A 57,194-nucleotide genomic window follows, 5' to 3' on the forward strand; every position below is an offset into this window, starting at 1 on the left:
CAAGGACGGCCGCTCGAAGTCGGTCGGTGTATCGAACTTTCAGCCCGCACATCTCGACCGACTCGCAGCCGAGACAGCTCTGGTGCCCGCGGTCAACCAGATCGAGGTACACCCGTACTTCACCAATGAGGCCGCCCGGCAGTACGGCAAGGACCACGGCATCGCGACCGAGGCCTGGTCACCCATCGCCCAGGGCAAGGTTCTCGATGACTCGGTGATCACGGAGATCGCGAACCGGGTCGGGAAGTCGACCGCACAGGTGGTCCTGCGCTGGCACATCCAGCGCGGCGACATCATCTTCCCGAAGTCGGTCACGCCGAAGCGCGTCGCAGAGAACTTCGCGCTGTTCGATTTCGAACTGGACGACGCCGCGATCGACGCGATCACTGCACTCGACAAGGGGGAGGCAGGCCGCAACGGCCCCAACCCCGACACGTTCGATTACATCGGCTGACCCCCGCCCCGCTGCGGAAATTCGCGCCACTTACCCCGAAACGCGCCGGTTGCAACCGGCGCGTTTCGCTGTAACCGGCGCGAATTTGCTAGCGGAAGCTGCGGACGAACTGCACCGCGGTGGACTGCCAGGTCCACACGTGGTCGAGAAGTGCGTGCCCGCCACCGTCGATCGGGACGTAGTCGGCCTCGACGCCGCGCTGCCGGAGCTCGTTGATGCCCTTGGCGGTACGCGTTGCGTAGGTGCGGGTGTCGGCGGTGCCGTGCAGGGCCAGGACCCGGGCGTCGTCGTTGATGTGCCGCCAGTCGGCGTGCTGCCACCAGGGGGCCAGGGCCAGGACCCCGGCGACCCGCTTGTCGGCCGCCAACTGTGCGGCGACGCGTCCGCCCATGGAATGTCCGATCACGATCGTCGGGACGTCGGGGTGTGCGTCGAGGAGCTCGGAGAGTGCGACCTGGGCGTAGGGCATCGGACTGTTCTGTCCACCGTTCCAGCCGTAGACCCGGTACCGGGCCTGTCGCACGACCACCCCGGGCAGTGCGGCGAGTGACAACGTGAACGGGTACATCCGCAACGCCGCCGGCTGGGTGCGGCTGAAGGGTTTGTACGACAGATCGGTCCCGCCGGGGAGCACCAGTACCGAAGCGGACGGGGTAGCACCGCGCCGGATCAGCACGAGCTGGGTGCGGGCGCGCCCGAGAGTCGATCGTTGATGTACGCCAACGCGAACGGCACGCCGGCTGCGATGGTGGACCCGTGGTCGCCGGGCACGATGAGTGTCTGTACCCGGGTGCCCTGACCGCACCACTTCGCGGCGGTGGCCAGGACACGCGAGGTGGGCGTGAGCTGGTCGTCGGCGCCTTGATAGAGCAGCACCGGAATCCTGGGTGCCTCGGGCGAGACCTCCAGGCTGTTTCGATTCAGGGCGGCGGTACCGGCCGGATCATCGGACAGGCGGCCGCCGGTCACGACGTCGGAGATCCGCAGGCCGGCGCCGGCGTCGATGATCGGCTGCGTGCAGGCGTTGCGGATCTGGTCGGCCAACGCCACACCCCGTCCGTTCAGTTGTCGTGACAGGGGCAGTGCGGTCGGGTACTCGCGTTCCAGGCCGACCGATGCGGCGAATCCCAGACCGAACAACGGGTTGGCCGTGACGCCGAGGGTCCGGGCGATGGCGCCGAGGTTGACCGGGGTTCCACCGGCGGAGAGTCCGACGAGATTCAACTCGGGGGCGTAGGTCGGCGCCAGGGTCGCGGCGAACCCGCTGGCCATCGCGCCGCCGGAGTATCCGGCCAGAACCGTGGGGGTCCTGCCGATGCGGAACCCGGCGTCGGACTGCACGGCACGGATGGAATCGAGCGTGATGGTGCCGCCGAGCCGGGCCGCACCGTACGCGCTGGTGGGGCCCAGGTGATCGGGCACATTCACCGCCACGCCTCGGGCCAGGGCCAACGCGATCAGCTGCTGTTCCTGCAGTCCACCGGCGAACAGCTGGTGCGACGGCGCGCACTGCAGGCCGAGGGAGTTGGTGAACGGCTGGTAGGAGAGCAGGTCGTGGCGGGCTCCGCCATCGGGGACGAACACCGTGGTCACCGCGGCGATGGGTTCACCGGCGGAATCGGTGGTCCGGAACTGGACCTTCCGGGCGGTGGATCCCGGGAAGGGGCTGGCCCTGTTCTGCACCTTGAGTACCTGTCCGTTGGCCGCGGAATCCAGGTTGGCGGGTGCGGCATAGAACGGGTCGCTGTCGGGGGCGGGCATGAAGGGTGCCGCGCCGGCCGGGGCCGCGGTGAAGCCGATGACCGCCGTCGTGGTGAGTGCAAGGGCGGCAAGGCCTCGCAGGAATCGCCTTCTCATCGGTTTCCGAACACGCACGATGCTCCCTCCGTCCCCCAACCGAGGTTTCGTCGGTCCCGGGTTCTTCGGAGCGCGACATTTCTACGCTGGAGTGTAGCCCGCTCGCTGCGCCGCGTAGGACGATCGGTGGCAGAATTCGGGGCGTCCAGTCGAAGTCGCCAGGACGCAGCGGACGGTTCGCCGGCCCGCTGCAGCACAACCGGAAGGAAAGACCAATGGCTCATCCGCGTGCGGGAACCGTGGCGTTGCCGGAAGATCTGATCGATGTCTCGGCGGTGACCGATGCGTACTATTCCGGCAAGCCCGATCCTGAAAACCCTTTGCAGCAGGTCGTTTTCGGGACTTCCGGCCATCGGGGATCGAGTTTGGACAACGCGTTCAACGAAGATCACATCGTGGCGACCACGCAGGCGATCGTCGAGTACCGCTCCGGCGCAGGCATCACCGGGCCGCTGTTCATCGGCCGTGATACCCACGCGCTTTCGCTGCCCGCCTGGCAGACCGCGATCGAGGTCCTGGTCGCTGCCGGGGTGCAGGTGCTGGTCGACAGTCGCGACGGGTTCACCCCGACGCCTGCGCTGAGCCACGCGATCCTGACCCACAATCGCGGTGGCGGTGGCCCGCAGGCCGACGGCATCATCGTCACCCCGTCGCACAATCCGCCCCGCGACGGCGGTTTCAAATACAACCCACCCAACGGCGGTCCGGCGGACACCGACATCACGGGCGTGGTCGCGGCCCGCGCCAACGAACTGCTCCGCAGCGGATTGTCCGGTGTGAAGCGCATCCCCTTCGAGCGCGCCCGGGAATCCGAGTTCTGCGGGACCTACGACTATCTCGCCGCGTACGTCGACGACCTGGCCTCGGTGATCGACATGGCGGCCATCCGCACGGCGGGCGTCCGAATCGGGGCCGATCCGCTCGGGGGCGCCTCGGTCGACTACTGGGGCGAGATCGGTGAGCGCTACGGGCTGACGAACCTGACGGTGGTCAATCCCTCTGTGGATCCGGCCTTTTCGTTCATGACGCTCGACACCGACGGCAAGATCCGGATGGACTGCAGTTCGCCGAACGCGATGGCCTCACTGATCGGTGCACGCGATCAGTACGACATCGCCACGGGTAACGATGCCGACTCCGATCGGCACGGCATCGTGACCCCGGACGGTGGTCTGATGAATCCGAACCACTTCCTGGCCGTTGCCATTGACTACCTGTTCACCCACCGAAACGGATGGTCGCCGGGTGCGGCGGTCGGCAAGACCCTGGTGTCGTCGTCGATGATCGACCGCGTGGTCGCCGGTATCGGGCGGAACCTGATCGAGGTGCCGGTCGGATTCAAGTGGTTCGTGCCCGGACTCCTCGACGGCTCGGTCGGTTTCGGTGGCGAGGAAAGTGCCGGGGCCTCGTTCCTGCGCACCGACGGAACCGTCTGGACGACAGACAAGGACGGCATCATCCTGGCCCTGCTGGCGTCGGAGATCCTGGCGGTGACCGGCAAGACGCCGTCGCAGCGCTATGGGCAATTGGCGGAGCAGCATGGTGGGTCGCCGTCGTATGCGCGCATCGATGCTCCGGCCGATCGGCAGCAGAAGGCCACGCTGGCGAAACTGTCGGCCGATCAGGTGACCGCGACCGAACTCGCCGGTGAGCCGATCACCGCGATCCTGACCGAGGCGCCGGGCAACGGGGCGAAGATCGGTGGGCTGAAGGTGACCACGAAGAACGCGTGGTTCGCCGCACGGCCGTCGGGTACCGAAGACGTGTACAAGATCTACGCCGAATCGTTCAACGGGCCAGAGCATTTGGCGCAGGTCCAGGCGCAGGCCCAGGAGCTCGTCGATGGTGTCCTGGGCTGAGCTGTTGCCCGCAGATCAACCGGATGCCGGGACGCCGATCAGGTAGCCGACGAGATAGGTTGCCGCGGCGGCGATCACGCCGAAGGCGAGCTGTCGCAGTGCGCCCTTCCACACCGGCCGATTGGTGAACTGTGCGGCGATACCGCCTGCGACGAGTAGTCCGACCGCGCCGACCGCGAGGGCGGCGGTCAGTGATTCGAAGCCGAGCAGATAGGTGAGCAGCGGGATCACCGCGCCGATCGCGAACATCACGAACGAGGAGACGGCCGCGACGATCGGCGAGGGCCGACCGGCCGGATCGATGCCGAGTTCCTGGGTCAGATGCAGGTTCAGGGCCCGATCGGGATCGCGGTGGACCTCGCCCGCGGCGGCGGTTGCGGTTTCCCGGGTCATCCCGAGGTCGACGAACTCCTCGATCAGTTCGTTCAGTTCGGCGTCGGGATGCCTGGCCAGTTCACGGCGTTCGACCGCGACCTCGGCATCGAGTTGTTCGTTCTGTGTGGTCACCGAGGTGTATTCACCCAAGGCCATCGAGAATGCGCCGGCCGCCAGACCCGAGACGCCGCTGAGGATGATGGTGTGACCGGAGGTGCCGGAGGCCCCGACACCGGCGACCAGACTGATATTGGTGACCAGACCGTCCATCGCGCCGAAGGTCGCAGCGCGTAGCCGCCCGCCTGCGACATTGGCATGGGTGTGACTCGCCTCGTCTCTCCCGGACCGGGGAGGATGCGGTGCCTCATTCGGATATTCGCGCGGCGACACCTCGCGATCGTACGCCCGGTCACCGGCGGATCTGCTCAGATTGTTCTCAGGCGTTGCTCGATACCCTGGTAGGCGACGCGCGTGTGTCGCGCGATGAATTCAGTCGGGTGTGAATCGGTTCGGTGAGGACAAAGTGAGCAACAAGAAGAAGCAGTCGGTACCCAAGGTGTCGGGCGGCAAATACCAGCCCCGCGCACAGTCGAGCACGACGACGTACATTCTTGCCGGGCTGGCTGTGGTGGTCATCGCGGCCGTCGTCATCGGCGGGATCATCTGGAACAGCAACAGTGACAACGGAACTGCGGACACCAATGCCCTGGCCTCCAGTGCCACCTTCACCGCGGGCGACGCCGCGGCACCGGTGACCATAGACATGTTCGAGGATTTCCAGTGCCCAGCCTGTCGCAACCTCGAGGAGGCGTCGGGTCCGGCGCTGACCGATGCGATCAACAGCGGTCAGCTGCAGGTCCGCTATCACCTGCTGAATTTCCTGGACAAGCGATCGGGTTCGGGTGATTACAGCTCTCGCGCGGCAGGTGCGATGAAGTGCGTGGCCGCCGGTGAGGACCAAAACGTCCAGTTGGCCTTCCATTCGAAGCTCTTCCAGGAGCAGCCCACCGAAGGTGACGTCGACCACAGCAATCAAGCGCTGGCCGCGTACGCGAAGGACGTCGGCGCCGGTGATGCGACGCAGCAGTGCATTGCGGAGGGGGCGCAGGTGGCCGCTGCGCAGGATTCGGCCAAGCAGTCACAGGAAGAGCTGTCCACCGCACTCGGCGGCCAGGTGGGTACGCCCAGCGTCCTGCGCGACGGCAAGCAGGTCACGGTCACCAACGGGCCGGAATGGGTCGAGCAGCTCATCAGCTCCGACAACGGCTGATCGGTGGGCCCGGCCGGGTCCGCCGACTAGCGGATTTGGTCGCGCTCCCGCGGATGGTGTAATTTCGGTCAAGCAAGCCGAGCGGAGAAATCAACCGCAAAGCTTGCGAAAACCGAATACGGGGCTATGGCGCAGCTGGTAGCGCACCACACTGGCAGTGTGGGGGTCAGGGGTTCGAATCCCCTTAGCTCCACCCATCGACGAAATCCTCTCCGGTCTTGACCGGAGGGGATTTCTTCGTTTTCGGCGACGGTTCATCCAGGGATTGCCTGACGTTCCTCGACGGTGCCGCCGATGCGAACCTCAATCCGGTCACCGATATCCCGTGTCCCGGAACTCGTACACGTTCGTCGAGAAGGACGGCAAGACCGTCGCCACGTACATCAACACCTACGACAGCGAAGCAGACCTCCAGACGATGCTGGGCATGGGCTTCATCGAAGGTGCCACGGTGTCGATCAACCAGATCGACGAGCTCATGACGAGCTGAGGTCACAGATCGGAATTCAGCGCAGGGAAGCCTCTCGTACCCCGGAGCGAACCACCGGGCTCGGCCGGAGCGGCATCGATGTCCGGTCTCCTAGAGTGTCTGGCATGGCCGAGGATCATTCTGACGACGAGGTGCGGGTGGGCAACCCGGAACGTGAGCGGGCCATCGCTTTGCTCAACAGCGCGTTTTCGGACGGGTATCTGGAAATTGTCGAGTTCGAGGACCGCGCGGGAGCGGTGTATCGGGCGAGAACTCGAGGTGACCTTCGTGCGGTACTCGAGCACCTGCCGGTCGCCGGACATCTGTTCCTCGACTCGCCGTCCGTCGCCGCCGTGGTACCCGTCGAAAAGCCTGTGGTCCCGGCCGGCCCGGTGGTCCTTGGTGCGGATTGGGAGACGGTGCGACGCAAGGGCGTATGGGCAGTTCCGCCGAACATCCTCATCACCGGCTCGATGGGCACCATCGATCTCGACTTCACCAACGCGACATTTCCCGAACCGCTGGTCAACGTGCAGTTGCAGGTGTCCACGAGCACGGTCAAGATCCGGATCGGGCCCGATCAGGAGATCCGCTACTCAGCACTCGCCAAGTCCGGCTGGTCGAGCCTGAAGGACAAAGGTGGCCCGCCGATCCGCCCGGGAGGATCGGTTATCAACGTCAGCGGCTCCATATCGGCGATGTCGGGCCTGACGATCAAACGGGCGACCTGACCCGAACCGAGTTCCGGTGGCGAACCAACCAGCGGCTGGTCCGGGGCGTCGCCGGCAGGGTCACAGCGGTTGGCAACGTACCGGCTCATGTGGCGCCGGTGCCGGGGCTACCTGCGCCGTGGTGGAAGCTCCAGCTCTCTGATCGGGTTGCCGCCGTCGATGAACAGCTGTCCTGCCGGGGTGAGCGCGTCGGCGATCCGGTCGAGGGCGATCCGCCCGGCCTGCGGATGGCGCCCGTCGAGGGCGCCCACCCGGACGGCGAAGGCCAGATCGAAGGGGTCCTCGCCGGCGAGGAGTTCGAACTCCTCGACAGCGACCCGGCGGACGCTCATCCGGCCGGCCTCGATCTCGGCGTCGGCGTTCGCTTCGGCCAGGGCGATGCTCTTGGCGGAGCGGTCGATCATGAGCACGTGCCCGTCGCCGATGCGTGCGGCAACGGCTTTGGCGGTGGCTCCCGGGCCGCCACCGATCTCCAGTACCCGCATCCCCGGCGCGAGGGGGAGTGCGCCGACGATCGCTTCCAGGCGCGGCGACAACGTGCTCATGCCGGAGGCTCCGATGATTCGGCGTCAGGTGGTCAGCACAACCTTCAGCGCTTTCGTCTCCGCTGCCCGGCCGAACACGTCGTAGGCCTCGAGAATGTCGGTCAGCGCAAAGGTGTGGGAGACAAACGGTGTGGCGTCGAGCTTCTTCGACGCGACCATCTTCAGCAGCGTGTCGGTGGTATTGGTGTTGACCAGCCCCATGGAGATGTCGATGTTCGAGATCCACAGGGTGTCCAGCGGGAGGTTCACCCCGGTGCCGTGTACGCCGACGTTCGCGACGGTTCCCGCCGGACGCACGATGTCGAGGCACATGGTGAAGGTGGCGGGGATGCCGACGGCTTCGATCGCGACGTCGACCCCGAGTCCGTCCGTGAGCGCCAAAACCTGTTCTTTCCAGTCCGAGTCGCCGGCCACCACCCCGTCGGTGGCCCCGAACTTCTTCGCCTCGGTGACACGATTCGCGTCCAGATCGATGGCGATGATCCGGGAGGGGCCGTAGAGGCCTGCGGTGAGCATCGCCGCCAGACCGACCGGTCCGGCACCGACCACTGCCACCACATCACCCGGCTTCACCCGGCCGTATTGCACCCCGATCTCGTGTCCGGTGGGCAAGATGTCCGAGAGCAACACACCTTCGGCGTCGCTGACCCCGTCGGGCAGCTTGTACACCGAGGTCTCCGCGAACGGCACCCGGACGTACTCCGCCTGGGTTCCGTCGATGAGATGGCCGAAGATCCAGCCGATACCGGGGGCGCCCTCGTCGGCCTGGCAATGCGAGTACACGCCCTGCTTGCAGAAGCTGCATCGTCCGCAGGCGCTGACGCACGAGAGGATGACCCGATCCCCGGCGGCCAGCGTGGTGACCGCGCCCCCGACCTCGGTGATGGTGCCCACGCCCTCATGGCCGAGGATGCGCCCCTCGACAACCGCTGGGACGTCGCCCTTGAGGATGTGCAGATCCGTGCCGCAGATCGTGGTCGTGTCGATCTTCACGATCACATCGGTCGGCTGTTTGATTGTCGGGTCGGGGACGTCGTCCCACGACTTCTTGCCGGGTCCGTGATACACGAGTGCCTTCATCGGTGCCTCCTATGCGGTATCCGGTCCTCCCGTTGAGGGCTGGACACTTCCCATTGTTCGTCGCCGAAGTGTCGTTCGAAAGAGTCTTAGGAACTCTGACCATCTCCGGGCGCGAACGTCTACGGTGCAGCCCCCGCCGCCGCAGGTGGGGAACGTGACCCACCCCACTTCCATGCACTAGAGTTGAGTTCAGTTCAATTAGTGCATCGGCTGGGGTCGGCATGACCGCAGCCCTCAGTCATGATCGAAAGAGAGACCATGAGCAGCGAGTTCACGCATCTCTTCTCGCCTTTTGCGATCGGTGAGGTGACCCTGAAGAACCGTCTCGTCGCGCTCCCGGCCGGGACGAGCATGGCGCAGGACGGCGTTCCCACCCACGGTGACACCGAGCATTTCGGGCGGCTCGCCGCCGGTGGCGTCGGTCTGATCATCGGTGGTGCGACGGTGGTGCACCCCACGACGACCCTGCGGTCGAGGAAACTCGTCGAGGCCTACATCGACGAGTTCGTACCCGCTGCCGCCGCCAAGGCGGACATCATCCACCGACACGGTGCGCGATTCATCGGCCAGTTGTGTCATCTCGGACGGGAGTTCATCGGCGGGGAGTCCGATTCGCCGCCGTCCGCACCGTCGGCGATCAAGACCGTGCGCGACGCCTATCCGCCCCACGAACTGACGGTGCCGGAGATCGAGAGCATCATCGAGGGCTGGCGGATCTCGACCGAGAACCTGGTGAAGGCCGGGGCCGATGGTGTCGAGGTCCACGCCGCACACGGCTATCTCCCGGCCCAGTTCATGTCACCGCTGACCAATCAGCGGACCGATGGCTTCGGTGGATCCTTCGAGAACCGGATGCGGTTCCCGCGGCTGGTGATCGAGGCGATGCGGTCGGTGGTCCCGGACGGTTTCGTGTTCGGGGTACGGCTCAGTGGGGAAGAGGAGATCCCCGGTGGCATGGACATCGACGACTGCGTGCGCATCGCGGAGAACCTTGCCGAACTCGGGGTCGACTACTTCAGCATCACCCACGGCACCCGTGGCAAGTACGTCAAGGACTCGACCAATCCGGATGCCGTTGCGGTGCCGTCGGCGTCGCGGGTCCGAGCGGCGACGGGGCTGCCGACGTTGGTCGGCCAACGGATCCGGGATGCGGCCACCGCCGACCACATCATCAAATCCGGTCACGCCGACATGGTCGGGATGGCCCGCGCGCTGATCGCCGATCCCGATCTGCCGGTGAAGTCGGAAACCGGACGGCTGACCGAGATTCGCGGCTGCCTCGGAATCAACCAGGACTGCCGGGCATTCGACCCGCATCTGCACTGTGCGGTCAACGCGGAGGTCGGACGCGGGCGGGACCCTCGGGTGGGCGTACCGGCGCCAAAGGTCAAGGAGGTCTACGTGATCGGCGGTGGACCAGCCGGCCTCGAGGCGGCCCGTGTCGCCGCCGGCCGCGGTCATCGGGTCACCGTGTTCGAGAAGGAGCCCGCCCTGGGTGGTTCGGCGCGTATCGCTGCCGCCTCGCCACATCGGGCGACCTTCATCGATGCCATCGACTACCTGCGACTCGAACTCAAGCGTCTGAAGGTCGACGTCAACCTGGCCGCCGGCATCGACGCCGGTGATCTCGAAGAGATCCGGACGATGGCCGATCACGTGGTGGTGGCCACCGGTTCGCGGGCGGCTGCACCACCGGTTGTGCTCGGTGACCGTCCGTCGGCCACGGTGGATGAGGTTCTGCTGGGCCAACTCCCGGACGTGCCGGGTAAACGTGCGGTGGTCTACGACGAGGGTGACGGTTTCTGGCCTGCCTACAGCGCCGCCGAGGCGTTGGTGCAGCAGGGCTGGCATGTCACGTTGGCCACGCCGTTGACCGGACTGGCCACGAGGGTTCCGGCGGAAAGTGCCGGACCGCTGTTGACCCGATTGGGTGCAGCCGGCGTCGAGTTCCGGATCGGCCACACGTTGGTGGTGCCCGAAAACGCCTCGGAATCAGTGCTTTTGCGGCCGTTGTTCGGCGCCGGTGACATCGAGACCGGTCCGGCGCTGACGGTGTGGCATCAGCCGCGGGTGGCGGAATCGGCGTTCGGGCTCGTACCGGGGGAGAGCATCAGCATCATCGGCGACTGTGTCACTCCACGGCGGCTGAGTCACGCCATCGCCGAGGGCTACCGGGTGGGCGCACAGATTTGACCTGACCTGCCCTGACCTGCCCCACCCGCCGCCGACCGTGCCGAAATACCCGTTGACCGTGCCGAAAATGGCTATCCGCCAGCAACTTTGGCACGCTCGACGGCGTTATCGGCACGCTCGACGGAGGGGTGCGGTCGGGTGTCCGCGGCGTCAGCGGGTGTCAGAGGGTATTGGCGGACCAGGGGAGGTCGGAGGCGTTGAGGGTCACCCAGTTCGGGTGCTTGGCGCAACGATTGTCGCCGGAGGAGCGTCCGCGTAGGCGTCGCACTGCCCACGGCGCCAGATGGCTGCGAACAAAACGCATGTTCTCGATGATCCGGCGTTTGTCGGCATCTGTGGGTCGGTCGGGGACCGGGATCGTGTGGACGCCGAGTGCGCGAAGAACATGGGCGGCGACCCGTTGATGTCCGATCGGGTTCAGGTGCAGGCGATCGTCGGACCAATAGACCGCTCGGCGGATCTCGCTGTCGTGGAACATGTCCACGAACGTGATGTCTTCGGCATGAGCGAGGGCGGCGACCTCTGTGGTCAGGTATTCGCCGCGTCCGCGGATCGTCTCGCGCATGGGCAGTCCGTCGGACGGATCCGCGCCGGCGAGCAGCACGACCTCGATCCCGGCATCGCGGCACCGCCGCACCGCGGTACGGGTCAGTTCGATGAGGCCCGGCAGGTCGCTGCCCCGGCGCAACATGTCGTTGCCGCCGCCGTTGAACGTGAGCAGCGTCGGGAGCGGGTCCATCGACAGCGCGGCGTCGATCTGCTCGGTCGCGATCGGCGCGAGCAGGCGACCCCTGATCGCGAGGTTCGCATAGTCGATACTGCCGTGTTCGGCAGCAAGACCGGCCGCGACGAGGTCTGCCCACCCGCGGGTGTTCACGCCATCGGGTTCGTCGCCGACTCCCTCGGTGAAGCTGTCGCCGACTGCAACGTAACGCATTGTGCTCCTGTAACTCTCGACTTCGCCGGTGGTGGTGGCGTCACCGGATTGACATCTGTGTTCTGTGTACCGACCGCCGGTGGTCAGAACCAGCCCGGCTGGGCATCGAGCGTGGTGCGGTCGAGTGAGGCGACCAGCGATAGCTGCGCGGCGGTCTTGGGCAACTCGTAGCGGAAGAAATATTGGGCCGCAGCGCGTTTGCCGTCGTAGAAGTCGCCGGTCTTGGCGTCGACCGCCAATAACTGTTCGAGCCACATCCAGGCGATCACGATGTGGCCGGCGGCCTCGAGGTAGGCAGTTGCGTTGGCCAGGGCGAGCGCGGGATCACCCGCGGACCAGACGGTGGTGGTCGTGGTGACCAACTGGTCCAGAGCGGTTTGCAGATCGGCCGCGTAGCCGGCGGCGGCACCGTTGTCGGCGGCACGGTCGATGGTGTCACCGATGGTCTCGGCGAGCTGCGTGAGCCCGGCTCCGCCCTGCATGATGACTTTGCGGCCCAGGAGGTCGAGTCCGTGGATTCCGTGTGCGCCTTCGTGGATCGGGTTCAGGCGGTTGTCGCGGTAGTACTGCTCGACGTCGAATTCCTTGGTGTACCCGTAGCCGCCGAGGACCTGGATCGCGAGGCTGTTCGCCTCCAGGCACCACTGGGACGGCCAGCTCTTTGCGATGGGGGTGAGGACATCGAGAAGGAGGCCGGCGCGATCCCGGTCGTCGCCGGCGCTGGTGGTCTGCTCGTCGACCAGTTTGCTGCAGTAGAGACCGAGGGCGAGAGCGCCTTCGACATAGGACTTCTGGGCCAGCAGCATCCGCTTGACGTCGGCGTGCTCGATGATCGGGACGGGCCGCGACGCCGGGTCCTTCTGATCGACGGGACGGCCCTGTGCCCGCACCTTGGCGTATTCGAGCGAGGCGAGATATCCGGCGTAGCCCAGAGAGGTGGCCAGAAACCCCACTCCGATCCGGGCCTCGTTCATCATGTGGAACATGTACGACAGGCCACGATGCTCTTCGCCGACGAGGTAGCCCACCGCTCCGGATTCGGTTGTCGGGGAGTGTGTTCCGTCGCCGAAGTTCAGCAGGGTGTTCGTGGTCGCGCGGTTGCCCATCTTGTGGTTGAGGCCGACGAGTGCGACATCGTTGCGGGTGCCGTCGGCCAGATACTTGGGCACGACGAACAGCGAGATCCCCTTGACCCCGGGTCCACCGCCGGGTGCCTTCGCCAGCACCAGGTGGACGATGTTCTCGGATAGTTCGTGATCACCTGCCGAGATCCACATCTTGGTGCCGGTGATCCGATAGGTGCCGTCGGAGATCGGTTCGGCCTTGGTGGTGATGTCGGCGAGCGACGAACCGGCCTGTGGTTCGGACAGGCACATCGTGCCGAAGTAGCGGCCCTCGACCATGGGCCGGACCCAGGTGTCGATCTGTTCCGGGGAGCCGTACTCGGCAAGGAGGTTGGCGTTGCCAACGGTGAGGAACGTGTAGGACGACATAGCCGCGTTGGCCGCCTGGAACCACGCCATCGCCGCCCTGTTGACCACGGTCGGCAGTTGCATGCCGCCCAGGGATTCGTCGAACGAGCCCGTCAGCAGTCCGGCTTTGACGAACTCGTCGATGCCGTCCCCGATGCCGTCCGGCAGCACCACCTTGCCGTCGTCCCCGACAAACGGTTCGTTCTGGTCGCCGATCTTGTTGACCGGGGCAAATCGCTTGGTGGCGAGGTCTTCGCTCAGTTCCAGGATTGCGTCGAAGGTCTCCCGAGAGTGCTCTGCGAACCGGTCGCGAGTCGTCAGCTTCTCGACGTCGAGCCACTCGTAGAGCAGGAACTCGAGGTCGCGACGGGAGAGTGGGGCTGCCATGGGACTCCTTCGAAACCAAGCGGTCGCTTATTTTCTAAGCGTTCGCTTATGATGCCCTCGGTGGTGCGATCGGGTCAACCGGCCTGCGATCGCCGGGAGCGAGGGGGGCGCCACGTGGCTGTGACGAAGGCAAGCGGTTCGGCCGCGGCGGAACGGATCCGTCAGGCGGCGATCGCGTCATTCGCCGAACAGGGCTACGCCGGCACCTCGACCCGGGAGATCGCCAAACGCCTCGGCCTGAGCCCGGCCGCGATGTATCCCCACTTCGGGTCGAAAGAAGAACTGCTGTACGCAATTTCACTGGAAGGGCACCGAGGTGTACTGACGGCGCTGCGTGCGGTGGACGATCCCGGGCGCTCCGACAGCGATCGGCTCCGAGCTGTGGTGCGGGAGTTTGCGCGATGGCAGGCCGAGCACCACCAATTGGCGAAGGTCGTGCAGTACGAACTGCACGAACTGACCCGGGAGCACTACCGGACGATCACCGCGATCCGCCGCGACACCTCCGAGGTTCTCGCGGCGATCGTCGGTCGGGGTGTCGACTCAGGAGAGTTCACCGTGGCTGCAGCGGACGACGTGGTGCTCGCGTTGTCGTCGCTCTGTGTCGACGTGTGCCGGTGGTTCCCGACCCGGACCCATCGCGATCCGGTGGCCTTGGGTGAGACCTACGGCGAACTGGCCGTGCGGATGGTCCGTTAGGGGCGGGCCAGACGTGCCATGGTCCGCATCATCAGCTCTCGGTCCAACCGGGGACCGCCTGGGGTGTCGGCGCCATATCGCTCGATCTCGGCGGCGAGGTCCAGGGGGCGGGTCGGTGCCACGCCCGGCACGAGCTCCTCATCGAGTCGGGAATCAGGCACCAGCCAGGTGACCTCGAACTCGAGTCCGTCGGGGTCCCTTCCGTACAGAGCCTTGGTTGCCGCGTGATTCGACGCCCCGCTCAGCGCGCCCGCCGCCTGGAGCCGGTCGCGGGCCCGCGCGAGTTCACGCAGGGTCTCCACTTCCCAGGCGAGGTGGTAGAGGCCCACCGAACCGTCGGCGGCCCGTGGACCGGAGGCCTGGAACAGGCCGAGATCGTGGTCGTTGGCCGATCCGCTGCCACGGAGGAACGCGCCGCCGGGGAAGTCGATGGGCAGCCGTTCGAATCCGAGTACGTCGCAATAGAACTCTGCGCTCCGCTTGACGTCGGAAACGAATAACACCGCGTGGTTCAGGCTTCGGATCGACATTGGGATTCCTTCGGTCGGCTCGGGTGGCGGGCGGACTCGACGCGCGCGGACGATGGGACTTCAGACTATGTTCGGTGCGCTCGGGCCGCGCACCGGCACCCGGAGGGTTGCAGCAACCAGAGCGTCGCGCGAGACTTTCAGCATCGGATTACGTTGTGCAGAACTACATTTCGTGGTCAGGGCCGAGTCGGGGACGTCGTGGACCGATCTCCTGTCGTTGTCTGTGGCGTTCCGGAACCGTAGGATCAGGTTCGTGCCAGAAACCTCGTACGCGGCCTGCGGCGAGCTGAGTCTGGCCTACCAGGTGTTCGGCGACGGGCCCGTCGACCTGGTCTTTGTCGGGCCATTCGTCAGCCATATCGAGCTGTTCTGGACCCTGCCCGAGTTCAAGTCCTTCTTCGACCAGCTCGCCACGTTCTGTCGCATCCTCTTGTTCGACAAGGCAGGGGTCGGGCTGTCGGACCCGGTGGCGAAAGTTCGCACACTGGATGATCGGGTGACCGAGATCGAAGCCGTCATGGACGCCGCCGGCTTCGGAGAGGCTTCCCTCTTCGGAATGAGCGAGGGTGGCACGGCCTCGATCGTGTTCGCGGCGAAACGACCGGAGCGAACGCGAGCGTTGATCCTCTACGGCGCCTACCCGTTCATGGCAACCGGTTGGGACGACATCGATCGGGACCCGGCCGAGGTGAGAAAACGCCTCGTATCCGATGCCGGTGAGGATTTGTCCGGCACCGGCGCGGATTACCTGCCGTCGACCGAGCAGATCGTCCGCCTTCAGGAGCTCGGACGCGCGACGCGTTCGGAGTGGGGCACCGGTGCGGCGGCCAGGTGCATGTTCCCGTCAACCCGGTCGATACGCCAGCTCGCAATGTTCGAGCGGATGAGCGCAAGCCCCGGAATGGTACGGGCTACAGCGGAATCGGTGTTTCGGATGGACATCCGGACCGTCTTGCCGACGATTGACTCACCTACCTTGGTCATTCACGCTCGTGACGACTGCATGCCCGTGCAATGCGGTCGCTACATCGCCGACCACGTCCTCGGCGCGCAGTGGCTCGAGGTCGACGGCATCGACCACGCTCCCTGGGTCACCGGTCCCGACCGGATCTTGGCCGCGATCGAGGAGTTTCTCACCGGTGGCCATGCCGCGCCTGCCCAATCCCATCGCGCGTTGCGCACCGTGTTGTTCACCGACATGGTTGCCTCCACCCGACATGCGGCGGCAGCGGGCGACGAGAGATGGCGCGCGGTGCTGACGCGGTTTGGTGAGATGACTGCCGCCGTCACGGAACGGTCCAGCGGCACGTTGGTCAAGAGCACCGGTGATGGGCACCTCGTCACGTTCGACGGTCCAACTCAGGCCATCAGATGTGCCGAGGCGTTGCGTTCTGATTCCGAGACGCTGGGGATCGAGATCCGCGCCGGAATCCACACCGGGGAATGCGAACTACTCGACAACGACATCGGGGGACTCGCCGTACACATCGCGGCGCGGATCCTCGGCCAGGCCGGCCCCGGGGACATCCTGGTCTCCGGTACCGTTCGTGACCTGGTCGTCGGCTCGGGCACCAGCTTTGAGTTGCGTGGCAGCGTCGAGTTGCGCGGTGTGCCCGGCAGGTGGCAACTCCTGGCGGTCGATCGGCACGATGCGCGGCCGGGTTCTGCCGAGGCCGCACTGGCGTCCACCTCAACCCCCGGTCCTCGCGCTGCGATGCGCCGAACGGACCTCGCCGTGGGGATGATGGCGCGGCGGACGCCGTGGATCCTTCGCGGGATGGCACGCCTGACCCCAACCACCCGCCGCACCTGAAGGCCGGCGAAGTCAGCGCGATCGCAAAAGGATTCGGAGATCGACACCTCGGCGGAACCGCCGAAGCGACCAGCCATGACCTGTTTGCGTGGTAAGTAACAACCTCGCGCTGACAGCGGTTCCGAAAGAGAGTCTGGCACTTCCATGCGACTGAAAGACAACACCTTCCTCGTCACGGGCGGGGCCTCCGGTCTCGGTGCTGCGACCGCTGCTGCGATCGTCGAAGGCGGTGGGCGAGTGGTGATCACGGATCTGGCGACATCTGAGGGAGCGGCAACCACCGACGGGCTCGGCGACGCGGCGCTGTTCGTGCCCGCAGACATCACTGACGAGGTGTCGTTCACCGAGGCGCTCGACGCAGCCGAAGTCCATGGGCCGCTACGTGGGGCTGTGCACTGCGCAGGCCGCGGCGGAGACCGGCTGCGGATTCTCGACCGGGACAAGAACCCGGCCTCGCTCGAGAGCTTCCGAAATGTCATCGAGGTCAACCTCGTCGGCACCTACAACGTGCTGCGGTTGGCAGCGTCCCGCATCGCGCGCAACGAACCGATCGACGGGGAGCGGGGCGCTATCGTGCTGACCGCATCGGTCGCGGCCTTCGATGGACAGATCGGGCAAACGTCGTATACCGCATCCAAAGCGGCGGTCCACGGTATGACGCTCGTGTCGGCACGTGACCTCGCCAGTGTGGGTATCCGGGTCAACACCATCGCCCCAGGCATCTTCGACACACCGATGCTTGCCCGCCTGCGCGACGACATCCGCGAAGGGCTTGCCGCGGATGTCCCGTTCCCCAAGCGTCTCGGCGACCCCGGAGACTATGCGGGGATGGCGCTGACGTTGCTGCAGAACGGATATGTCAACGGCGAGACGATCCGCCTCGACGGCGCGATTCGGATGGCTCCGCGCTGAGCTTTCACGGCGAACGACACTACCGATCGCATCTGGGTTCGTGATCACACCGGTACCTCGATGTGATCGTTGTTCCAGGGGTGGGGTCTGACCTGTTGCTTGTCGCGAACCCCCGGAAACCGGACTACGCGCACTGCTACGTTGTTAACCGATGATTTGCCAGAGAAAACAAAGACTGATTTTGGTTTGACCCCGACAAAGCTTTCGGACAACAACCACTTGAGGACGCGCTATGGCCATTTTTACCGATAACCCGCAGAGTCCCGCTCCACCTGGCGGTTCGGACACATCGACCAAATCGCAACAGAAGGTCACGGTGAACTGGCCGGTCTTCATCGGTTCCAGTGTCGGGATCATCGGGATCATCGTCTGGGCGCTGATCGACCAGGAGGGCGCCGACGACGTCATCGGCACCGCAGTGAGCTGGGTCGCCACCAACCTCGGCTGGTTCTACATCCTCCTGGTGACCGTTGTACTCGCCTTCGTGGTGTGGGCGGCGTTGTCATCGGTGGGCCGGGTGAAACTCGGGCCCGACCACTCGAAGCCGGTCTACAACCTGTTCTCCTGGACGGCCATGTTGTTTGCTGCCGGGATCGGTATCGACCTCATGTTCTTCTCGGTCGCCGAACCGGTCACGCAGTATCTCGCGCCACCGGTCGGTGACGGTGAGACAACAGAAGCGGCTCGACAGGCGTTGACGTGGACGCTGTTTCATTACGGCATCATCGGCTGGGCGCTCTATGCGCTGATCGGTATGGCGCTGGGCTATTTCGCCTACCGGCACAATCTCCCGTTGAGTATCCGCTCGGCCCTGTACCCAATCTTCGGGAAGCGGGTCGAGGGTGGACTCGGCAACTTCGTCGACATCGCCGCCCTGCTCGGTGCGATCTTCGGATTGGCGACCAGCCTGGGAATCGGTGTGGCACAACTCAATGTCGGCCTCGATGAACTATTCGGAATCGAACGAGGCACGTGGGCGCAGGCCGGACTGATCGCAATCGCCGTCCTGATCGCCACGGTGTCAGCGGTTTCCGGCATCGACAAGGGTGTGCGCCGGTTGTCCGAGCTCAATGTGATCGTCGCAGTGGGCCTGATGCTCTTCATTCTGATCGCGGGTTCCACCGCATACCTGTTCGACGGGATCGTGCAGAACACCGGCGACTTCATCAGCCGGTTCCCCGGCATGACCCTCGACACGTTCGCCTACGACCGGCCCGATGAATGGCTGTCGTCCTGGACCCTCTTCTTCTGGGCCTGGTGGATTGCCTGGGCCCCGTTTGTCGGTTTGTTCCTGGCCCGGATCTCCCGTGGACGGACGATCCGGCAGTTCGTGCTCGGCACGTTGACCGTTCCGTTCCTGTTCATCCTGCTGTGGATCTCGGTCTTCGGGAACAGTGCGATCGAACTGGTCCGCGGGGGCAACACCGAATTCGGTGAGACAGCGGTGAACGTGCCCGAGGAGGCGTTCTACGGTCTGCTCGAGGAGTATCCGGCCGCGCCCTTCCTGATCGTCGTCGCCACGTTGACCGGGTTGCTGTTCTACGTCACCAGCGCAGATTCCGGGGCCCTGGTGATGTCGCACTTCAGTTCGCGGATGCCGGACAACGAGTCCGACGGACCGGCCTGGGTGCGGATCTTCTGGGCCGCGGCCACCGGCCTGCTGACCTTTGCGATGTTGTTGATCGGCGGCATCACCACGTTGCAGAACGCCACGATCATCATGGGCGTCCCGTTTGCCGTCGTGATCGTTTTCATCATGCTGGGGTTGTTCAAAGCGCTTCAGGTGGAACAACACTGGGTAGAGTCGGCGCGGTTGTCGATCCCCAAGGTGCTGTCCAGCCGGACCGCGGGCGGTACCGCGCTGCACTGGCGGCAGCGCATAGCGCGGTCGGTGCGATATCCCGATGCTGCCGCGACCGAGCGGTACGTCAGCACCGTGGTCGGTCCGGCGCTGCAAGAGGTCGCTGACGAATTGACCGCTGCCGGAAGGGAAGCGACGTTTGGCGAGCAGCTGGTCGAATCGTGCGGCATCCACGCCTACCACCTCGATGTCGCATATGAGGGGGAGCGGGGCTTCCACTATCAGGTCTATCCGACCGAACACCTGATCCCGCAATATGGACGGCTACCGAAGAGCCCGAGCAAGTTCTTCCGGCTCGAGGTGTTCACGGCCTCCGGCAGCAGCGGGTTCGACGTCTTCGGATTCTCCAAGGATCAACTCATCGGCAATGTGCTCGATCACTATGAACGTCACCTCGAGTTCCTGCATCGCTCCGTTGGCGGCGATTCGACCACGGTCGACGTCGCACCGGTCCTCGATTGGTCGACCGACTTCGAGTCGATCCCGGCCGATGTCGTAGACGACACAGACGGAACAGCAGGCACCACACCGACCACCAAAGAGGAGTCATGACCGCACAAACCCTGTTCATCAACGGTAAGTGGGAATCCGCGGCCGACGGGGGCACCCGCGACATCGAATGTCCCGCCACGCGCGAGCTGGTCGGGACGGTCAGTGACGCCGGTCCGGCAGACACCGAGCGGGCGATTGCGGCAGCCCGGCAGGCATACGACGACGGCCGGTGGTCGCTCGTGCCCGCACCCGAACGCGGCGCCTTCGTGCTGCGCGTGGCGGCGGCACTGCGGGAACGCAAATCAGAGTTCGCCCGGGCCGAATCCCTCGACACCGGCAAGCGCCTGGTCGAGTCCGAAATCGACATGGACGACATCGCAGCCTGTTTCGAGTACTTCGGTCGCGCGGCGGCGCAGGATGCCGGTCGGCTGGTCGATGCCGGCAGTAATGACGTGGTCAGTCGCATCCAGTACGAACCGGTGGGTGTCTGCGGGATGATCACGCCGTGGAACTACCCATTGCTGCAAGCAGCGTGGAAGATGGCACCTGCCCTGGCGGCCGGCTGCACGTTCATCCTCAAACCTGCTGAACTGACACCACATACCGCGATTTTGATGATGCGGGTTTTCGACGATCTGGGGCTTCCCGCCGGGGTGGCCAATCTGGTCACGGGCACCGGACCGCGGGCCGGAGCGGCCCTGTCGGAACATCCGGACGTAGACATGGTGTCGTTCACCGGAGGGCTGGTCACCGGGCGTCTGATCGGTGCCGCGGCGGCGGCGACGGTGAAGAAGGTTGCCCTCGAGCTGGGTGGCAAGAATCCGAATGTGATCTTCGCCGACGCCGATTTCGATGCCGCCGTCGACAACGCACTCAACGGCGGGTTTGTGCATTCCGGGCAAGTTTGCTCTGCCGGGGCCCGAATCATCGTGCAGGACAGTATCGCCGAGAAATTCACCGATGCACTGGTCGCCCGGGCGAAGCAGATCCGGCTCGGTGGACCGTTCGACGACTCGGCCGAGACCGGCCCGTTGATCTCGGCAGCGCATCGGGAGAAGGTCGACGCCTACATACGCAAGGGTGTCGCCGAGGGCGCGCGGTTGCGGTGCGGCGGTGAGTTCGGCACCGGCACATCGGGCGAATCCGATCTCGATGCCGGTTACTACTACCTGCCGACGGTGCTGGATCAAGTACAGCGGGGCATGTCGGTGGTGGCCGACGAGGCATTCGGTCCGGTGGTCACCGTGGAGACCTTCACCGACGAAGACGACGCCGTGGCAATCGCCAACGACACCGTCTACGGGCTGGCCGGTGCGGTCTGGACTCAGGACGCCGGTAAGGCCCAACGGGTGGCGAACCGGTTACGGCACGGCACGATCTGGATCAACGACTATCACCCGTATCTCCCACAGGCGGAGTGGGGTGGCTTCGGTCAATCAGGCGTTGGACGCGAGCTGGGGCCCACGGGCCTGAGCGAGTATCGCGAAGCCAAACATGTGTATCAGAACATCGCACCGGCCGTGACCGGCTGGTTCGAGGACACGAGCACGGAGAGCAGCAAATGAGCACCGAGCGGGCTTTCGACTATGTCGTCGTCGGTGGCGGTTCGGCCGGTTGCGCCGTGGCGGCGCGACTCTCGGAAGATCCGTCGATCAGTGTTGCGCTGATCGAGGCCGGCCCCGACGATCACGGCATTCCCGAAGTGCTGCAACTGGACCGGTGGATGGAGCTCCTCGAGTCCGGTTACGACTGGGACTACGTCGTCGAGCCGCAGGAGAACGGCAACTCGTTCCTGCGTCACGCTCGCGCTCGGGTGATGGGCGGATGCTCGTCGCACAACTCCTGTATCGCGTTCTGGCCGCCCGCCGAGGACATCGACGAGTGGGAGTCGAAATACGGTGCGACGGGCTGGAACAAGGAGACGGTCTGGCCGCTGATCAAGCGGCTCGAGACCAACGAAGACGCTGGCCCGCAGTATCCGCACCACGGTGACAGCGGACCGGTACACCTGATGAACGTTCCGCCCGCCGATCCCTGCGGTGTGGCATTGCTCGAAGCCGCCGCCGAGGCCGGGATCCCGACCGAGAAGTTCAACACCGGATCCACGGTCGTCCACGGCGCCAACTTCTTTCAGATCAACCGCCGCGCCGACGGAACGCGTGCGTCGTCGTCGGTGTCCTACATTCATCCGATCACCGATCGGCCCAACTTCACACTGCTGACCGGGCTGCGCGCCAAGAAACTCGTCTTCGACGGAACCCGCTGTGTGGGTGTCGACGTGGTCGACAACCAGTTCGGCCGCACCAAGACGATCCGGGCGAACGCCGAAGTGGTGTTGTCCGCCGGGGCGGTGGATTCACCGAAGCTGTTGATGCTGTCGGGAATCGGTCCGGCAGATCACCTGCGGGAGTTCGACATCGAGGTCCTGGTCGATTCGCCGGGAGTCGGGTCGCATCTGCAGGATCACCCCGAAGGCGTGATCTCGTGGGAAGCGAAGCAGCCCATGCCCACCGAGTCGACGCAGTGGTGGGAGATCGGGATCTTCGACACCGTCGACGATGGTCTCGATCGTCCCGACCTGATGATGCACTACGGATCCGTGCCCTTTGACATGCACACGGTTCGGCAGGGGTATCCGACGTCGGAAAACGTCTTTGTCCTCACCCCGAACGTCACCCATGCGCACTCGCGTGGGTTCATCCGGCTGCGGACCCGGGACTTCCGCGACAAGCCGCTGGTCGACCCCCGCTACTTCACAGACCCCGACGGTTACGACATGCGGATCATGATCGCCGGTATTCGGCGTGCCCGCGAGATCGTCGCGCAACCGGCGATGCAGTCGTGGGCGGGAACCGAACTGTTCCCCGGTGTCGACGTCCAGTCGGACGAGGACCTCGCCGACTACATCCGGCGCACGCACAACACCGTCTATCACCTGGCGGGTAGCGTTCGGATGGGCGCCGTCGACGACGTCGACTCGCCGCTCGATCCCGAACTCCGGGTCAAAGGTGTGCAGGGGCTCCGAGTGGCGGACGCCTCGGTGTTCCCCGAACACACCACCGTGAACCCCAACATCACCGTGATGATGGTCGGTGAACGTTGTGCGGACCTGATCCGCGCCGCCCGCACTTAGCCCACACCTGCAAACGAGCCGGAATTACGAGGACGAGCCACAAACTTGTGGCTCGTCCTCGTAATTCCGGCTCGTTTGCGCCAGGGCGCCCTCGATCAGGTCGAGGACTGGTGCTCGGAGCACTGCGGGTTCGTGCACACCGGATCTGATTTGGTCTTGTGGATATCGCCCCCGAACGTGCGGAATTCATGCACCTCGACCTCCATGTGTTGGCCGCACACGGGGCAGTTGTGGACGACCTGCTTCCTATACGTCTTGGTAGCCATACCCCACCGTAAAACTGTGACCCCCATCACGTCCAGTGTTGCGGTGTAGCGCTGCGAACCCGGTACCGAAAAGCGATGCCCAGCGACTTGCGACCAGGCGGGCCGCGCGGGGTCGCGATGGGTTTGCGACGGCTGCCGTGTGGGTACCGAAAAGTACATGGCACATGAACTCGACGGACAGCAGATCGCGTTTCTCGTGGCGCCGGAAGGTGTCGAACAGGTGGAGTTGACCCAGCCTTGGGAGGCGGTCCGCAGCGCCGGCGGCACTCCGCACCTGGTGTCGACGGAACCGGGCAAGATCCAGGCCTACAACCATCTCGACAAGGCCGACACCTTTGCGGTGGATGCCGTCGTCTCAGAGGTCCCCTCAGCCGACTTCGATGCGTTGGTGCTGCCGGGTGGCGTCGCCAACCCGGACTACCTGCGTACCGACTCCGATGCGGTTCAGTTCATCGCGTCGTTCTTCACCGAGGGCAAGCCGGTGGCAGCGATCTGCCACGCGCCCTGGACGCTGGTGGAGGCCGACGTCGTCGGCGGGCGGACCCTGACCTCGTACCCGAGCGTGCGCACAGATATCGCCAACGCTGGTGGCCAGTGGGTCGATGACGAGGTCGTGGTCTGCACTAAGGGATCCAACGTGCTGATCACCAGCCGCAACCCCGACGACCTTCCGGCATTCGACGACGCGCTGGTGCGTGAGTTCGCGGCCGCCAAGTCCTGATCCCGGGCCGGCCTCGGCCCGATCTGCCGACGGCGTGTGTAAGGGTGGGCAGTCATGACGACCGCCCGGCGCCTCGGCGCGCATCTGGCCCGCTTCGGTTTGGCCCGTCCGCATTCACTCGGCGGCGCTCTCGGTTCGCCCGCGCCGATTCGTGGTCGCAAAATGATGATCACCGGAGCGTCGTCGGGCGTCGGTGAGGCGGCCGCGCTGGCTCTGGGCAGCCAGGGCGCCGAACTCATCCTGGTCGCTCGCGGTGCGGACGGCTTGAACGCGGTGCGGGACCGCGTTGTCGCCGGAGGCGGTGTTGCGCACTGTCATCCCGCGGATCTGGCCGACGAAGCGGACGTCCACCGGCTCGTCGACGAGGTGCTCGCAGAACACGGCACACCAGATGTCCTGATCAACAACGCCGGCCGCTCCATCCGGCGTACCGCCATCGACTCGGTCGACCGGTTACACGACTATCGCCGCACCATGGCGGTCAACTACTTCGGGCCGGTGGGTTTGATGCTCGGGTTCCTGCCGGGTATGAAAACCCGTGGTGGCGGGCACATCATCAACATCTCGACGTGGGGCGTGCCGGCCGGATCGATGCCGAAGTTCTCGGCGTACGCCGGATCGAAAGCCGCGCTGAGCATCGTCGGCCGGAGCATCGGAACAGAACTGTCGGCCGACGGAATCGTGGTGAGCACGATCTATTTCCCGCTCATCCGGACACCGATGATCGCACCCACCGCCGAATACGACGGGCTGCCCGCACTGTCGGCGGACGAGGCGGCATCGTGGATCACCCATGCGGTCAGGCATCGTCCCGCGGAGGTGATGCCGCGGTATGCACGGGTTTTGCAGCGGGTGTCGGCGATCCGCGCCGCCGGAACCGATAGGTTGCTGAGTAGGGGCCTGACGTGAGGACATTGTGCCCTGATCGGCCGGTCCGACTGTTCCGGGCCGAGTTCGCCAGGCATGCTTGAACGATGACTGCACACCCGATGTTCCCGCTGGGAATGGCCTTGCTGCCCGGCGAGAAGCTGAGCCTGCAGGTCTTCGAGCACCGATACCGCCAGATGGTGGCCGACTGTACGGCCATCGACGGGACGAACAGCTTTGGTGTCGTGCTGATCTCGCGCGGCAGTGAGGTCGGCGGTGGCGAAAAACGCGTCGATGTCGGGACACTTGCGCAGATCGAAGAATGCATCGCTCGACCCGATGGGCGTTACCACCTGACGTGCGTGGGCACCGATCGCTTCCGGGTCAAGTCGTGGCTGCCCGACAACCCGTATCCGATGGCCGACATCACGATGTGGCCGAGCACCGACCCCATCGCGTACCCGGCAGATCTTGCGCCACTTCGGGAAAGACTCAACGGCCTGTCGTCGGTGTTGTCCCGGGTGCGCGGAATCGTCGTCGAAGACCGGCTGGTCGAACCGCTCGACAGCGACGGACCGGTCGACGCCAAGGTCTATGACACCGCGGTCAGGCTCGGTCTGGGGCCTGCGGACCGACTGAAGGTCCTGTCGGCGCCGGGCACCGCGGAGCGGATCATCGAGTTGTGTCAGGCCATCGACGACCTGATCGCGGTCATCGAATTCTCCGGCCTGCCAGATGATTAGTCACCGCAAACGGCGATAGGGGACAGCGACGTGGGTGTGGCGACTGGCGCGGTATTCGTGTGGATCGGCATGGTGTCCGCGATCTCGTTCATCGAGGCACCACTGAAGTTTCGGGCGCCGGAGGTGACGCTGCGTATCGGGCTCGGTATCGGACGACTTGTGTTCCGAGCGTTGAACATGGCCGAAGTGGTCTTGGCCGTGGCCGTGGTGGCCGGGCTGATCATCGGATCACCGACATCGGCTGCCGTGGTCGCCGCCGCGGTCGCCATCGGAGCGCTGATCATCCAGGTCGCCGCGGTCCGTCCGGCGTTGACCCGACGCTCGGACCGCGTGCTGGCGGGTGACGAGAGCGGCGCGGGTTCACGGGCGCACCTGGTCTACATCGGTTTCGAGGTGATCAAGTTCGTCGCACTGATCATCTGCGGTGCGCTGCTGCTGACCTGAGTCGGATCAGTTCGACGACGCCCCTGCCGCGATCAGCAGGACCACGAACAGGGCGATGCCGATCGCCCACAGCGCCACGGCGACCCAGCCGATGATCCGTCCGGCCTGGGCCATCCCGAGCCCGTCCTGGGTACCGCCCGACGCGTTGATTTCGTCGATTGCCTTGTTGCCGAAGATGATCGCCGGAATCGCGCCGAGCCCGCAGATCACAAAGGCGGCGATACCGCAGACGAGCGCAATGATGGCGTTGGAGTTCGTCTCCCGGTTCACCGGATAGCCGTAGCCGCCCGCCGCCGGGTAGCCGGGCTGCTGGTAGCCGGGCTGTTGATAGCCGTAACCGGGTTGTTCGTAGGGCTGCGTGTATCCGGGCTGCGGGTATCCCGGCGCCTGGTAGCCGGGTTGCTGGTAGCCGGGTTGTTGGTAGCCGGGTTGCTGGTAGCCGGGCTGCTGGTATTCCTCGCCCGGGGTCGGCGTGCCGCCGCCCTGGCCCTCGGAGTTGTCGTCGCGTTTGCGGAGCGGATCGTTGTTCGGGTCGTACGGCGGGGGATAGGTCATGACCTTCACCTTTCACGGACGTCAACTTCGCCTCCGGCCGAGGCCGCATGTGATTGCGATGAAGTCTATCGCCGTTCCTGGTTCAGCCGGTCGGGACGGCAGCCGGCTGGGCTGGGGCCGGGATCTCGGTCAGTGCCGCCGGTGCCGGGTCGGCGGCCGAGATCGCCCGATACGCCCCGTCCCGCACGGCAAAACCATTGTCTGACCTGGTATTTACGCAGTACAGGCCGGTGGGTGTGGCCAGGCACTGGAAGTTGCGGATCGAGATCGCCGAGCCGGACAACAACGGTTCGCTGCTGACCCAGACCCAGGGGGTGTCGGTGCAGGTGCCCTGCGTCGACGTCTCGGTGAGGACGACGTAGCCGCCCTGCCAGGTGCATCCCGTCGGCGTCGGGCCCGGTTCGGGCCGGGCGTCCCCGCCGGTCACATCACACGCCAGGGTGGCGGTGTCGCGCTCCACGGTGGAGCAGTGCACGCCACCGTCCGCGGTGCTGAAGTGGAATTGCGAGGTGTCCTGCATCGGTCCGCCCGCGGCGGGGGCCGCCTCGTGGAAATCGGTGTTGTCCACCCGTGGTGCGAGGCCGATCACCCCGCCGATCGTCTGCGCGTCTGATCGGGGGGTCGCGATGGTCGTCAAACCGCTGCTGGTGGTGGTTGTGGACGTCGGCCGCTCGGTGGACAACGTGTCGGTGGGTGGTAATTCCTTGGTGGTCGGCCCGTCCTCGGGAAAACACCCCCCGAGGGTGACGATCGCCGCGGCGCACGCCAGCACCATCCCGATCGCTGATTTCCCCATGTCCGTACCCTTACCTGTGTGTCGACACCCAAGATTGTGCTTTTTTATGTCTTCACGCCGATCGCCGACCCCGAGGCAATACGGCTTTGGCAGCACACATTATGCGAAGCGGTCGGGGTCACGGGCCGGATCATCATCTCCGAGCACGGGATCAACAGCACGGTCGGCGGCGACATCGCCGCGGTCAAACGCTATGTTCACGGCACGAGGGCCTATCCGGCGTTCAAGAATGCCGACATCAAGTGGTCCGACGGACTCGGCGACGACTTTCCTCGGCTGAGCGTGAAGGTGCGCCCCGAGATCGTCACCTTCGGTGCCCCCGGTGAACTGCAGGTCGACGAATCCGGAGTGGTCGGTGGCGGCACCCACCTGAGCCCCGAGGGTGTGCACGACCTGGTCGCCGAGCGGGGTGACGACGTGGTCTTCTTCGACGGCCGCAACCATCTCGAGGCCCAGATCGGCCGCTTCCGCGATGCCGTCGTACCGCCGACCGAAACGACCCGCGACTTCATCGACCTGATCGAGCGCGGCGAATACGACCACCTCAAGGACAAACCGGTGGTCACCTACTGCACCGGCGGGGTGCGCTGCGAAGTGTTGTCGGTGCTGATGCGCAATCGCGGTTTCAACGAGGTGTATCAACTCGACGGCGGCATCGTCCGATATGGCGAGAAGTTCGGCGACGACGGTCTCTGGGACGGCTCGCTGTACGTGTTCGACAAACGGATGAGCCTGGATTTCTCCGACCACGCGAAGGTCATCGGCGCCTGCACCCGCTGTGGCGCCCAGACCAAGAACGTCGCGAACTACCCGGATCCGGGAGGTCGCGAACTGGTGGTGGTCTGCCGGCAGTGTCAGGCCGGCGCGGAGGTATGAGCGGGGGCGTGAAGCGGATACCGGTTCTGCTCGTCGCCGGATTTCTCGGCGCCGGCAAGACGACACTCCTCAACAACCTGCTGCGTACCCGTTCGGGGTTGCGAATCGGTGTGGTGGTCAACGACTTCGGGTCCGTGAACATCGATGCGATGCTGGTGGCCGGTCAGGTCGACGGAGCTGTCTCGCTGGGCAATGGCTGCATGTGCTGCACGATCGACGATGACGGACTCGATGCCACATTCGAGGTGTTGACGGCGCCGAAGGCGGGACTGGACCTGATCGTCGTCGAGGCCAGTGGCCTTGCGGAGCCGCGCAACCTGATCCGAATGGTCGTGGGCAGCACCAATTCTCGTGTTGAATACGGGGGTCTGGTGTATCTGGTGGACACCGCGAATCACGCCGGCACCCGTGCCCGGCATGCCCGGATCGATCAGCATCTGGCACTGGCCGACCTGATCGTGCTCAACAAGGTCGATCTGGCCGGCCCCGAAGTGATCGCGGTAGCACGCGAGGTGGCGCGTAGCTGCAATCCGACCGCCCCGATCATCGAGACACGCGACTCCGCAGTCGATGTGGTGTTGCTGACCGGTATGGAACCGCGCCAGGTATCCGACGACGGTCCGCGCCAGCTGGGTCTGGACGAGCTGCTGATCGAGGACGACGCTCATTGCGGCCATCTCCATCATGACTATCAGGCCGTCACCTTCACCGAGCCGGGCCCGATGGACCCGCGGGCGTTGGCGGCGTTCCTGGAACAACCACCGGCCGGAGTGTTCCGGATCAAAGGTTTCGTGCACTTCGATGTCGTGGGCCATCGGCGCAAATACCTCGTCCACACCGTCGGCAACTACGTCAGCGTGCACGCGCAGAAGTGGGAGCCGGGGGAGTCGCGGCGCACCGAACTGGTCATCATCGGCGCGGGCATCGATGAGGCACAAACGCTTTCGGGGCTCGGTGGATGCCGTGCCGCAGGCGATGTCGACGAGCAGTCGATGCTCGGCATCACCCGCTACCAGCGCTAGGCCCGGGCGCGGCAGGGTACCTGCCGATTGCGCGGCCGGTGGGCCCGCTGACCGAACGATTGCGCATCGCCTCGGTCACGACCCGGCATCGGTTTCCGGCGTATCCATCACCCATTTCCCAAAAGTCTCAAGGACTGGTTCACTGTTACGGAAGTGAAATTCGTGACTGGAGTTGCGGGGCTGTCGCCCGAGTCGAGTCCTGGCCGGACCCCCACCCGCAACCGAACGGTCCGAAGGTCGCGCCGGCCCTTTTCGGCGCACGCGAAAGGAACACCGTGACCATGAAGAACATGCGCGTCGCCGGGCTCACCACCTTGGCCCTCGCCGCTTCGCTGATCGCGATGCCTACGACGGCGTCAGCCGAGCCGACTCCTCCGCAAGGTGATTCGCTCGTCGGAAAGACGATCTTCATCGACCCCGGACATCAGGGTTCGTCGGCGGGGCAGGACCTGAACAAGCAGGTACCCGACGGCCGGGGCGGCACCAAGGCCTGCCAGACCACCGGCGCCACCAGCCCGAACGGCGTCGCCGAACACAAGGTCAACTGGGACATCTCCCAGCTCGTGAAGGCCGGCCTGGAAAGCCAGGGCGCCAAGGTGGTCCTGAGCCGACAGGACGACACCGGCTGGGGCGGGTGCATCGATGAGCGCATCAACGCCGCCAACGCCTCGAATGCCGACATGGCCGTCAATGTCCACGCCGACTCCACCTCGCCCGGAGTCGACGAGACCAAGAGTGGCTTCCACATCATCGTTCCGCAGCTCCCGCTTCCCGACGCGACGGTCCAGCAGGTGCAATCCGGCCCCGGGCTCAAGGCCGCCGGGCTGATGCGGGACGCGTTCAAGGATGCCGGGCTGGCCCCGGCGAACTACGCCGGTGCGCAGGACGGCCTGCAGACCAGGACGGACGTCGCCGCGGCCAACCTCACCAAGGTCCCGAACGTCTTCGTCGAGTTGGGCAATCTGTCCAATCCCGCCGATTCCGCGGCGCTGACCGGCCCCGATGGCCAGCTCAAGTACGCCATCGGCCTGATCGACGGAATGATCCGGTTCCTGTTGACCGGTGATGCAGCCACCGCGCCTGCCGCCCCGACCACTGCTGCGCCGACCACTGCTGCGCCGACCACTGCCGCCCCGGCCGCTCCCGCGCCGGGTGCCCCGGCACCGGCACCGGCCGCGCCCACGGCTGCGGCCCCCACGACTGCGGCGCCCGCCGCCACCACACCGGTCGCGCCGGCACCGGCCGCGCCGGCACCGACCACGGCGGCCCGGACCTCGGCAGCGCCGAGCACCCCGACCACGGCGCCCGCACCGAAGGCCGCGACGCCGACCGCCGCGGCGCCCAAGACCGCAGCGCCCAAGACTGCAACACCGACACGTACGGTCGCCCCCGGCATGGGACTGCCCAGCCAGCCGCTCGGTAGTGAGAACGGAACGACGGCACCGTCGACGTCGCCGGAGTCCGAAGGTATCGACCTGACCGGTCTGCAGTCGCTTCTACCGCTGATCAGCTCGCTGCTCGAAGCCGAGGATTCCGAGGGGATCGCAGGCTTGTTGGCCACGCAGGGCAATGATGTGGCATCCCAGGTCCTCGAGGCGATGCTCTCGGTCGTCTACGAGCTATTTGGCGGCAAACTACCTATCTGAGACCTCCCCTGACCCGTAGGGTTGAGGCATGAGTGTCAAAGATCTACTGGTGATGAAGCCTCCAGTGAAAGACCTGCGAGCCAAGCGGGTACTGATCACCGGTGCCGGCAGCGGGATCGGCAAGGCCACCGCGCTGGCATCGGCGAGGGCCGGCGCCGCACTGGTGCTCACCGACCTCAATGCGGACGGCCTCGACGAGACGGTGGCCCAGATCCGCAATACCGACGGCAAGGTCGTGTTCCACCGCGCCGGCGACGTCTCCGACTACGAGTGGGTCAAGCGGTTCGCCCAACAGGTCGACGCCGAGGTCGGTGTGATGGACGTCGTGATGAACATCGCGGGCGTATCAGCCTGGGGCACAGTGGAAAACCTCGAGCATCGGCACTGGAAGCAGATGGTCGACGTGAATCTGATGGGGCCCATCCACATCATCGAGTGTTTTGTGCCGCAGATCGTTCGGCGCGGCCGCGGGGGTCATCTGGTCAACGTGTCATCGGCGGCGGGCCTGTTGGCGCTGCCGTGGCACGCCGCCTACAGCGCCGGCAAGTTCGGGATCCGCGGCGTGTCCGAGGTACTTCGAATGGACTTGCGGCGGCACAAGATCGGCGTTTCGCTGGTCTGTCCGGGTGGCGTGGACACGCCGCTGGTCAACACCGTCGAGATCGCCGGGATCGACCGTGGCAACCCGGTGATCGCGAAGCAGATCGGACGCTTCCACAAGGTCGCGGTCACCCCGGAGAAGGCGGCAGAGGCCATTCTCAAGGGCATTCGCAAGAACCGGTTCATGGTGTACACGTCGTTCGACATCCGGTTCGGGTATTGGGTGTCCCGGAAGTTCGCGTGGCCCTATGAGATCGTGATGCGGATCGCGAACAACCAGTTCGATCACATTGCGCGGGTCAGTGCGCGGAGCCTCGAAGCGTCTGCCGCAGCGTCGGACTCAGGTGCTAGCTCTTCCACCAGTCGTCAAAAGGGGTGACCGGAACGGTGCGCTTGTGCGCCGAGCGCAGGAACAGTGTTTCGATGCGTTCGGCGACCTGCGCGTCGACCTCCATGCCCTCGAGATAGTCGTCTATCTGGCTGTACGTCACGCCGAGGACTTCTTCGTCGGGCAGTGCCGGACGGTCGTCCTCGAGGTCGGCGGTCGGGACCTTGATCGTGACCGACTCCGGGGCGCCGAGATGTCGAAGGATCTGTGCGCCTTGACGTTTCGTTAGACCGGTCAACGGTGTGACATCGACTCCACCGTCGCCGTACTTGGTGAAGAACCCACTGACCGCCTCGGCGGCGTGGTCGGTTCCGACCACCAGCAGGTTTTCCTGCCCGGCAACGGCGTACTGCAGGATCATGCGTTCGCGCGCCTTGATGTTGCCGCGCACCAGGTCCCGGAGCGGCTCGCCGAGTGTCTGCACGACCACCTCGGCGGTGGCGTCGGAGCCGGGCTTGACGTTGTAGACCTCTGAGCGGTCGGGGTCGATGAACTTGAGTGCGATCTGGGCGTCTTCCTCGTCGGCCTGCTCGCCGTAGGGGAGCCGCACCGCTACGAACGTCGCGTTGCCGCCCTCGGCACGGACGGATTCGGCCGCGAGCTGGCAGAGCCGCCCGGTCAGGCAGGAGTCTTGTCCGCCGCTGATGCCCAGCACAAAACCGTTGGTGCCGGTGCTCAGGAGGTACTGCTTGAGGAAGTCCACCCGCCGGTCCACCTCCTGCTGGGGATCGATGGTCGCGGAGACGTCGAGTTCGGCGATGATTCGCTCTTGCAGGCTGGCCATGCACAAATGGTAGTGGGACCGGTGCGGTTCCGGCACGCTGGAGCGGTGACCGCACGCGAATTCCGTAAACACCGATCCGATGCGCCTCGCGACTTCTTCGCTGCCGAGGCAGCGGGCCTGCGATGGCTTGCCGATGCCGGGGCCCAGGTGCCCGAGGTGCTCGATGTCGGGGTCGACCACATCACCTTGCGTCGGTTGACCACCGCGGCCCCGACTCGGCGACATGCTCAGGAGTTCGGTGCGGTGCTGGCCCGGGTGCACGGATGTGGTGCCGATCGGTTCGGTAGCCCGCCCGCCGGGTTCACCGGTCAGGTGTTCATCGGGAACCGGCCGATGCCCTCGGTTCCGACCGCCCGCTGGGGTCAGTTCTACGCCCGGCAGCGCGTTCTCGCCTTTGTCGATGATGCGGTGGCTGCCGGAAACCTCGACCGGGCGGACGAAACGGCCACCCGCGAGGCCTGCGAGCTCATCGCGTCCGGGGCGTTCGACGACGGGCAGCCGCCGGCCCGCATCCACGGTGACCTGTGGAACGGCAACGTGATGTGGACCCCCGAGGGCGTGGTGCTGATCGATCCCGCCGCCCATGGCGGGCACCGGGAGACAGATCTGGCGATGCTCGCGTTATTCGGCTGCCCCGCTCTCGATGCGATCATCGCGGGCTATGAAGAGGTATACCAACTCGTCGACGGGTGGCCAGAGCGCATCGCGTTGCACCAGCTGCATCCGCTGGCGGTACATGCGGTGGGACATGGTCCGGGCTATGGGGTCGAGCTCGGCCGGGCCGCGCGGCAGACGCTCGCACTGGCCCGATGACCTGAGAGGTCCCAGGCCTTGGCCACGCGTCAGCGCAGGTCGCGGTCGCGGATCCGCGGCGGCGGTGCGTAGATGATCTGCTCCGGGGCGCGGTAGGCCCGGGCTCCGGCCGGTGGCGGGGGCTGTCGATCGTCGTAGGGTGCCGCGCGACGCGTACGGGGTTCGGGGATCTCCGGTGCCGCACGCCGGCGCCGAGGTGGCGGACCACCGAGGTCGTCGCCACGTTCGGGCATCCGGGGTTCGGATGCGAGTGGGCGCGGATCGGTGGTGCGGACGGGAGGTCGGTGAGGCTGGTTCACGCGCGGTCGGGGTACTGCCGGGGGTACCGATCCGTCGCCGTCGAGCACTGCGGGGCGGGGTTGTGGCCGGGGCGCTTTCGTGGCGCCGGCGCGGGACTTGTCGGCCCGGGGGATGTCGCTGCGGGCCTTGTCGGTCGCCGTCTTTCCCGAGGCCTTCCGGGCTTGGTCTGCCGATCGTGGTGCCGCCTTGGCTGCGGTCTTCTTCGGCGACCTCGACGCGGAGGTCTTGCGGTCGCCGGTCTTGACGATCTTCCCGGCGTTCTTGGGATGGGTCAGCCAGATCCGTGCGGCGGCGATCGCCAACACGATGAAGAACGTCCATCCCATCAACGGGAACAGTTTCGCGACCGGCAACGCCACATTGAAGACAAGCTTCTTCAGGCCGGACTCGGAGGCCGACACCAGGAAGTAGAGCGTGATGACTGCCACACCGAACAAGACCAGTGGTGGCTGTGCCACCGCGGTGAACAGTGCGCGGCGGCGCACGGCGAGCACTGCCGCGATGCAGCCGATCATGTAGAGCGCCTTGAATGTGAAGCCGAGGGTCTCGTCGTCGCCTGCGACCACGATCACTGCTCCGACCGAGGTCAGGCCGACTGCCAGCAGCACAGCGCCCCACCATGGCACACCGGGTGCGGTGGGTAGTGCGGATTGCTCATCGAGGGGAACCCCCGAACGCGAGCGCGGCCCAGAAATCACATACCGACCGTACCGGTAAACCCTGAGAAATCCGGTACCGAACGCGTGTGACACTTCGGGTCAGTTCGCCGCCGGTTGCGTCGGGCCGGGACGCGAGGCCCCGGCTGCCCGGCCGGCCGCGGGGGCCGAAACCTCGGTGATCTTCAGCTTGGGTGAGCTGCTCAGGCGGCACGCGGAGGCGGTGATCCGGGTGACGCTCGCGCCGCTGCGGACGTGGGTCGATCGGGAGGCCGACTCCCGGCTGATGATCCGTTGCACACTGCCGGTGGTGGAGTTGATCGCCAGGGCGCCGCAACTTCCCCGGGGCACTGCGGGCGTGACCCGCGCTTCCGGGGCAGCGGTGCTGTCCGATCCGGCGTCGATGATGTGTGGTGCGGCCGGGCGGGCGGCCGACAGGCCCTGGTTGTAGGAGGTGCCCGATCGGCTGACCAGGACGGCGTCGTGGCCATCTCGCAGGGTGTCGCCGGAGGTGAACGCAAACACCGTGACCGCGGCCATCGTGAGGAGCCATCCTCCGACCACAATGTTGCCCATGCAGGTGCTGGCGGTGACATCGGACCGACGATCGTGGCTGACAGACATGTGAACGACTCCAGGGGTGAAGGGCAACTGGGATCAGGTTGTCCTGAGATGCTTGGAGGGGGCTTGAAATTCACTAGGAAAATCGGGTCGGCGCATCCAAATTGCTCAGTCGAGTGGCTTGAGGACGACGAATTCCGCAACGGAACGGGTCAACTGAGGCCGATTCCGGTACGCCGGGGCTGGGCGTCGATGGCCACCGGGGGTTCGAGTTCGTCGAGGTCGGAGAACGCGTCGAGGTCGGAGAGTTTGCGGGCGGTGACCGTGACCCGCGAATCGATGGTGCCGATGGCGCTGTTGTACGACTCCACTGCTTTGGTCAGTGATCCGCCGAGCTTGTCCATGTGCCGGGTCACCATGCCGATCCGCTGGTAGAGCTCTTTGCCGAGTTGATGGATCTGTTGGGCATCGCGGGTCAGCGCCTCGTGCCGCCAGCCGAGAGCAATCGTCCGCAGGAGCGCCACCAGGCTGGTGGGGGTGGCGATCACCACGTTGTTGGTGAAGCCGTAGTCGATCAGGTCGGGATCGGAGCGGCAGGCCATCTCGAGGATCGCCTCACCCGGGATGAAGAGCACCACGAACTCCGGTGAGGACTGCAGGGCTTCCCAGTACGCCTTGGACGAGAGTTGCTGGATATGGGTACGCAGCGCTTTGGCGTGTGCGCGGTAGGCCTGTGTGCGGAAGGCGGGATCACTGCTCTCGGCCGCTTCGAGATACGCCGAGAGGGGGACCTTCGCATCGATCACCACGTCGCGCCCACCCGCGAGATGCACCACCAGATCCGGCCGCACCTTCGACGAGTCCGAGGTGGTGCCGCTGACCTGTGTGGTGAAGTCGCAGTGGCGCTGCAACCCGGCCGCCTCGATCACCCGCTCGAGGTGGAGTTCGCCCCACCGTCCGCGGGCCTGTGGTGAGCGCATCGCGCCGGCCAGTTGCTGCGCTTGGTGTCCGAGGTGCTCGGACGTCTCCCGCATACCGCTGACCTGCTCGGTCAACCCCGCGTAGGCGGCGATCCGGTTGCGTTCGGTACGCCGCAGTTCCCCGGCCAGCGAATCGAGCGTCTCGCGCAGCGGGCCGACGATGTGGGAGACCTGCTGCCCGATGGCCCCCGATTGCCGGCGCGCGGCGTCTTCGCTGGCCGCCGACAGTGACCGGACCAGCAGGTCGTGGTTGGCGTGCGCGGCATCGGCCTCGGCGCGGGCGCGCGCCACCTCCGTCCCGGACTTGTTCGCGTGGACCAGCCATCCCAAGGCGAACCCGACTGCCAGTCCGACGATCAGCAGTACGACTGCGGTGATACTCATGGTGTTGATGGTGCATCAGAGGTCTGACACATCCGGTTGCGAGTGGTTCGGGACTGCAGATGTGGACAGGTTTTGGACGGATTTACGCGGCCGACGCCGTCACAACCGAGGACTTCGGGCGTGTGGTTCCTCGTGTGCCAACAGCCAGGACTTGATCGGCAGTCCGTAGCGGAAACCGCCGAGCGACCGGTCGGTGCGCAGCACGCGGTGACAGGGTACGAACAGCGCTGCCGCGTTCCGCGCGCAGGCACTGGCGGCGCCTCGGATCGCGGCCGGACGACCGCTGCGGGCGGCGTATTCGGTGTAACTGACCGGCGATCCGGCCGGGATCGTTCGCAGTACGTCCCAGGCGTGCTCGAGGAACTCGCCCGAGCGCTGCCGGACGGGAATGGTGTCGATGGCGGTCAGATCGCCCTGATGGTATCGCTCGGCGGCAGCGGTCACCGCGCCCAGATCAGGCTTGTGGACAAGCGTCAGTGGTCGAATCGACTTGTGTACCAAGGCATTGAGGTAGTCGGCGTCGTCAGACCATCCGGACGCCAGGACCTCGGCGTCGTCGTTGACGATCATCGTGAACGGGCCGGTGGGGGTCAGGATGGTGGACCAGGCTGCGGTGCTCATGAGACCTGCTTTCGTGATGGATCGGGTGCCGGACCGCCGGTGGGGGCAGACCCGAAGGATGGGGAGATGCGAGCGATGGCGTTGTGCCACAGATGCATCGACACATAAGAACGCCAGGGTGACCAGTGCCGGGTGTGGTCGAGACCGATACCTAGTTCGGCGGCCGACCGGCGGACCACCAGATCGGTGTGCAAGAGGATGTCGGGATCGTTCAGCAGGCGCATGGTGACGTAGTCGGCTGTCCAGGAGCCGATCCCGCGTTGCGCCAGTAACTGCATGCGCACGTCCGCGGCGGGCATCCCGGCGTGCATCACCAGGGCACCGTCGGCGATCTCGCGGGCCACGCCGCTCACGGCGGCGGTCCGTGCGGCGGGCCCGGTCAAGACCTCCCGGCCATGTTCGGCGATCGCAGAGGCGGTCGGGAACAGATGGGTGATGTCGCCGAGGGGATTCTCGAGGGGTTCGCCGAGGGCGGCCACGAGCTTCCCCGTATGGGTACGCGCGGCGGGCAACGAGATCTGCTGTCCGATCATGGTGCGAACCAACAGTTCTGTGGGATCGGTACTTCCGGGTACCCGGATGCCGCGCATGCGCTCGATCAGCGGGATCAGCGAGAGGTCGGTGCAGAGTGCCTCGTTGGCCGCGGCCACGTCGGCATCCAGATCGAGGAGTTGGCGGATCCGGTGGACCGCGACCCCGAGATCCCGCATGTCGTGCAGATGGATATCGGCCCGGACGTGGTCGGGGTTGATCTGCAATGCGACCACAGCGGGCCCGTGGGGCAGGGCCATCGATCGCCGGTAGAACTCACCGTCCCAGCTCTCGATGCCAGGGACTGCGTGCGCGGTCAGGAACCAGTGCAACCAGGGAGGTGAGAAGGGCTGCCGGACAGCAAGCCTGAGGGTCACCGCGGCGCCGGTGGCGCCTGCCTGCCGGGGAGCGCCCTTGGCTCGCAACTGGGTCGGCGTCTGGGCGAAAACCTCTCGGACGGTGTCGTTGAACTGGCGGATGCTGGCGAATCCGGCGGCGAAGGCGATGTCTGACATCGACATGGTCGTGCACTGGATCAGCATCCGCGCGGTCGTCGCGCGGTAGGCGCGTGCCAACGCGAGCGGCCCGGCGCCGATCTGTTCACCCAGCACCCGATTGAGCTGACGCGGCGAATAACCCAGATGGTCGGCCAGGCCGGTCACCCCGCTGCGGTCGACCAGGCCGTCCTCGATGAGGCGCATCGCGCGGGAGGCCAGATCCGAATTGACATTCCAGCGCGGCGACCCGGGTACCGCGTCGGGAAGGCAACGACGGCAGGCCCGGTAACCCTGTTGCTGAGCGACGGCCGCAGTCAGCACAAACGAGACGTTCGTCGGCTTGGGTGTGATGGCCGGACATGAGGGACGGCAGTAGATGCCGGTGGTCCGGACGGCGACGAAGAACTGGCCGTCGAATCGTGCGTCCCTGGCCTGGAGCGCACGAAAACACGCATCGAAATCGAGGTGCCTCGGATTCGTCGCGGTGTTAATGGGCATGAGACCACTGTCCCAGCCTTCGCGGCGCGAGACTAGCGGAAATCAGACGCCACGATGCGGGCGTGTGGAGCTGGGCGGCAACCACAAAATACCCTGTGGCCCAGGTCACACGAGGGCCCGATCCGAGTCTGGGACTTACGTTCCGGATTTGGACTCTTTCCGCAGGAAAACGGGGACAAATCAGGTATCAGCGTGCCAGGGTGGTCACATGTACGTAACACGATGGGGACGCAAAGAAGCGCCGTTGTCGCAATTCCCCGGTTGGGGCGTGGAGATCATGATGGGTCTCTACGGCGAACAGTCGGTGCGGTCGGCGATCGAAGCGGAAAAGGGCCTGTCGACACTGCCGGCGGCCACCGGCGAGATGTCCGATCAGGCCGAGGATCTGAGCGCGCGGACGCGCGATGACGCCGGCGTCGGCGGCAGGCTTCGCTGGCTGCAACGTCGCCGCGACTGAGGCAACTACCCGAACTTGATCGCGCCGCGTGTCGCACCCCGGCCTCCACGATCTCAAGGTTTGGCGGACAACTTGATTCGGCCGCGGCAGGTCGCCGTGCCGTTCGGGTCGGCGACATGTGACCATTTCAGTCATGGCGACAACACCGGCGGGGGATTCAGCCGCAAAGGGGCCCGGAAACGGGCAAGCTCGGGGCTCCGAGAATGGGAAAGACGTGGTGTCCGGTGCGCCGGATGCGACGAAGAAGAATCGCGGCAAGATCATCGGGGACGGTGGCCATTGGCTGGCCAAACACAGCCTCCGTCTGATCCTGATCGCCGGCGGCGCCTGGGTGCTGGCCTGGATCATCGGCGAGGCCTGGGTCGTCTTGTTGCCGACGGTGCTGGCGATCATCGTCTGCACGGTCCTGTGGCCACCGGTTCGCTGGCTCCGGAAGAGGGGCGTCGGCCCGGCGACATCTTCGCTGCTGGTGTTGTTACTGGCCATCGGGGTGGTGGCAGGCGTCATCAGCGCGATCGCACCCTCGATCGTCGATCAGTCCGGTGATCTCGCGTCGCAGGCCATCGACGGCGTCGAGGAGATCGAGGAATGGTTGCAGGGCCCACCGTTCCGGGTCAGTGACGAGCAGTTGAACACGGCGGTCGACGCGATCACCGACCGGATCCAACAGTCCAGCACCACGATCGCCTCGGGCGTCTTCACCGGTGTCACCACCGCGACGTCCGTGCTCATCACGTTGTTCACGGTCCTGTTCCTGACGTTCTTCTTCCTCAAGGACGGACCGAAGTTCCTGCCGTGGTTGCGCCGGACCAGTGGCGCACCGGCGTCCGAGCACCTTGCCGAGGTGCTCTCCCGGATCTGGTCGACCCTGGGTGGCTTCATCCGGACCCAGGCGCTGGTGAGCTTGATCGATGCCGTGCTGATCGGCGCGGGTCTGGTGATCCTCGGCGTGCCCTTGGCGTACGCGCTGGCGATCATCACGTTCTTCGGTGGCTTTATCCCGATCGTCGGCGCCTTCGTCGCCGGTGCCCTCGCGGTGCTGGTGGCGCTGGTCGGCAACGGACCTTGGACCGCGCTGATCGTGCTGGGCATCATCGTGGCGGTGCAGCAGCTCGAGGGCAATGTGCTCCAGCCGTGGTTGCAGTCGAAGTCGATGAACCTGCACGCGGCCATCGTGTTGTTGTCCGTGACGGCAGGTGGCACGCTCTTCGGCATCATCGGCGCGTTCCTGGCGGTCCCGGTGGCTGCTGTGGTGGCCGTCGTGTTGCGGTACGTGAACGAACAGATCGGGATCCGGGCGGGCGAAACGGTGGTCGCCAACGGCAAAGACGCCAAGCTGGTGCTTCCCGACGACAACAACGGCGAGATCGAACCCGAGGGGCGCTAGCGGCGTCGACCAGCGGTCCCTGATCGGGCCGCTGGTCGTACGGCCCGCGGGTGACTTGCGGCGGCAAACTAGACTGGCTGCTCGTGAGCCTTACCCTCGGAATCGTCGGATTGCCCAACGTCGGCAAATCCACCCTGTTCAATGCGCTGACCAACAACGATGTGCTGGCCGCGAACTACCCGTTCGCCACCATCGAGCCCAACGTCGGTGTGGTTGAGCTGCCCGATTCGCGGCTGAACCGTCTGGCCGAGATCTTCTCGAGCGAGAAGATCCTGCCTGCGACGGTGTCGTTCGTCGACATCGCCGGCATCGTCAAGGGTGCGTCCGAGGGTGAAGGGATGGGCAACCAGTTCCTGGCCAACATTCGTGAGGCCGACGCCATCTGTCAGGTGGTCCGGGTGTTCTCCGACGACGACGTGGTGCACGTCGACGGTCGCGTCGACCCGGTTTCCGACATCGAGGTGATCGAGACCGAGCTCATTCTCGCCGACATGCAGACGCTGGAGAAGGCGCTGCCGCGGCTCGAGAAGGAGTCTCGGAAGAACAAGGAGCTCGTCGAGGTCCTCAACGCAGCTCAGGAAGCCCAGAAAGTCCTCAACGAGGGCAAGACGCTGTTCTCGCAGAAGGACAAGCTGGACTTCGCGAAGCTGCGTGAGCTGCACCTGATGACCACCAAGCCGTTCTTGTACGTGTTCAACGCCGACGAGTCCGTGCTGACCGATCCGGAGCGCATTGCGAAGCTCAAAGAGCTCGTGGCACCGGCAGATGCGGTGTTCCTCGACGCCAAGGTGGAGAGCGAACTGCTCGAACTCGACGCCGAGGACGCCAAGGAACTGCTCGACTCGATCGGCCAGGACGAGCCTGGCCTGCATGCGCTGGCCCGCGCCGGATTCCACACCCTGGGTCTGCAGACCTACCTGACCGCCGGACCGAAAGAGTCCCGCGCCTGGACGATCCACAAGGGCGACACCGCACCTCAGGCCGCCGGTGTCATCCACACCGACTTCCAGAAGGGCTTCATCAAGGCCGAGATCGTCTCGTTCGACGACCTCGACGCCGCCGGTTCGATGGCTGCTGCCAAGGCTGCGGGCAAGGTGCGGATGGAAGGCAAGGATTACGTGATGGCCGACGGAGACGTGGTCGAGTTCCGCTTCAATGTCTGACGTTCTTCCTCCGTGTCCGGCGTGTGCGAGTGAGTTCGCGTACGAGTCGGGCGCGTTGCTGGTCTGCTCGATGTGTGGTCACGAGTGGGCGCCCGGTGCGGGCGACGACGCCGAGTCCAGGCCCGTCGTCACCGATGCGGTGGGGAACGTTCTCGCCGATGGCGACACCGTGACCATCGTCAAGAGCCTGAAGGTCAAAGGTGCCGGTGGTGGGGTCGTCAAGATCGGCACCAAGGTGCGCGGTATCCGGCTGATCTCCGACGGTGTGGGCGATCACGACATCGACGCGAAGGTCCCGGACTTCGGTCAGATGCAGTTGAAGTCGAGTGTGGTGAAGAAGGTTCTCTGACGGGAGCTTTCCGTTACCGTGGCCCCATGAGTGACGATTGGCGGGAATCCCGGGTCGGTGAGGTGCGGTCGTTGATCAGGCAGGCCGAGCCGGACATCGTCGAAGAAGCGAAGTGGCGTAAGGCCGCCAATCCCGATGGCGTGCCGACGTTTTCGCTCGACGGTCTCATCTGCACACTCGAGACCTATAAAGACAAGATCAAGGTGACCTTTGCCAAAGGCGCCTCCCTGCCGGACCCGGCGAAGCTGTTCAACGCGAGTCTCGATGCGGGTGTCCGGCGTGCGATCGACATCGGTGAGGCGGATGCACTCGACGCCGACGCCTTCGTGGCGTTGGTCCGGTCCGCCGTCGCCCTGAACCGGGGATAGCCAGAGGCGCGAGCGTGTTCAGCGCTCCGGCACCGGTGCTTCGCTCAACGTCCGACGCGTGATGAACTGTCGTGGCTCTCCCGACAGCGGATCGGTGAATTCCAGTTCCCGCGCGAGTAATTGGAGCGGGAGGGCATGATCATCCGGCTCTTCGGTGAGTAGCTCCGGATACCAGGTGTCGCCGAGGATCCCGATGCCGAGTGCTGACAGATGCGCTCGCAACTGGTGTTTGCGGCCGGTGTGCGGACGCAGGATCGTGTGCAACACGCTACGTCCGGAGGCGCTGACGCCGTGGCCCCGCACCTCGACCACCGTCTCGGAATTGGCCTCGATGAGGTCGTCGACGCGCACCCGCAATTCGCCGCGCCGGGCCGCGATGTGGTTGCGGTAGACCACAGGGAAGGGGCGACCGCCAACTGTCGGTGCATCCGCGTTCCACCCCGGCGGCTGCGCCGACACGGCCTCGTAGACCTTGGTGACACGCCGCTTCTCGAAGAGCGACTGGTAGGCGCCGCGGGTGGCGGGTCGGGCCGAGAACATCAGCAGACCGGCTGTTGCGCGGTCGAGGCGATGGATCGGTGTCAGATCGGGATTGTCGAGGCGGGTCCGCAGCCGGACCAGCGCAGACTCCCGTAGATACCGCCCACCCGGGGTGGTCGGGAGGAAATGCGGTTTGTCGATCACCACGAGATCGTCGTCGACGTACAGGACTTCTTCGGCGAACGGGATCGGATCTTCAGCGGGTAGTTCGCGGTAGTACCAGACGAACGGGTCTACGCCGCCCAGGACGGTGCCACGACTGATCGGACTGCCGTCGGTACCCACGATCTCGCCGTCATCGAACCGCCGATAGAGGACGTCTGCGTCCAGGTGATCGAACGTCGCGACCATGTACTCGGCGACCGTCGCCCACGGCCCGGACGTGGGGATACGTAGCCTCGTCGGTCCGACGCCGTCCTTGACGGGGAGCGGTGCGGGCATCGGCATGGGTGCCATCATCGCACCGACCTCCGCAGCAGGCCCGGGGACGTGGGTCTGCTGCGGTCGTCGCCGCTTGAAGGCATCACCTGCTGGGCAGGATGCCGGACTCCCGATAGCGGCTGACCTTGTCGGCAAAGCTCTCTACCGTGGAACGGAAGCCGAGGAACCCGGCCTGTTTGCTCTTGTTCATGTCTGTCAGGCACTCGATGTCGCGACCGAGGTCACTGTCTGTATGCCACCACGACGCGAGCCGTCCCACGTCCGGCTCGGCAAGACCGTACCGCTGCGCGATCTTTGCCCACATCTGCGGCGCGTCGCCCATTCTGTCGTCGAGCGGTCGCGGCGACTGTTCGAACCCGACGGGCTCCACCCCGAACATCTCGGCCACCTGAGGCCACAGCCAGCGCCACCGGAACACGTCGCCGTTGGCGATGTTGAAGGCCTCGTCCTTACCGTTGGGATTTGTTGCAGCCCAGAGCATTTGTTCACCCAGGAGGTCCGCGTCAGTCACATCGGTCAACCCGTCCCACTGCGTTTTCGAACCGGGGAACACGAACGGGGCCCCGGTTTCGCGGCAGATCTCGGCGTACACGGACAGGGTCAGCACCATGTTCATGGCGTTGCCAACGGCATAGCCGAAGACGGTGTGGGCCCGGTGCACACTCCAGCCGAAGCCGTATCGTTCGGCGGCTGCAAAGAGCTCGTCTTCCTGGGCGTAGTAGAAGTTCGGAGTGTCCAGCCGCGGCTCGTACTCGTGAAAAGGCGTGTCGGCCATGACGCCGGTTGCATAGTCGTCGAACGATCCGAGGTAGTGCTTGAGTCCGGTCAGGAGTGCAACGTGCCGTACCGAGCCCTTGTCTCCCAGCACACCCAGCACGTTGCGAACCGTGGCGCTGTTGACCTCGATGTTCTTTTCCTCGGAGTCCTGCTTCATCCACGCTGTGAGGAAGACGATGTCGGGTCTGACATCGGCCAGCGCCTCCGCCAGTGATCCGGGATCAAGGAGATCCGCGGCCACCGGGATGACACCATCCACCGGGTTACGCGATCCCCGCGCCAAACCGTAAGTTGTCCAGCCATTGTCAACGAGCTGAGCGCTGATGGTCTGCCCGGCGATTCCGGTTGCGCCTACGACGAGGGCAACACCGGGCGTGCTGTTAGAAGTCATTTGATCGATCCAATCCGAGATCTGCCGCCCACGAGGACCGACCCACTCGACGAACATTGAACTCGACGTTGTCGGATGCGGTTTTACGCGTCTGGCTCACTGCGGAACCCGTAGACGAGCATTTAAGGCGTGCTGGCTGAGAAGATCCCAACAGATCCACTGTACATGCGAACGCGCCGGTGATCTGGCACACATGGCACACCGGTATTCGGAGCCACTTCTACTTCGCCGCAACAGATTTGGGGATAGTGCCGAAACCATCTCCAGAATTCGCTCCAGTCGCCCGCAGGTGTTCCTGGTGCATCTGGAGCGTCTGAACCCAAGCGGAGCGGATGGCCCCCGGAATGAACGCGGTCGAGAAAAGAATGTGCGTATGGTGTTGGGGGAGAGGGGGATTGGTTCTGCGCCGCGGCTCCCGGGGGAGCCGCGGCGCAGTGTTGGTCGCTCTAGGCGGTGACGGCTGTTTTCGGAGTGCTCGCGTCCTCGGTCTTGTCCCAGCGGTCGTCTCCGTCGTCGACCATGGACAACTCGTCGAAGGGATCCTTGCCGGCGAGAACATTGTTGACCTTGTCCATGTCGACAGTCTTCGTCCAGGAGCCGACGAGCATCGTTGCGACGGCATTGCCGGAGAAGTTGGTGACCGCACGGGCCTCGGACATGAACCGGTCGATGCCGACGATCAGACCCACCCCGTCGAGGAGTTCGGGACGGTGGCTCTGCAGGCCACCGGCGAGGGTGGCCAGTCCGGCGCCACTGACCCCGGCTGCGCCCTTGGAGGCGACGATCATGAACACCAGCAGCGAGATCTGCTCACCGAGGGCGAGTGGGTCACCCATCGCTTCGGCGACGAACAGCGATGCCATCGTCAGGTAGATCGCGGTGCCGTCGAGGTTGAACGAGTATCCGGTCGGGACAACCACACCGACGGTGGTGCGCTGGACACCCAGATGTTCCATCTTGGCGATCAACCGCGGCAGGGCCGACTCGGACGACGAGGTGGCGAAGATCAACAGGTACTCGCGGGCCAGGTAACGCACCAGCTGGAAGATCGAGACGCCGGACACCAGGCGCAGCAGCAGACCGAGGATCACGAAGACGAAGATCGCGCAGGTCACGTAGAAGCCGAGCATCAGGGTCAGCAGTTCGGTGATGGCGCTCCAACCGGTCTGGCCGACCACATTGGCGATGGCACCGAATGCGCCGATCGGGGCGAGCCACAGGATCATGCCGAGAACCTTGAACACGACCTTCTGGATCAGCTCGATCGCCCGCAGGATCGGGTCACCGCTCTTGGTGGGGAGAGCCTGGATGGCGAAGCCGACCAGCAGAGCGATGAAGAGGGTCTGCAGGACGCTGCCCTCGGTCAGTGCCGACAGCATCGAGGTCGGGATGATCGACTGGAGGAAGTCCATCGTGCCGCCGGCTTCGTGGGCCTTGTCGGCGAGTTCTGCGCCGGTGCCCATCTTGGACGGATCGATCGTGAGCCCGCTGCCGGGGCTGAGCAGATTGCCCACCACGAGCCCGATGGCCAGCGCCACCGTCGACATCAGAAGGAAGTAACCGAACGCCAGGCCGCCCACTTTGCCGACCGTTGCGGCCGCCCGCACCGAGCCGATGCCCAGGACGATGGTGCAGAAGATGACCGGGCTGATCATCATCTTGATCAGGCTCACGAACATGGTGCCCAGAACACCGAGGTCCTCGCCCACACCGGGAGCGACGAGTCCGACGATCACACCGGCGAACACCGCGACGATCACCGCGATGTACAACCAATGTGTCCGGTCACGCCGCTTGGGAGCCGGTGGCTGCTCTTGTGTCGGACGGTCTTCTGTCGTTGTCATGATCGACTTCCTTTGTGAAGAAGTGAGGAACGGGTCTGAAAGAATGGTGTTCGCCAAAGTGAGCGAGGTCACTATTAAGTTCATTTCGTTCAGGCGGAGAGGTCGATGACGAGATTGGTGCCACGCTCCCTGGCAGGTCAGGCCATTGTGTTGCAACTCGTGGTGGTCGCGGTGATCGTGCTCGCGGGGAGTGCACTGGCTTTCCTCGACGCCCGCCGTGACAGTGACTCGGCAGCGCGCCAGCAGGTCCTCGGTATCGCCAGTACCCTGGCGCAGTCGTCCTCGACGGCATCAGCCATCGAATCCGGTACCGCGGCGCAGATCCTGCAACCGGTGACCGAGCGCATTCGCGAGGACACCGGGATCGAGTTCATCACGATCATGGCGCCCGATCGGACCCGCTTCACCCACACCAACCCAGCCCTTATCGGCCAGGACTACCTGGGCACCATCGAACCGGCACTGGAAGGCCGAACCTTCACCGAGGTCTACACCGGGACCCTCGGGCCCTCCGTCAGGGCGGTGGCCCCGGTCCGTTCGTCATCGGGGGAAATCATCGGCCTGGTGTCGGCGGGTATCACCCAACAAACCCTCGGGCAGCGCTGGCGGGACGAGCTTCCGCAGATCATCCTGGTCGCGCTCGCCGCATTGGGGGTGTCACTGATCGGGATCTGGGCGATCGGGCGACGGTTGCTCCGGCAGACCCACGGCCTCGGACCGACCGAACTCCAAGTGATGTACGAGCACCACGACGCGATCCTGCACTCGGTCTCGGAGGGACTGATCGTGCTCGACCGGCGTGGTGTCGCGTTGGTGAACGACGAGGCCCGGCGCCTGCTGGCACTACCGTCGGGCGAGATCGACACAGAGTCCCTGCCGCTGTTCCTGCGCTCCTACTCTCCCGGTGCGCGCGATGAGGTTCATGTCACCGGCGACCGGGTGCTCGTGGTGAACCGTTCCCACGTACCCGGTGAGCGGTCTCCCGACACCGAGGTCGTGACCATCCGGGACCGCACCGAATTACAGGGTGCGCTGGGTGAACTCGACTCGATGAAGGTGTTTGCCGAATCGCTGCGCTCCCAGGCCCACGAATCCGCGAACCGATTGCACACCATCGTGACGCTCGTCGAGATGGGGCGCGGCGATGAGGCCGTGAAGTTCGCAACCACCGAGTTGGAACTGTCCCAACGTCTCGTCGACCGCCTGTCCGGAGCCGTCGGCGACCCTGCTCTCGCGGCGCTGTTGCTCGGCAAGAGCGCCCAGGCCGACGAACGTGGCATCGGCCTGACCGTCACCGACGACACCGAATTGTCCTCGAATACAGAGGAAGTGCCGCTGTCAGGCCTGGAACTGGTCACCGTCGTCGGAAATTTGATCGACAACGCTCTCGACGCCTGCGACCGCGAGGACCCGTGGGTGGAGGTCACGGTACGACTGGACGGGGACGACTTGCTGATCCAGGTCGCCGACAGCGGCCCCGGGATGGACCCTGCGGAGTTCTCCAGAGCGACGGCGCGCGGCTATTCGACGAAGGCCGGGAGTGAGCACGGGCGGCGTGGTCTGGGTCTGGCGCTGGTCGCCCAGGTCGTCGCTCGACACCACGGCAGACTCACCGCGGAGATGACATACGGTTCGGTGGTGACGGTGCGCATCGGCAAGGAGTCGCGATGATCAACGTGCTCATCGTCGAAGACGAACCATTGATCGCCGAGGCTCATAGCGCCTATCTAGGGAGAATCCCCGGATTCACCGCGGCTGCGCAGGTCCATACAGCCCGGGAGGCAATGCATGCCGCCGTCGCGGCAGCGGCCAGTGGAGCCCCGATCGACCTGGTGCTGCTCGACATCGGCTTGCCCGACGCGACCGGCATCGATCTCGCGTCTGCGTTGTCGGGCCTGCGCCCAGCGCCCGACATCATCGCGATCACGTCGGAACGCGACCTGGAGATCGTGCGCGCCGCGGTCGCCAATGGGGCGCTGGCATATCTGCTGAAGCCGTTCACCTTCGCGGCGTTTCGCGATCGACTCGAGCGCTACCGGCGGTACCGCGAGGCTCTGCCTGCCGGTACCGACGCCGCCAGCCAAGCCGAGGTGGACCGGGCCTTCGCCGAATTGCGCACGGGCCCAGACCGGTCCGCCGCGCGGAAGGGCGCTGCGCCGGGTACCACCGACCAGATTGCAAAAGTTGTCCGCGACACCGTCGGCGGCATCACTGCCTCCGACGCGGCCAAGAGTGTGGGGGTATCGCGGGTGACGGCATGGCGTTACCTCGAGAGGCTGGCTGAAGAAGGAACGTTGGTGCGCCACACCGATTATGGCAACGCCGGGCGGCCGAAGATCCGGTATCAGTGGCGTCGTTGATCCGGTGATCTGAACTGGCGGTAGTTCGAGTTGCTTCGGAAAACTATCTAAATACGTTGGCGATCAGCGGGTTTCACCGACCAATTCCTTGCGAACATGCGTTCGAGCCGGTACGGTGGAGTCAATCGGCCACACGCATCATGTATCTGACGCCTTCCCCGCAGAGACACTCCGGTCGATAACCCCGGTTTGCATTCTCTCCTTGGAAGGTGCTGTGCCATGCGAATACTCGAGATGGTCGACGATATCGTTGACCTGCCGATACCCGATGACGCGGACGCGGTGTTGGGGGTGGTGAAAGATCTGATCACGCTGCGCAACACTGCTGAGCATCAACTGGCGGTGTGCGCGGCGGTGATCGACGAGTCGGGGATCGCCCGTAAGTCCGGGTCGACGACGTCAAAGTTGTTGCAGTCCAACGGTGCAGCCCCAGGATCTGCGTATCGGTGGTTGCGCATTGGACCTGGTTTGGCCGGGCTGGATCGTACGGCCGGATATTCGCGCGACGGGTTCTTGTCATCCGAACACGTGGACGCGGTGGTCAAGGGTGTGGCGCATGTGGTCGGGCGATCCGCGGATCCGGTCACCGTCGAGCAGCAGGTCGGGTTCGAGTGGAAACTGTTGAACCACGCCATCTCCGGGGCGCCACCGGCAGAGATCAGCGCCGCAGCCCGAGCGCTGGGCAACGAGATCGCCAAAGACACCGGTGGTCCGCCGCCGGCCGAAGACCGGTCGCTGAACAGTCTCGAATACAAAGTTCGTGAGGGCCGCTGTGTCGGCACGTTCGATGTGGATGCTGTCATCGGAGAAAAGTTGCACTCCGCGTTGGGCCGGTGGTCCCGGGCCCGTTCCGAACCCGATGGTTCGGATGATCTGCGTTCCCCGACCCAACGTCGCGCGGATGCGCTGCATCAACTGTTGGACTGCGGCGGTGGTGGTGGACAAACGCTGGTGTCAGCGCCTCGCACCGAGGTGATGGTCACCGTTCCTGCCGATTATCCCGAGGCCGCCACCCTGCCGTGGATGGGTCCGGTCACCGAGGCGACCGCCGCAATGTTGGCGTGCGATTCGTCGATCACCTCGATCATTCTCGATGGGCAGGAGGTGTCGGTTGATCTGAGTCCGCCGAAACGGTTGTTCACCGGGCTGGTCCGCAAAGCCATCATCATCCGCGACGTCTGCTGTGTGAAATGTGGTGGTCATGCCAGCTGGTCGGACTGTCGCCACATCGTGCACTTCGTGGACGGCGGTGCGACCACTCTGGAAAACGGATGCCTGTTGTGCCGCACCTGCCACATGGCCGTTCACAACACCGGCTGGGACGTGATCATGGGCTCCGACGGACACCCCTGGCTCATCCCGCCCGCTGACATCGACCCCCAACGAAGACCCCTACCGGCCTACAACCGACGCACCCTGACCCTCGCCGCCTGACTCAACCGACTCTCCACTCCAGCGCACCCGAGATCTTTCGGGACCGCGCATGCATCCTTTACAACTCCATAGTGTGAAAGCACGGTGCTACCGTCCAGACAACTGGGCGGTAGCACCAGTGGCCCATGGCATAGTCCGTGCATGCAGTCTTCTCTGGCCCGCCGCATCAACCTTCGATGTGCCGGGGTTGTTGTCGCGCTCATGACAGTCGTCGGCACGGCCACCGCCATCGCCTCGCCGGTCGCCGGCGCCGGGCCCGCGGGATGTGTCCCATTCGGGACTGCGCAGCTGCCGCCGGGGGCTCCGTCCACGGGTGATCGCACCGGGCTGGACACCTTTGCCGCGTACCGCGGTGCGAATGCACCTGCTCGTGTCGATCTGCGCACTGAACGCACCCAGTTCAATCACTACTGGGAGTTCGTCCTCGTCGACGGGGAGCTGCTCACCCGGCCGCGGGAGGGCGGTGCGCCCTGGCGGATCGTCCGATTGCCGTCGTGCCTGAACGGCGCGATCACCGCCATCTCACTCGACGACGACGAACTCGTCGGGATCGATCGTGACGGGTGGATCTACACCATGGACAACGTCACCCAGTCACCGTTGTCGTGGAACTGGACGTCGGGGTGGGGCGCGTTGCTGTGGCTGGGGCCCGGTCGTACGCTGCCCGACACACGCACCGGCGGGTGGGCGCTCAGTGTCACCTCGCCGACCGCGAACGGCGAGTACGCAGACGTCGCCGGCCGCGTGCATCCCAGTGGTCAGGCCAAGATGACGATGATCCCGGCGCTCACCGGTGACGGCAGCCGCATCACCTACGCCGACCCTTGGCTGCCCAACGACAACAGCTACGAGATCGGTGGCCCGCTGGGCGGCCGTTTCCGGTCGGTGTCGCTGTCGGCGGCGGCGTCCACCACCTTCGTGATGAACCGCTACGGCGACATGTACACCCGGACTTTCGATTTCGACTCATCCGGGTCGGACTCGGTGTTCTTTCGCTACAGCTGGGAGCCGCAGACCGGTAAACCGAGTGCGACGGACCTCAACCAGGAGACCTGGGATCGTTCGACGGCGGCGGTGCAGTTGCCCGCGCCGGACTGGACGCGCCAGCCGAAAATTCCGGGTGAGATCGCCTCCAGCATCACGGTGATCTCCACCGGACCGGGGGTCGAGAAGCGCGAGCTGCGGGTCGAAGGCCGCGACGATGGTCGTACCGGCTTCTGGCGTAAGGACATCCACGCCCCGGCTTGGACGTTCGTGCCCACGGATTCGCCGCTGCAGGGCGGCGCGGTGGAGAACTCTGCGACCGATCGTTCCGCCGAGACGCTGGCCCCGCCCAAACCGTGGAACCTGTCGGCATCACTGCCGTCGCGGGATGCCGCGGTCGATGGTCAGACACTCATCGACATCGGGCTGCCCTACAGCGTGGTCGACCCGCGGCTGCTCGAGGCGGTGGGATTGCATGCCGGACCGTCCGGCTACCGGTTGGAGGTCACGAACTTCGACCCCGCGGCGACCACTCGCGACGCCGTTGTGGTCACCGGGACCGGCAGCCGGATACCGGTGCAGTTGCACACCGCGGACGGCATGCGGATGACGCCGGGCCATGTGGGCCTGACATCGACGCCGCGCCATCTCATCGGTGCGGTCGAAATCCCGCAGGTGGCATATCTGCAGCGCACCGATGATCCGGAGTTGACACAGTTCGTGAACTCGTGGATGCGCGGCAAGTCGATCGCGCCGATCACCTTGAGTGCGACAACCTCTGATCTGGTGATTCGCTGACGACCTCCGCGGGTGGCGGCTGCCGGACCGTGCTGATGGCGAGCGAGATGATCGTCGCCGCGACCAGCGCGAATATGGCTGTTGCCAGGACGATTTCGAAGACTTCGGCGCTCATGATTGACAGTGTGCAACCGGCGGGATGGCCACACCATTGGCTGAAACGACAATCTTCGAAAAGATCCGGCCACCGCCTTGCCGCCCGTTGATTTGGTTCCGGTGAAGCTGATTCGATTCCGCTGCGCCGCAGATCAATCTGGTGCATTCGGGGCAAACGGTCTGTCCCGCATGGCTTCTGATCAGTACATACCGGACGTGAGATCGGGTGGGGCGGGTTTCTCTGATAAGGGTTCCCGGCGCTCCCGCGGGTCGTAGGGTTGTTTCACGGAGTCTGGGTGGTGGCAAAGGCCGCTGCCGACGGCGCCGGGTGACACCCGCGGTCGGGCAATCAGGGAGGACTCATCCCCATGGCCATTCAAGACGACATCAAGATCGATCCGGCGCTGCAGGATTTGTACAAGGACATCCATGGTCATCCAGAACTCGGATTCCAGGAGCATCGCACCGCAAAGATCGTGGCAGATCGGCTCACTGCCTTGGGCTTCGAGGTCACTACCGGTGTGGGTGGGACCGGAGTCGTCGGAGTGCTGAAGAACGGGTCCGGCCCGGTGGCCCTGCTGCGGGCCGACATGGACGCGTTGCCGGTCAGAGAAGACACCGGACTGGATTACGCGAGCACCGTGACCGCCACCGACCAGAACGGCAAGACCGTTCCGGTCGCGCATGCATGTGGGCACGATCTGCACACGACCTGCCTGCTCGGCGCGGCGCAGGTCCTGTCCACCGGAACCGACACCTGGCGCGGTACTTTGCTACTGGTCTTCCAGCCGGCCGAAGAACTCGGTGCCGGCGCGCAGGCCATGATCGACGACGGGATCTTCGACCGCTTTCCAAAGCCCGATGTGGTACTCGGCCAGCATGTCTCGCCGCTGCCGGCCGGAAAGATCGCCGGCCACGCCGGGGCGTCGTACGCCGGGTCGGATTCGCTCCGTGTCCATCTCGTCGGCAAAGGCGCCCATGGGTCGATGCCGGAGGCGTCCGTCGATCCCGTGGTCCTCGCCGCCGCAACGGTGCTGCGGTTGCAGACCATCATCTCCAGGGAGATCCCGAGTACTGCCACCGCAGTCCTGACCGTCGGATCCATTCACTCCGGCGATGCCGCGAACGTCATCCCCGGCGACGCCGAATTGCAACTGAACATCCGGTCATACACCCCGCAGGTGCGACAGCGCGTTCTCGACAGTGTTGACCGCATCGTCAAAGGTGAGGCGGCCGCCGCCGGTGCTCCGCAGGAACCGACGATCACGGAGATCGAACGATTCCCCGTCGTCACCAACGACGCCGAAGCGCTGGGTAAGACCCTCGACGTCTTCGCCGGCTGGCTGGGAGAAAGCAACATTCTCGACCCGGGTGCGGGTGCGGGCAGCGAGGATGTGGGGATCTTCGCCACCAGTTCGGGTGCGCCGCTGTCCTATTGGCTGCTCGGGGGCGCCGATCCGTCGTTGTTCACGACGGGCGACATGACAGACCCCGCGTTGCTGAAAGTGCCGTCCAACCACTCGCCGCACTACGCTCCGGTCATCGAACCCACGATGTCGATCGGCATCAAGGCACTGGTTGTGGCAGCCCGGACCTGGATGCCCGCCGGGGCATAGGCGCAAAGAGGTGAAATCGTTTTCCCGCATATGCGCAGCGGGTTCCTGCGAGACTCGAAAGGTCAATCCCGGGTCGACGAGGACAGGACCGGATCATGACCGAAGCCAAGAGTGCGGACACGGGTGCGCCCGCGGGTGAACTAGAGAAGCGGAAGATCTACGCGATCTTCGGCGGACTGATGTTGGCGATGCTCTTGGCCGCTCTCGATCAGACCATCGTGTCGACGGCCCTGCCGACGATCGTCGGTGACCTCGGTGGTGCCGAGCACATCACCTGGGTGGTCACCGCTTACATGCTCGCCACCACGGTGACGACACCGCTGTGGGGCAAGCTCGGAGATCTCCTCGGCCGTAAGCCACTCTTCATCCTCTGTGTGGTGATCTTCCTGGTCGGTTCGGCACTGTGTGGCCTCGCCGGTTCCATGTGGCAGTTGATCGGTTTCCGGGCATTGCAGGGCGTCGGAGGTGGCGGCCTGATCGTGCTGGCGCAGGCGATCATCGGTGATGTGGTGTCCGCGCGTGAGCGCGGCCGCTATCAGGGTATGTTCGGCGCGGTTTTCGGATTGGCCAGCGTCGCCGGACCGTTGCTCGGTGGCTACTTCGTCGACAGTCTCAGCTGGCGGTGGGTCTTCTACGTCAACCTGCCGATCGGGGCGATCGCGTTGGTGGTGGTCTTCTTCGTGCTGCCGAACACGTCGGCGCAGGCCAAGCCGAAGATCGACTACATCGGGGTGTTCCTGCTCGCGTGTGCCGCGACCTCCATCGTGCTGGTGACCAGTTTCGGCGACACCTGGGGTTGGTCGTCGGTGCGGGTGCTGGGCCTGAGCGCTTTCGGAGTGGTCTGTGTTGTCGCGTTCGTCTTTGTCGAACAGCGCGCGGAAGAGCCGGTGATCCCGTTGCGGCTGTTGACAAACCGGGTGTTCGCAGTGGCCTCGTCGGTCAGCTTCGTGGTCGGATTTGCGATGTTCGGTGCCATCACCTTCATGCCGTTGTTCCTGCAGAACGTTCGCGGGGAATCACCGACCGAGTCGGGCCTGAACATGATCCCGATGATGGTCGGAATGTTGATCACCTCGATCGGCAGCGGCCAGCTCATCAGCAGGACGGGGCGCTACAAGCTGTACCCGATCCTCGGCACCGCGATCTTCACGGTCGGTCTGTACCTGCTGTCCATGATGGATCGTTCGACATCGGACGTCGCGATCGCGCTGTACCTGTTCGTTCTGGGCGCCGGCCTGGGCATGGTGATGCAGGTGTTGATCCTCGCCGTGCAGAACGGAGTCGAGTTCCGGGACCTCGGGACCGGGACCAGCGGCGCGACCTTCTTCCGCACGATCGGCTCAGCGGTCGGTGTGGCTGTGTTCGGCGCGGTCTTCAATGCTCGGTTGAGTTCGGAGCTCTCCGGAACCTCGCCGCCCGACGATGCCCTGGGCCGATGTTCGCCCGATGCTCTGGAGGCGTCTCCGGCCACGGTGCGCACCTGTCCGTCGGGTGTCGAGGAGTGGTTCTTGAACAACTACGCCGACACGTTCGGGGTGGTGTTCCTCGTCGCCGTTCCGATAGGTGCCCTGGCCTTTGCGCTCTCGTGGCTGCTGCCCGAGGTACCACTGCGTGAGGTCACCAAGATGCCCGACGTCGGAACGTCATTCGGCATGGCCGGTGGCAGGTCGTCGCTGGAGGAGTTGCGCCTTCAGATCTGGCGCACCCTGGCCCGCGAAGACAAGCTCAGAGCCTGGGAGCTGGTGGTCGACACCGCGGACAGCCCGTTGTCGCGTGGGGAGGCGTGGATGGTCAGCAGGGTCGCCGAGGAGGGCACCCGCGAGCTCCGGTCGATGTCCGAGGCCTCGCACACCCCGCTGCCCAAGGTCGAGGAGACCGCGCGGCAGCTCGAGGCACGGGGGCTGATCACCGTCAGCCACGGGATGGCACTGATCACCCCGGAGGGTGTGAAGGAGGCCCAGCGGCTGTTGGACGCACAGCGACAACGCCTTACCGAGTTCGTCGCCAACTATCCGGGTGGTGACGAGGCCGATGTCCAGGAGTTGCTCGACGCAATTGCCCGGCGCCTGCACGCCGAGGCGCCGCAGCCCGCTTGAGCCGCGCCTTCAGGCGAGTGCGGGGTTCGTCCCGCCGGGGTTCGGAGGCAGGGCCGGTCCGTCTTTCACCACGGTGATCGTCCCCATTTCCGCAGGCGCCTCGATGGTCGGTCCGGCAAAGCCGAACATGCCGTAGACGCCGCCGGGGGACTCCGCGGGCACCGTATAGGAGACGACCTTTTCGATCGTCTGTCCGGCCGGGACGTCGATGGTCTCGGCGCCGAGAATCGTTGTGGCGGTGCTGCCGTCGGGCGTCAGGACGTCGACCCAGACCTGCCCGGTGTAGGCATGGTCGGCCGGGGCGGTGATCATCAGCTTGGCGTTGACCGGACCACCGGCCTCGGGGAGTGTGGTGGGGGTTTCCGGTGTGAGTGTCACGCGGACAGGGAGTTCGACGTCCGGCGACGCCGGCCCGGTGGAGTTGGGTGAACCGTCGCCGAGCTCGGGCCATCCATTCGCCCACACGAGGCGGTCGATCATCGCCTCCCGACGCTGAGCGCCACCGGGCAGTTCGAGGTCCGAGCGCGGAACTGCGTGGTAGACCATCCAGTCGGTGCCGCCATCGTCGGTGACCACGGTGTTGTGTCCGGGGCCGGCCCACTCCTGGTTGCCCGCCAGCACCAGGGCGCCGCCGCCGGCGTTGAGGTCGTCACCTTTGCGATCGAGGAATGGTCCCGTCAGTGCCCGGGAGCGTCCGGCCAGCACCCGGTACGCCGTGTCGGGCCCGTTACAGCAATTGCCCGCCGAGACGAAGAGGTAGTAGTAGCCGTCGCGCAGGACGATCTCGGGACCTTCGAAGCGCTCGTCGGCGACCTTGACGGGCGGGCCCGCCGGTGCGGTCCCGTCGGCGCTGAGCGGAACCCCGTAGACCCCGTGGAAGTTACCGACGAACAGTGTCTTCGATGTTCCGTCATCCCACAGGAACGGGTCGATGGTGCCCTTGATCCCGACATCGTTCGCACAGAACACGGGACGCCCGAGATCGGCCCACGGTCCGATCGGGGATGTCGAGGTCGCCATCCCGATACACGGATTGCTCACGTCGTACAGCGAGTAGTACAGGGTGTAGGTGCCGGCCGATTTGTGGATCGACGGGGCCCAGCCCAGATTGCCTGCCGGATGCCACTCGGGGGCAGTGGGGAAGACATCGCCGACGTATGCCCAGTCGACGAGGTCGAACGAGGTGAACATCGTCATGTTGCGTGCGCCCTGGCCGTCGCCCCAGTCGTCGGCGGTGGCATACATGTAGTAGCGCCCGTCATCGCCGCGGATCACGCTCGGATCCGCGGCCACCGGCCGGACGATCGATTGTGCGCCCGCCGGCGACACCGGCATCAACACCAGTGCGACAAGGGCCGCGATCGCAACGACCACGGCGTGCCGAGCGCGAATCGAGATACAGATGTGCCCGGGCTTGTGCATGGTGCTCCTCTTCAGTGCGCCGATGCGCAGGTCCCGGCAAACATATAAGTCTT

Annotated in this window: 52 protein-coding genes and 1 tRNA gene (1 of these 53 only partly in view); 33 read left to right on the top strand and 20 right to left on the bottom strand. The window is 65.3% G+C overall.

All coding sequences use genetic code 11. The features are described 5' to 3' along the window. On the top strand, positions 1 to 454 hold the 3' portion of the coding sequence (locus AC51GT_RS00540) for an aldo/keto reductase (RefSeq protein ID WP_496327525.1). The gene continues 392 nt to the left of window position 1, outside the view; only the last 454 of its 846 coding nucleotides appear in the window; the start codon falls outside the window, past its left edge; its stop codon occupies positions 452 to 454. 88 nt (positions 455 to 542) lie between these two features. Here the strand turns inward: AC51GT_RS00540 and AC51GT_RS00545 are convergent, their stop codons facing one another. After that, positions 543 to 1,130, bottom strand: a complete 588-nt coding sequence (locus AC51GT_RS00545) for an alpha/beta fold hydrolase (RefSeq protein ID WP_496327526.1) — start codon at positions 1,128 to 1,130, stop codon at positions 543 to 545. Then, the gene (locus AC51GT_RS00550; protein WP_496327527.1) at positions 1,124 to 2,311 is read right to left on the bottom strand and encodes a lipase family protein; all 1,188 of its coding nucleotides are present in this window, start codon (positions 2,309 to 2,311) and stop codon (positions 1,124 to 1,126) included. The genes AC51GT_RS00545 and AC51GT_RS00550 overlap by 7 nt, the downstream gene beginning before the upstream one ends. A 215-nt stretch (positions 2,312 to 2,526) precedes the next feature. Between AC51GT_RS00550 and pgm the strand changes: the two genes are divergently transcribed. Further along, positions 2,527 to 4,170 (top strand): phosphoglucomutase (alpha-D-glucose-1,6-bisphosphate-dependent), encoded by a 1,644-nt coding sequence (pgm, locus tag AC51GT_RS00555; RefSeq protein WP_496327528.1) that lies wholly within the window; start codon positions 2,527 to 2,529, stop codon positions 4,168 to 4,170. Between the two features lie 15 nt (positions 4,171 to 4,185). Here pgm and AC51GT_RS00560 read toward each other — a convergent pair whose 3' ends face one another. Further along, entirely contained in the window at positions 4,186 to 4,935 is a 750-nt protein-coding gene (locus AC51GT_RS00560) for a VIT1/CCC1 transporter family protein (protein ID WP_496323445.1), read from the bottom strand. A 133-nt stretch (positions 4,936 to 5,068) separates the two neighbouring features. Between AC51GT_RS00560 and AC51GT_RS00565 the strand changes: the two genes are divergently transcribed. From AC51GT_RS00565 to AC51GT_RS00580, 4 genes are all read left to right on the top strand, one after another. Beyond that, on the top strand, positions 5,069 to 5,815 hold the full coding sequence (locus tag AC51GT_RS00565) for a DsbA family protein (RefSeq protein WP_496327529.1): 747 nt from the start codon (positions 5,069 to 5,071) through the stop codon (positions 5,813 to 5,815). 120 nt (positions 5,816 to 5,935) lie between these two features. Continuing rightward, a tRNA-Ala gene (locus AC51GT_RS00570) sits at positions 5,936 to 6,008 on the top strand. Between the two features lie 132 nt (positions 6,009 to 6,140). Then, complete coding sequence (locus tag AC51GT_RS00575) at positions 6,141 to 6,305, top strand: SRPBCC family protein (protein WP_496327530.1); 165 nt, start codon at positions 6,141 to 6,143, stop codon at positions 6,303 to 6,305. A gap of 104 nt (positions 6,306 to 6,409) precedes the next feature. After that, entirely contained in the window at positions 6,410 to 7,015 is a 606-nt protein-coding gene (locus AC51GT_RS00580) for a DUF1707 SHOCT-like domain-containing protein (protein WP_496327531.1), read from the top strand. 107 nt (positions 7,016 to 7,122) lie between these two features. On the opposite strand, the gene AC51GT_RS00585 is transcribed toward AC51GT_RS00580, so the two are convergent. Together AC51GT_RS00585 and AC51GT_RS00590 are read right to left on the bottom strand one after the other, a co-directional pair. Next, positions 7,123 to 7,560 (bottom strand): SAM-dependent methyltransferase, encoded by a 438-nt coding sequence (locus AC51GT_RS00585; protein WP_496327532.1) that lies wholly within the window; start codon positions 7,558 to 7,560, stop codon positions 7,123 to 7,125. Positions 7,561 to 7,584: 24 nt separating this feature from the next. Then, a complete protein-coding gene (locus AC51GT_RS00590; protein WP_496327533.1) occupies positions 7,585 to 8,640 on the bottom strand; it encodes a zinc-dependent alcohol dehydrogenase family protein in 1,056 nt (351 codons plus the stop codon). A 258-nt stretch (positions 8,641 to 8,898) separates the two neighbouring features. Here AC51GT_RS00590 and AC51GT_RS00595 point away from each other — a divergent pair, with 258 nt between their 5' ends. Continuing rightward, on the top strand, positions 8,899 to 10,833 hold the full coding sequence (locus tag AC51GT_RS00595; RefSeq protein WP_496327534.1) for an oxidoreductase: 1,935 nt from the start codon (positions 8,899 to 8,901) through the stop codon (positions 10,831 to 10,833). 160 nt (positions 10,834 to 10,993) lie between these two features. Here AC51GT_RS00595 and AC51GT_RS00600 read toward each other — a convergent pair whose 3' ends face one another. Then, complete coding sequence (locus AC51GT_RS00600) at positions 10,994 to 11,770, bottom strand: SGNH/GDSL hydrolase family protein (protein ID WP_496323451.1); 777 nt, start codon at positions 11,768 to 11,770, stop codon at positions 10,994 to 10,996. An 83-nt stretch (positions 11,771 to 11,853) separates the two neighbouring features. Then, positions 11,854 to 13,629, bottom strand: a complete 1,776-nt coding sequence (locus AC51GT_RS00605) for an acyl-CoA dehydrogenase (RefSeq protein WP_496327535.1) — start codon at positions 13,627 to 13,629, stop codon at positions 11,854 to 11,856. Between the two features lie 114 nt (positions 13,630 to 13,743). Here AC51GT_RS00605 and AC51GT_RS00610 point away from each other — a divergent pair, with 114 nt between their 5' ends. Continuing rightward, positions 13,744 to 14,328 (top strand): TetR/AcrR family transcriptional regulator, encoded by a 585-nt coding sequence (locus tag AC51GT_RS00610; RefSeq protein WP_496327536.1) that lies wholly within the window; start codon positions 13,744 to 13,746, stop codon positions 14,326 to 14,328. Here AC51GT_RS00610 and AC51GT_RS00615 read toward each other — a convergent pair. Then, positions 14,325 to 14,858: a VOC family protein gene (locus AC51GT_RS00615; RefSeq protein WP_496327537.1), complete on the bottom strand. Its 534-nt coding sequence runs from the start codon at positions 14,856 to 14,858 to the stop codon at positions 14,325 to 14,327. The genes AC51GT_RS00610 and AC51GT_RS00615 overlap by 4 nt on opposite strands. Positions 14,859 to 15,111: 253 nt before the next feature. Between AC51GT_RS00615 and AC51GT_RS00620 the strand changes: the two genes are divergently transcribed. From AC51GT_RS00620 to AC51GT_RS00660, 9 genes are all read left to right on the top strand, one after another. Continuing rightward, the gene (locus tag AC51GT_RS00620; RefSeq protein WP_496327538.1) at positions 15,112 to 16,671 is read left to right on the top strand and encodes an adenylate/guanylate cyclase domain-containing protein; all 1,560 of its coding nucleotides are present in this window, start codon (positions 15,112 to 15,114) and stop codon (positions 16,669 to 16,671) included. 144 nt (positions 16,672 to 16,815) lie between these two features. Continuing rightward, positions 16,816 to 17,583 (top strand): SDR family NAD(P)-dependent oxidoreductase, encoded by a 768-nt coding sequence (locus AC51GT_RS00625; protein ID WP_496327539.1) that lies wholly within the window; start codon positions 16,816 to 16,818, stop codon positions 17,581 to 17,583. 232 nt (positions 17,584 to 17,815) lie between these two features. Then, on the top strand, positions 17,816 to 19,996 hold the full coding sequence (gene betT, locus AC51GT_RS00630) for a choline BCCT transporter BetT (RefSeq protein WP_496327540.1): 2,181 nt from the start codon (positions 17,816 to 17,818) through the stop codon (positions 19,994 to 19,996). Continuing rightward, positions 19,993 to 21,501, top strand: coding sequence for an aldehyde dehydrogenase family protein (locus tag AC51GT_RS00635; RefSeq protein WP_496327541.1), 1,509 nt, complete (start codon positions 19,993 to 19,995; stop codon positions 21,499 to 21,501). The genes betT and AC51GT_RS00635 overlap by 4 nt, the downstream gene beginning before the upstream one ends. Then, on the top strand, positions 21,498 to 23,069 hold the full coding sequence (locus AC51GT_RS00640; protein ID WP_496323459.1) for a GMC family oxidoreductase: 1,572 nt from the start codon (positions 21,498 to 21,500) through the stop codon (positions 23,067 to 23,069). Before AC51GT_RS00635 ends, AC51GT_RS00640 begins: the two co-directional genes overlap by 4 nt. A 423-nt stretch (positions 23,070 to 23,492) precedes the next feature. Beyond that, positions 23,493 to 24,056, top strand: a complete 564-nt coding sequence (locus AC51GT_RS00645; RefSeq protein WP_496327542.1) for a type 1 glutamine amidotransferase domain-containing protein — start codon at positions 23,493 to 23,495, stop codon at positions 24,054 to 24,056. A gap of 54 nt (positions 24,057 to 24,110) precedes the next feature. Next, on the top strand, positions 24,111 to 24,965 hold the full coding sequence (locus AC51GT_RS00650) for an SDR family NAD(P)-dependent oxidoreductase (RefSeq protein WP_496327543.1): 855 nt from the start codon (positions 24,111 to 24,113) through the stop codon (positions 24,963 to 24,965). 65 nt (positions 24,966 to 25,030) lie between these two features. After that, the gene (locus AC51GT_RS00655; RefSeq protein ID WP_496327544.1) at positions 25,031 to 25,666 is read left to right on the top strand and encodes an LON peptidase substrate-binding domain-containing protein; all 636 of its coding nucleotides are present in this window, start codon (positions 25,031 to 25,033) and stop codon (positions 25,664 to 25,666) included. A 69-nt stretch (positions 25,667 to 25,735) separates the two neighbouring features. Next, positions 25,736 to 26,110, top strand: coding sequence for a hypothetical protein (locus tag AC51GT_RS00660; protein WP_496324084.1), 375 nt, complete (start codon positions 25,736 to 25,738; stop codon positions 26,108 to 26,110). Between the two features lie 6 nt (positions 26,111 to 26,116). Here AC51GT_RS00660 and AC51GT_RS00665 read toward each other — a convergent pair whose 3' ends face one another. Both AC51GT_RS00665 and AC51GT_RS00670 read right to left on the bottom strand, forming a co-directional pair. Further along, positions 26,117 to 26,665: a DUF4190 domain-containing protein gene (locus tag AC51GT_RS00665; RefSeq protein ID WP_496327545.1), complete on the bottom strand. Its 549-nt coding sequence runs from the start codon at positions 26,663 to 26,665 to the stop codon at positions 26,117 to 26,119. Positions 26,666 to 26,747: 82 nt separating this feature from the next. After that, positions 26,748 to 27,461 (bottom strand): hypothetical protein, encoded by a 714-nt coding sequence (locus tag AC51GT_RS00670; RefSeq protein WP_496327546.1) that lies wholly within the window; start codon positions 27,459 to 27,461, stop codon positions 26,748 to 26,750. Between the two features lie 18 nt (positions 27,462 to 27,479). Here AC51GT_RS00670 and trhO point away from each other — a divergent pair, with 18 nt between their 5' ends. From trhO to AC51GT_RS00690, 4 genes are all read left to right on the top strand, one after another. Next, a complete protein-coding gene (gene trhO, locus AC51GT_RS00675) occupies positions 27,480 to 28,337 on the top strand; it encodes an oxygen-dependent tRNA uridine(34) hydroxylase TrhO (protein ID WP_496327547.1) in 858 nt (285 codons plus the stop codon). A gap of 8 nt (positions 28,338 to 28,345) precedes the next feature. Next, on the top strand, positions 28,346 to 29,359 hold the full coding sequence (locus AC51GT_RS00680) for a CobW family GTP-binding protein (protein ID WP_496323466.1): 1,014 nt from the start codon (positions 28,346 to 28,348) through the stop codon (positions 29,357 to 29,359). Between the two features lie 281 nt (positions 29,360 to 29,640). Further along, the gene (locus AC51GT_RS00685; protein ID WP_496327989.1) at positions 29,641 to 31,005 is read left to right on the top strand and encodes an N-acetylmuramoyl-L-alanine amidase family protein; all 1,365 of its coding nucleotides are present in this window, start codon (positions 29,641 to 29,643) and stop codon (positions 31,003 to 31,005) included. A gap of 28 nt (positions 31,006 to 31,033) precedes the next feature. Then, positions 31,034 to 31,984 (top strand): SDR family oxidoreductase, encoded by a 951-nt coding sequence (locus tag AC51GT_RS00690; protein WP_496327548.1) that lies wholly within the window; start codon positions 31,034 to 31,036, stop codon positions 31,982 to 31,984. Here the strand turns inward: AC51GT_RS00690 and nadE are convergent. Continuing rightward, positions 31,953 to 32,777 carry an NAD(+) synthase gene (nadE, locus tag AC51GT_RS00695; RefSeq protein ID WP_496323468.1) on the bottom strand — a complete coding sequence of 275 codons (825 nt, stop codon included), beginning with the start codon at positions 32,775 to 32,777 and terminating at the stop codon, positions 31,953 to 31,955. The genes AC51GT_RS00690 and nadE overlap by 32 nt on opposite strands. A gap of 6 nt (positions 32,778 to 32,783) precedes the next feature. On the opposite strand from nadE, the gene AC51GT_RS00700 reads away from it, so the two are divergent. Further along, a complete protein-coding gene (locus tag AC51GT_RS00700; RefSeq protein WP_496327549.1) occupies positions 32,784 to 33,590 on the top strand; it encodes a fructosamine kinase family protein in 807 nt (268 codons plus the stop codon). Positions 33,591 to 33,619: 29 nt separating this feature from the next. Here the strand turns inward: AC51GT_RS00700 and AC51GT_RS00705 are convergent, their stop codons facing one another. The 5 genes from AC51GT_RS00705 to AC51GT_RS00725 all read right to left on the bottom strand — a co-directional run bounded on the left by AC51GT_RS00705 (position 33,620) and on the right by AC51GT_RS00725 (position 38,618). Next, a complete protein-coding gene (locus AC51GT_RS00705) occupies positions 33,620 to 34,588 on the bottom strand; it encodes a DUF6542 domain-containing protein (RefSeq protein WP_496327550.1) in 969 nt (322 codons plus the stop codon). 60 nt (positions 34,589 to 34,648) lie between these two features. After that, positions 34,649 to 35,170 carry a hypothetical protein gene (locus AC51GT_RS00710; RefSeq protein ID WP_496327551.1) on the bottom strand — a complete coding sequence of 174 codons (522 nt, stop codon included), beginning with the start codon at positions 35,168 to 35,170 and terminating at the stop codon, positions 34,649 to 34,651. A gap of 149 nt (positions 35,171 to 35,319) precedes the next feature. Beyond that, positions 35,320 to 36,471, bottom strand: a complete 1,152-nt coding sequence (locus AC51GT_RS00715; protein WP_496327552.1) for a DNA recombination protein RmuC — start codon at positions 36,469 to 36,471, stop codon at positions 35,320 to 35,322. Positions 36,472 to 36,570: 99 nt separating this feature from the next. Next, positions 36,571 to 37,092: a methylated-DNA--[protein]-cysteine S-methyltransferase gene (locus AC51GT_RS00720; protein WP_496327553.1), complete on the bottom strand. Its 522-nt coding sequence runs from the start codon at positions 37,090 to 37,092 to the stop codon at positions 36,571 to 36,573. Further along, positions 37,089 to 38,618 (bottom strand): DNA-3-methyladenine glycosylase 2 family protein, encoded by a 1,530-nt coding sequence (locus AC51GT_RS00725; RefSeq protein WP_496327554.1) that lies wholly within the window; start codon positions 38,616 to 38,618, stop codon positions 37,089 to 37,091. The genes AC51GT_RS00720 and AC51GT_RS00725 overlap by 4 nt, the downstream gene beginning before the upstream one ends. Positions 38,619 to 38,826: 208 nt before the next feature. Between AC51GT_RS00725 and AC51GT_RS00730 the strand changes: the two genes are divergently transcribed. The 5 genes from AC51GT_RS00730 to AC51GT_RS00750 all read left to right on the top strand — a co-directional run bounded on the left by AC51GT_RS00730 (position 38,827) and on the right by AC51GT_RS00750 (position 42,342). Next, a complete protein-coding gene (locus AC51GT_RS00730) occupies positions 38,827 to 39,075 on the top strand; it encodes a hypothetical protein (RefSeq protein WP_496327555.1) in 249 nt (82 codons plus the stop codon). Positions 39,076 to 39,208: 133 nt separating this feature from the next. Beyond that, on the top strand, positions 39,209 to 40,462 hold the full coding sequence (locus AC51GT_RS00735) for an AI-2E family transporter (protein WP_496323476.1): 1,254 nt from the start codon (positions 39,209 to 39,211) through the stop codon (positions 40,460 to 40,462). An 83-nt stretch (positions 40,463 to 40,545) separates the two neighbouring features. Beyond that, positions 40,546 to 41,625 (top strand): redox-regulated ATPase YchF, encoded by a 1,080-nt coding sequence (gene ychF, locus AC51GT_RS00740; RefSeq protein ID WP_496327556.1) that lies wholly within the window; start codon positions 40,546 to 40,548, stop codon positions 41,623 to 41,625. Continuing rightward, complete coding sequence (locus AC51GT_RS00745; protein ID WP_496327557.1) at positions 41,618 to 41,974, top strand: zinc ribbon domain-containing protein YjdM; 357 nt, start codon at positions 41,618 to 41,620, stop codon at positions 41,972 to 41,974. Before ychF ends, AC51GT_RS00745 begins: the two co-directional genes overlap by 8 nt. A 26-nt stretch (positions 41,975 to 42,000) precedes the next feature. Next, on the top strand, positions 42,001 to 42,342 hold the full coding sequence (locus AC51GT_RS00750) for a DUF1801 domain-containing protein (RefSeq protein ID WP_496323479.1): 342 nt from the start codon (positions 42,001 to 42,003) through the stop codon (positions 42,340 to 42,342). Positions 42,343 to 42,360: 18 nt separating this feature from the next. Here AC51GT_RS00750 and AC51GT_RS00755 read toward each other — a convergent pair whose 3' ends face one another. From AC51GT_RS00755 to AC51GT_RS00765, 3 genes are all read right to left on the bottom strand, one after another. Continuing rightward, entirely contained in the window at positions 42,361 to 43,341 is a 981-nt protein-coding gene (locus tag AC51GT_RS00755) for a pseudouridine synthase (protein ID WP_496327558.1), read from the bottom strand. A gap of 64 nt (positions 43,342 to 43,405) precedes the next feature. Beyond that, positions 43,406 to 44,491, bottom strand: a complete 1,086-nt coding sequence (locus AC51GT_RS00760) for an SDR family oxidoreductase (protein ID WP_496327559.1) — start codon at positions 44,489 to 44,491, stop codon at positions 43,406 to 43,408. 446 nt (positions 44,492 to 44,937) lie between these two features. Continuing rightward, a complete protein-coding gene (locus AC51GT_RS00765) occupies positions 44,938 to 46,335 on the bottom strand; it encodes a cation:dicarboxylate symporter family transporter (protein WP_496327560.1) in 1,398 nt (465 codons plus the stop codon). Positions 46,336 to 46,440: 105 nt separating this feature from the next. Between AC51GT_RS00765 and AC51GT_RS00770 the strand changes: the two genes are divergently transcribed. The 6 genes from AC51GT_RS00770 (at position 46,441) to AC51GT_RS00795 (ending at position 55,719) form a co-directional block, all read left to right on the top strand. After that, entirely contained in the window at positions 46,441 to 48,006 is a 1,566-nt protein-coding gene (locus tag AC51GT_RS00770) for a sensor histidine kinase (protein ID WP_496323483.1), read from the top strand. Then, positions 48,003 to 48,695: a response regulator gene (locus tag AC51GT_RS00775; protein ID WP_496327561.1), complete on the top strand. Its 693-nt coding sequence runs from the start codon at positions 48,003 to 48,005 to the stop codon at positions 48,693 to 48,695. Before AC51GT_RS00770 ends, AC51GT_RS00775 begins: the two co-directional genes overlap by 4 nt. 219 nt (positions 48,696 to 48,914) lie before the next feature. Continuing rightward, a complete protein-coding gene (locus AC51GT_RS00780) occupies positions 48,915 to 50,129 on the top strand; it encodes an HNH endonuclease (RefSeq protein WP_496327562.1) in 1,215 nt (404 codons plus the stop codon). 141 nt (positions 50,130 to 50,270) lie between these two features. Beyond that, on the top strand, positions 50,271 to 51,911 hold the full coding sequence (locus AC51GT_RS00785) for a hypothetical protein (RefSeq protein ID WP_496327563.1): 1,641 nt from the start codon (positions 50,271 to 50,273) through the stop codon (positions 51,909 to 51,911). 464 nt (positions 51,912 to 52,375) lie between these two features. After that, positions 52,376 to 53,623 carry an amidohydrolase gene (locus AC51GT_RS00790; protein ID WP_496327564.1) on the top strand — a complete coding sequence of 416 codons (1,248 nt, stop codon included), beginning with the start codon at positions 52,376 to 52,378 and terminating at the stop codon, positions 53,621 to 53,623. 95 nt (positions 53,624 to 53,718) lie between these two features. Further along, positions 53,719 to 55,719, top strand: coding sequence for an MDR family MFS transporter (locus AC51GT_RS00795; RefSeq protein ID WP_496327565.1), 2,001 nt, complete (start codon positions 53,719 to 53,721; stop codon positions 55,717 to 55,719). A 9-nt stretch (positions 55,720 to 55,728) separates the two neighbouring features. Here the strand turns inward: AC51GT_RS00795 and AC51GT_RS00800 are convergent, their stop codons facing one another. After that, positions 55,729 to 57,141, bottom strand: a complete 1,413-nt coding sequence (locus AC51GT_RS00800; RefSeq protein WP_496327566.1) for a family 43 glycosylhydrolase — start codon at positions 57,139 to 57,141, stop codon at positions 55,729 to 55,731. Positions 57,142 to 57,194: the final 53 nt, after the last annotated feature.

Source organism: Williamsia sp. z34 (assembly GCF_059553395.1).

Excerpts from the sequence above, each read along its gene's own strand:
- AC51GT_RS00550 (WP_496327527.1), bottom strand. The coding sequence starts at position 2,311 with ATGAGAAGGCGATTCCTGCGAGGCCTTGCCGCCCTTGCACTCACCACG.
- pgm (WP_496327528.1), top strand. The coding sequence starts at position 2,527 with ATGGCTCATCCGCGTGCGGGAACCGTGGCGTTGCCGGAAGATCTGATC.
- AC51GT_RS00580 (WP_496327531.1), top strand. The coding sequence starts at position 6,410 with ATGGCCGAGGATCATTCTGACGACGAGGTGCGGGTGGGCAACCCGGAA.
- AC51GT_RS00585 (WP_496327532.1), bottom strand. The coding sequence starts at position 7,560 with ATGAGCACGTTGTCGCCGCGCCTGGAAGCGATCGTCGGCGCACTCCCC.
- AC51GT_RS00590 (WP_496327533.1), bottom strand. The coding sequence starts at position 8,640 with ATGAAGGCACTCGTGTATCACGGACCCGGCAAGAAGTCGTGGGACGAC.
- AC51GT_RS00595 (WP_496327534.1), top strand. The coding sequence starts at position 8,899 with ATGAGCAGCGAGTTCACGCATCTCTTCTCGCCTTTTGCGATCGGTGAG.
- AC51GT_RS00600 (WP_496323451.1), bottom strand. The coding sequence starts at position 11,770 with ATGCGTTACGTTGCAGTCGGCGACAGCTTCACCGAGGGAGTCGGCGAC.
- AC51GT_RS00605 (WP_496327535.1), bottom strand. The coding sequence starts at position 13,629 with ATGGCAGCCCCACTCTCCCGTCGCGACCTCGAGTTCCTGCTCTACGAG.
- AC51GT_RS00615 (WP_496327537.1), bottom strand. The coding sequence starts at position 14,858 with ATGTCGATCCGAAGCCTGAACCACGCGGTGTTATTCGTTTCCGACGTC.
- AC51GT_RS00625 (WP_496327539.1), top strand. The coding sequence starts at position 16,816 with ATGCGACTGAAAGACAACACCTTCCTCGTCACGGGCGGGGCCTCCGGT.
- betT (WP_496327540.1), top strand. The coding sequence starts at position 17,816 with ATGGCCATTTTTACCGATAACCCGCAGAGTCCCGCTCCACCTGGCGGT.
- AC51GT_RS00635 (WP_496327541.1), top strand. The coding sequence starts at position 19,993 with ATGACCGCACAAACCCTGTTCATCAACGGTAAGTGGGAATCCGCGGCC.
- AC51GT_RS00640 (WP_496323459.1), top strand. The coding sequence starts at position 21,498 with ATGAGCACCGAGCGGGCTTTCGACTATGTCGTCGTCGGTGGCGGTTCG.
- AC51GT_RS00645 (WP_496327542.1), top strand. The coding sequence starts at position 23,493 with ATGGCACATGAACTCGACGGACAGCAGATCGCGTTTCTCGTGGCGCCG.
- AC51GT_RS00650 (WP_496327543.1), top strand. The coding sequence starts at position 24,111 with ATGACGACCGCCCGGCGCCTCGGCGCGCATCTGGCCCGCTTCGGTTTG.
- AC51GT_RS00655 (WP_496327544.1), top strand. The coding sequence starts at position 25,031 with ATGACTGCACACCCGATGTTCCCGCTGGGAATGGCCTTGCTGCCCGGC.
- AC51GT_RS00660 (WP_496324084.1), top strand. The coding sequence starts at position 25,736 with ATGGTGTCCGCGATCTCGTTCATCGAGGCACCACTGAAGTTTCGGGCG.
- AC51GT_RS00665 (WP_496327545.1), bottom strand. The coding sequence starts at position 26,665 with ATGACCTATCCCCCGCCGTACGACCCGAACAACGATCCGCTCCGCAAA.
- AC51GT_RS00670 (WP_496327546.1), bottom strand. The coding sequence starts at position 27,461 with ATGGGGAAATCAGCGATCGGGATGGTGCTGGCGTGCGCCGCGGCGATC.
- AC51GT_RS00685 (WP_496327989.1), top strand. The coding sequence starts at position 29,641 with ATGAAGAACATGCGCGTCGCCGGGCTCACCACCTTGGCCCTCGCCGCT.
- AC51GT_RS00690 (WP_496327548.1), top strand. The coding sequence starts at position 31,034 with ATGAGTGTCAAAGATCTACTGGTGATGAAGCCTCCAGTGAAAGACCTG.
- nadE (WP_496323468.1), bottom strand. The coding sequence starts at position 32,777 with ATGGCCAGCCTGCAAGAGCGAATCATCGCCGAACTCGACGTCTCCGCG.
- AC51GT_RS00700 (WP_496327549.1), top strand. The coding sequence starts at position 32,784 with ATGGTAGTGGGACCGGTGCGGTTCCGGCACGCTGGAGCGGTGACCGCA.
- AC51GT_RS00710 (WP_496327551.1), bottom strand. The coding sequence starts at position 35,170 with ATGTCTGTCAGCCACGATCGTCGGTCCGATGTCACCGCCAGCACCTGC.
- AC51GT_RS00715 (WP_496327552.1), bottom strand. The coding sequence starts at position 36,471 with ATGAGTATCACCGCAGTCGTACTGCTGATCGTCGGACTGGCAGTCGGG.
- AC51GT_RS00720 (WP_496327553.1), bottom strand. The coding sequence starts at position 37,092 with ATGAGCACCGCAGCCTGGTCCACCATCCTGACCCCCACCGGCCCGTTC.
- AC51GT_RS00725 (WP_496327554.1), bottom strand. The coding sequence starts at position 38,618 with ATGCCCATTAACACCGCGACGAATCCGAGGCACCTCGATTTCGATGCG.
- AC51GT_RS00730 (WP_496327555.1), top strand. The coding sequence starts at position 38,827 with ATGTACGTAACACGATGGGGACGCAAAGAAGCGCCGTTGTCGCAATTC.
- AC51GT_RS00735 (WP_496323476.1), top strand. The coding sequence starts at position 39,209 with ATGGCGACAACACCGGCGGGGGATTCAGCCGCAAAGGGGCCCGGAAAC.
- AC51GT_RS00745 (WP_496327557.1), top strand. The coding sequence starts at position 41,618 with ATGTCTGACGTTCTTCCTCCGTGTCCGGCGTGTGCGAGTGAGTTCGCG.
- AC51GT_RS00750 (WP_496323479.1), top strand. The coding sequence starts at position 42,001 with ATGAGTGACGATTGGCGGGAATCCCGGGTCGGTGAGGTGCGGTCGTTG.
- AC51GT_RS00755 (WP_496327558.1), bottom strand. The coding sequence starts at position 43,341 with ATGATGGCACCCATGCCGATGCCCGCACCGCTCCCCGTCAAGGACGGC.
- AC51GT_RS00760 (WP_496327559.1), bottom strand. The coding sequence starts at position 44,491 with ATGACTTCTAACAGCACGCCCGGTGTTGCCCTCGTCGTAGGCGCAACC.
- AC51GT_RS00765 (WP_496327560.1), bottom strand. The coding sequence starts at position 46,335 with ATGACAACGACAGAAGACCGTCCGACACAAGAGCAGCCACCGGCTCCC.
- AC51GT_RS00770 (WP_496323483.1), top strand. The coding sequence starts at position 46,441 with ATGACGAGATTGGTGCCACGCTCCCTGGCAGGTCAGGCCATTGTGTTG.
- AC51GT_RS00775 (WP_496327561.1), top strand. The coding sequence starts at position 48,003 with ATGATCAACGTGCTCATCGTCGAAGACGAACCATTGATCGCCGAGGCT.
- AC51GT_RS00780 (WP_496327562.1), top strand. The coding sequence starts at position 48,915 with ATGCGAATACTCGAGATGGTCGACGATATCGTTGACCTGCCGATACCC.
- AC51GT_RS00785 (WP_496327563.1), top strand. The coding sequence starts at position 50,271 with ATGCAGTCTTCTCTGGCCCGCCGCATCAACCTTCGATGTGCCGGGGTT.
- AC51GT_RS00790 (WP_496327564.1), top strand. The coding sequence starts at position 52,376 with ATGGCCATTCAAGACGACATCAAGATCGATCCGGCGCTGCAGGATTTG.
- AC51GT_RS00795 (WP_496327565.1), top strand. The coding sequence starts at position 53,719 with ATGACCGAAGCCAAGAGTGCGGACACGGGTGCGCCCGCGGGTGAACTA.
- AC51GT_RS00800 (WP_496327566.1), bottom strand. The coding sequence starts at position 57,141 with ATGCACAAGCCCGGGCACATCTGTATCTCGATTCGCGCTCGGCACGCC.